This window comes from Streptomyces sp. NPDC020898, from assembly GCF_044333925.1.
Classification (GTDB): Bacteria; Actinomycetota; Actinomycetes; order Streptomycetales; family Streptomycetaceae; genus Streptomyces.
In genome coordinates, this window is sequence record NZ_JBIRRV010000031.1 from 1 (window position 1) to 57,671 (window position 57,671).

The following is a 57,671-nucleotide window of genomic DNA, read 5'->3' on the forward strand; positions in this document are numbered from 1 at the left end:
CCCGTCCGGCGTTTGAGGACAAGGCCCGTTCAGGGCCGTAGCGGGGTCTGGGGCGGCAGCCCCAGGGATGGGACGGGTAGGGGCGGCGGGGGCGAATCCACACCGCCCACACCCCCCACCGCCGAACCCGCGGAGCGCAACGCCTCCACCGCCGCCCGAATCGACGGCCGCCGGTCGGCGTCCGCCCGCCAGACCACGTACACATGCCGCCGCACCCGCTGCCGCAGCGGAACGGTGACGACCCCGGCGGGCACGGGGTGGCGCCCCAACAACGGAGCGATGCACACCCCGAGCCCCGCCGCGACCAGCGCCAACTGCGTGTGCGTCTCCGCCGCACGGTGCCCGATGCAAGGCTCGACGCCCCTGGAACGCAGCGTGAACATCAGCCACTCGTGGCAGAACTCGCCCTCGCCCCAGGTGATCCACTCGTCCTCGGCGAACTCCCCGAGATCCACCTCGCTACGGCCGGCGAGCGGATGACCGACCGGCATCGCCACATCGGCCGGGTCGTCCAGGATCGACGCCTTCACCAGGCCGTCGGGCAACGGCATCGGCTTGTTGTACCAGTCGAGCACGACCGCCAGATCGAGATCCCCGCGCACCACCCCGGCGACCCCGGCCTCCGGTTCCAGCTCGGACGAGCGCAGCCGCAGCCCGGGGTGGTCCGCGCGCAGGGCCGCGAGGGCGGCCGGGAACAGCCCGCGTGCGGCGGTCGGGAAGGCCGACAGCCGCAGCTCGCCCACCACCTGCCCGCGCTGCGCCTCCAGATCGGACTGGGCCAGCTCGACCTGGGACAGGATGCGCGCGGCATGGTCGGCGAGCAGCCGTCCGGCGTCGGTGAGCCGCACGCCCCGCCCGTTCTTGGCGAGGAGCTGCTGCCCCACCTCCCGCTCCAGCTTGGACATCTGCTGCGAGACGGCCGACGTCGTCACATGCAGCCCCTCGGCCGCCCCGCTGACCGAGCCGTGCCGGGCGAGGGCGTCGAGGGTGCGTAGGCGCTCCAGGTTCAACATGTAAGCAATTCTACGAGATGAGCCGAACACATACTCGCTTGTGCTACGAGATCGACTCCGGGATCGTGGCACGCATGAGCCGCCTCACCACCCCGAAGCCCACGACACCGGCAGCGCCCCTGCCTCCGCCCTCGCCCGCGTCGGCCTCGGTCGGCCGCCGTCCCGCTCTCGACTGGCGCGTCCGCTTCGGCGTGCTGTCGCTCATCTGGGGCTTCAGCTTCCTGCTGATCAAGGTCGGTACGCAGGGGTACGCGCCGTTCCAGGTCACCTTCGGCCGGCTGCTGTTCGGTACGGCGGTGCTGGCAACGGCGCTGGCCGTGAAGCGGGAGCGACTGCCGCGCGGGGCGCGCACCTGGGGGCATCTCACGGTGGCCGCGTTCCTGCTGAACGCGCTGCCGTTCTCGCTCTTCGCATACGCGGAGCTGACGATCCCGTCCACCCTCGCCGGCATCTGCAACGCGACCTCACCACTGTGGGGCATGGCCCTGTCCCTGGTCGCGCTCTCGGAGGACCGTCCGACACGGCTGCGGGTGGCCGGTCTCGGCCTGGGCTTCATAGGCGTCCTGACCGTGCTCGGCGCCTGGCAGGGCTTCCACGGCCTGGACGCGACAGGCACGGCGCTCGCCCTCCTGGCCTCGCTCAGTTATCCGATCGGCTGGATCTACGTCCGCCGCACACTCGCGGGTTCGAGCCACTCCCACCTCTCGCTCAGCGGCGCCCAGTTGCTGCTGGCCACACTCCAACTCGCCGTGGTCACCCCGCTGTTCACGGGGATACCCGACGGCCTGCACGTCGGGCCGCTGCTCGCGATCGTCGCCCTCGGCACGCTGGGCACGGGCTTCGCGATGCTCCTCCAGTACGGCCTGGTCGCCGAGACGGGGCCGACGACCGCCCAGATGGTCACGTACTTCATCCCGGTCATCGCCACGGTCGCGGGCGTCACCCTGCTCGGCGAGACCCTGAGCTGGTCGACACCGGTGGGCACGGTGATCGTTCTGGCGGGAGCCGCACTCACCCAGGCCACCCCCGCCCGCCGCACCGGACCTGGGCACCGACCGATTCCCGACCCGTCCCCGGGGAGCCCCTAGGCGTAGGTCCGCGCCGACTCCGACCCCACCGCGGAGGTGATCGCGTCCGCCAGCGGACCCGTCTCCTCCTGCGTCAGCGTCGCGATCGTCACCCGGATACCAGGCGGGGCGTTCATCCGGAAGCGGGCGCCGGGGGCGACGGCCCAGCCGGCGTGGAGCAGCCGGGCGACCGCGCCGGTCTCGTCCGGGACGGGGATCCACACGTTCAGTCCGCTGCGCCCGTGGGCCTCGACCCCGCGCTCCGCGAGCGCGTCGATCAACGCGTCCCGGCGCCGCCCGTACGCCGAGGCCACCGCGCGCGTGTCCACGGCCTCGTCGGTCCACAGCCGTACGACAGCCCGTTGCAGCAGTCGGCTGACCCAGCCCGACCCGAGCCGCTGCCGCCCCCTGATCCGGTCGACGGTGGCGGCGTCGCCGGTGAGGACGGCGAGCCGCAGATCGGGGCCGTAGGCCTTGGCGACCGAGCGGACGAACGCCCAGTGCCGGGTGACCCCGGCCAGCGGACGGAGGGGCTGGTCGACGATCCGGTAGCCGTGGTCGTCCTCGATGAGCAGGGTCTCCGGGTACTCCCGGAGCACGGAACGCAGGGCACGCGCGCGCGTGGCGCTCACCACGGCACCGGTCGGGTTCTGCGCCCGGTCCGTGACGATCAGCGCCCGCGCCCCGGCCGCCAGCGCCTGCCGCACGTCCTCGACGGCCGGCCCCTGATCGTCGACGCCCACGGGGACCATCCGCAGCCCGAGCGCCGGTACGAGGTCCAGCAGGCCGCCCCAACCGGGGTCCTCGACGGCGACGGCGTCACCGGGCTTGAGGTGTACGGCCAGGAGTCGCTCGACACTGTCCAGCGCACCGGCGGTGACGACAACGGGCCCGTCCGGCACACCGTCGGCGTCGAGATCCGCCCGGGCGATCCGGGCCAGCTCCGGCTCGACGGTGGCGTCTCCATAGAGCACCGGGGCCCGGTCACTCTGTTCGCCGGCCGCCGTGAACGCCGCCGCCAGCGACGGCAGCAGCGCCGGATCGGGGTTGCCGTTCGCCACGTCCCGCACACCGGACGGCACCACCACGCGGATGTACTCGCGTCCGGTGGTGGCCGGCTTGGCGCGCACCCGGCTGCCGCGCCGCCCATGGGTCTCGATGACCCCGCGCTCACGCAGCGTGCGGTAGGCGGCGGCGACGGTATTGGGATTCACCCCGAGCCGCTCCGCCAACTCCCGCATGGGCGGCAGCAGTTGACCGGGTTCCAGCTCCCCGGCACCCACCGCGCGTTCGACGCTCGCGGAAATCTCTGCTGCGCCCCGGCCTCTGATCGGATATTCTCCTAGCACAACACCAATTATGCACTAGTGCAATATAGACCGCAAGGAGACCGCGATGCCGGGGACCACGCAGCAAGCCACACAGGAAGCCGAGCGGCAGGAAACCCGGCAGGCGCCCCCGCAACCCGCCGACGCCTACCCGCCGACCGACCGCACGGTCCCCACCCGCTCCGCGAACCGGGCCTCGTACGACAAGGAGTCGGTGCACGCGATCCTCGACGAGGGGTATGTGTGCCACCTCGGCTTCGTCCGGGACGGTGCACCCGTCGTCCTGCCGACGCTCTACGGGCGGGTCGGCGAGCGTCTCTACGTACACGGCTCGACAGGGTCGCGCCCGTTGCGGATGACGGGCCAGGCCGACCCGGGTCTCCCGGTCTGTCTGACGGTCACGCACGTGGACGCGCTGATCCTGGCCCGGTCCGCCTTCCACCACTCGATGAACTACCGCTCGGTGGTCGTCCACGGCATCGCCCATCAGGTGACGGACCCGGACGAGAAGCGACTGGCCCTCGACGCCCTGGTCGACCATGTCGTGGCGGGCCGCACGGCCGACTCACGCCCCGCCAACACCAAGGAACTCGCCGCCACCGCCGTGATCCGTATCGACCTCGCCGAGGTGTCCGCGAAGGTGCGCACGGGCGGGGTGAACGATGAGCCCGAGGATCTCGCGCTCCCCCACTGGGCCGGCGTGGTCCCTCTGCGCAAGGGCTACGAAACCCCGCTCGCCGACGCCGAGTTGGCGCCCGGCACCCAGCTCCCCGACTACCTCAGGGCCCTCTGATCCCGATGCTGATCCATCCCTGGGACGCGTCGCGCGACGACGCGGAGTGGCAACAGTGGCTGTCCGTCCACGACTTCGGGCAGCTAGCCGTGAACGGCCTGCCGGGCGAGGCGCCGTACGTCCAGCCCGTGCACTTCGCCTATGACGCCGGGCGCGCCGAGGCGGTCACCCATCTGGCCCGCCCGAATCCGGTCTGGCCCGCGCTGGAGACGAACCCGGTCGTCCTGCTCAGCGTGGTCGACGACTACGCGTTCATCCCCGGACCGTGGCAGGCCGCCTTGGACACCCCGCCCGAACACGGCGTACCGACGAGCGTCTACGCGGCCGTCCAACTCCGCTGCACCGCCCACGTCGTGGACGACCCGGCGGAGAAGGCCGACCTGCTCAACCGCCAACTGGGCCATTTCCAGCCGGAGGGCGGCTCCGCGCGAGTGGCGGCGGGCGAGGCACCGTACGGGCGGATGCTCTCCGGCATCCGTGGCATCAGGCTCGAAGTGACGGACGTACGGGCGAAGTTCAAGTACGCCGAGAAGAGGCCGGCGGAGGTCCAGGACCGTATCGCGGCCGGACTGGCGGAGCGGGGCGGGCCACGGGACGCGGGGGCCCTGGCCGTTCAGCGGCACAGGCGGGGGTTGTAGCGGGAGAGGGTGAGGCGGGCGACACCAGGTCCCGGACGCCGCCCGGTCCGGTCAGGTCGGCCGGATACCGGGTGCCGCGGCGGTGTCCAGGCGCAGCACCCGGGCGAGCGTTTCGCGCATCTGGGCGGACGGATTGCGGTCGTCGGCGCTGATCGGGCAGCTCGGGATGTGGGTGTCCCTGTCGCCCCCAGGAACAGCGGGGTACGGCCACCCACGTACGGATCGCGGCAGAGCCGGCCCGGACGGCGACAACAACGACGCAGCGGTACGCGACGAAAGGCATCACCATGGCCGACACCGTTTCCGGCGGGCCATGCAGCTGGCGGGACCCAGTGTGTTCGGGCAACCCAAGGACCGCGACGAGGCGGTGGCTGTGCTGCGCGAGGCCGTCGACCGGGGGATCACCCACATCGACACCAGCGACTTCTACGGGCCGGCGGTCGTCAACGAACTCATCAGGGAAGCCCTGTCCCCCTACCCCGCCGGTCTCCGTATCGTCACCAAGGTGGGCGCCCGCCGGGGCGCCGACGGCAGCTGGCTGCCCGCACCGGACTCCGAGAGCCTCATCGCCGCCGACCTGGCGCTGCCGGCGGACGCGACCACGGAACTCGACACGGTCGGCCACTCGACGGACCCCGGACAGGACAACTGAGGCTCAGCCGAACACCTCTCCGGGCTCCGCCCTCCGCTCCGCGCCCCCGTCCGCGCCGGCGCCCCGCGCCTCCGCCACCGCGAGCCCCGCCACCGCGCCCAGCATCAGCAGGGTGCCCCCGACGGTCGCCGCGGTCAGCCGCTCGCCGAGCAGCGTGACGGCGAGGACCGCCGCGCTCACCGGTTCCAGGAGCATGATCACGGAAACGGTCGTCGAGCGGACGACGGCCGCCCCGGCGAAGTACAGCCCGTACGCGAGGGCGGTCGGCACGGCGGCGACGTACACCAGGAGGCCGCCGAGCCGCAGCCTGTCGCCGGCCCCGGTGTGCGGCAGGAGCCCCTCGGCCAGCCCGAACGGCAGCAGGCACAGCGAGGTGACGCCGAAGGCCCGGACGGACGTACCGAACGCGTCCGTTCCTCCGTCCCGCCCCCACCACCGGGTGAGGAGGGTCAGTACGGCATACCCGGCGGCTGACAGGACGGCCCAGGCGACACCCGCCGGCCGCACCACGGCGTCGCCACTGCCCAGCACCAGCACCGCGAGCCCGGCCAGTGCCCCGCCGACGGCGACGGTCCCGCCCGTCCCCAGCCGCTCGCCCATGGTCAGCCGGGCACCCAGCGCGATGAGGACGGGCCCGGCGCCCAGCGTGACGACGGTGGCGACCGCGAGGCCGGTGGCCTGGACGGACGCGAAGTACGCGGTCTGGAACACGGCGAGCGAGAGTCCGGTGACACCGGCGCGCAGGGCCCTGCGACGCCACGGCTCGGGCCTGACGGCCGTACGGCGGCGCAGTGACCGGGCGAGGAACAGCAGGACGAATCCGCCCGCGCAGCGCCAGAAGGAGAGGGCGACGGGGCCCATGTCGCTCACCCGGTAGACGAGGGAAGCGGCAGCACCCGCGGTGCCCCAGGCGGCACCGGCGACGGTCAGGAAGAGCAGGCCTCGCCCGATGGGCAGGCCGGAGACAGCATGGGGCACGTTCGACACGAGAGTCTCTCCGCAGACGCGCGGAGACCGGCCGAAAGGGCGGCGACCGCGCGGAAGGTGACGAAAGGACCCGGCCCCTCAGGGCTTCACGGGGTCCTCGGACTCGTCTGCGGGCAGCACGGTTCCGCCCGGCGGCGATACGCCGGACACGGTTCCGGAAGAGCCCGCCTCAGGCGGCCGGAGGCGGAAGGACGAGTGCGTGCGCGTACATGATCGCGACCCTAGGCGACGGTACGGCGGGCCGCCAACTCCTTTTCCGATCCCTGGGCGACCGGCTCCGCGGACCCCTTGGCGGGCGCCGACGACTGCGCGATGAACGCGCCCACGAGAACCACCGCGCCTCCCGCTATCTGCGGCGCCGACAGATGCTCGCCCAGCAGCACCCAGGCCAGCGCGGTCGCGATGACCGCCTCAAGACAGGCCACGACTCCGGCGACCTGCGGTGAGAGCCGACGTATGGCGAGCACGCCCGTGCCGTAGGCGAGGACCGTGGCGACGAGCACGATCCAGCCCAGCAGCAGCCCGGCCGCGACGGGTGTGCCGTCCATGTCCGCGGTGCCCGCGAGCACGGACCAGTCCATGCCCCACGGACGTGCCACGACGGTCAGCACAAGGGTGCCGACCAGGAGGCCGTACGCGATGACGCCGAGCGGGTCCGGCGCCTCGTCGCCCGCGTCGCTGCCCTGGTCGGACAGTACGAAGTAGCCGACCTGGCAGCAGGCGGCGCCGAGCGCGAGCAGCAGCCCCACCGCGTCGAAGCCCATCCCCGACCACACCTCGACGACACAGGCGAGCCCGCCGACCGCGAGGACGACACCGAGCGCGGCGGCACGGGTCACGGGCCGCCGTTGCACGAACCGCACCCAGCCGAGCACGAGCGCGGGTGCGAGGTACTCGACGAGCAGCGCGACCCCGACGGGGATACGGGAGATGGCGGCGAAGTAGCAGGCCTGGACACCGGCCACGGCGAACAGCCCGAACCCGGCGAGCAGCGCGGGCCGCCGGCGCACCAGCGCACGGTGTCGCACGGCCAGGGGCAGCATCACCAGAGCCGCGCCCGCCACCCGCAGCCACACCACGTGGAGCGGATCGAGGCCCGCCTCGATCAACGGTTTGGCCGCGACGCCGGATCCCCCGAAGGCGACCGCCGACAACAACGCGAGCCCCAACCCGACGCCCTTGCCCCGGCCGGCCTCACCACTCCCTGACGTACGCACCTGGCACATGATGACAGGCGACGACATGACCGTCATCCCCGATGACTCCTGTCTCACCGACTGGACGAGGCCCCCCGCCGGTCGGAGTCTCAGTCGCCGCCCTCGACACCCCGGGCGAATTCCTCGTACGCCTCGTACTCCTCGTACTCCGCCCAGCCCGCCTCCACCTGCTCGACGTGCGCGATCCGCGCAAGCAGCTCCCCCGCGTCGACCCCGCCCCGCCGGAGCACCTCGACCGCCCGGGACTGCGGGTCCACGACGATCGCCGCGAGGAGATCGACTCCCCGCGCCAGTGCGTCACCGCGCCGCCCGGCACGCTCGCACGCCTCCTCCAGCGCGCCCGCCGCGATCGGCGACCAGCCCGCCGTACCCGCCGCCCCCGGCAGCACGGGCAGGGCCCCGGAGTCCTCGACGGAGCTCTGCCAGCGCAGCCCGTAGCCGATGCTGCGCTGCACGAGATAGCCGAGGAGCCGTGCGACCTGGGCTCCACCGCCCTCGAACACCGCGGACACCGCGGGGTCGGACTCCAGGAGCGTGTGCAGCAGATGGGCCGTGTCGATCTGCCGGTCCCCGTCCCGCAGCGCCCGCCTGCGCGCACCGGCGACCACCGCTGCCAGCTCTGCGGTGAGCCTGGCATCGTTGTCCACTCGGTTCGCACCGTGCTCAGTGGTCGACTGACGGGGAATACGGGGTTGCACACCCCTACCTCATCAGTCCCGGCGGACCCGGTCATCCTCGCGACGCATCATTTCCGCCTCCCACAGAAGGTGGGCATCGAGGGCGGAATCTCCTCCTTGCGGATGACATCACGCCTCTTTGCCACGAAGTCGGCGCAAGGGGCGCGCAATCACCTGCCCCGCGCCCCGAACGCAACCACGGCTCCCCCGAGTTCGTCACACACCAACATGGAGAGCAGGTGCTGGCTGGTGGCACTGCCGGCGACGGACGGCCGACAGTACGTGTACCGGGTGTACGCCCCGGAGGACGCACTGCTCGCCGACCTGTTCTGGGAGGCGTGGCACTGCCACGAAGAGGGCCCCTTCCCGCGTGCGCGGGACCAGTTCGACGCGGCGGTGATACGGCAGGTCGGCTGAGGTCGGCCGCCCGGCGAGAGAATCTGACGATCCGTCAGTATTGAATGTTCCAGGCCTTACGGCTACGTTCCGCGACACCGCAGCCCGAGACACAGAGGTGGTCGCATGGCCGAAATAAGCGCGGAGGCACGCATCCAGGCACCGCCGGAGAAGATCTGGGCGCAGTTGACGGACTGGTCGGCGTACGGAGCGTGGAACGCGACCCACACGAGTTTCCCGAAGGGCGGCCCCTCCGTACTGGAGATCGGCGGCACCTTCGAGGAGCACATGAAGCTGATGGGCTTCCCGGCCGAGGTCGACTGGACCATCGAGGAGCTGGAGCCCGCCCGCACGCTGGCCATCCGGGGCAAGGGTCCGATGGCCGTGACCGTCGCCACGCGCTACACCCTCACGCCCGACGGTGACGCCACGACGGTCCGCATCGACGGCGAGTTCACCGGCGCGGCCGTCTCCCTGATGGCCGGCAAGCTGAAGGACTCGGGAACGGCCGCCTTCAACGAGTCCCTGCGCAAGCTGGCCGGCCTGGTGAACTGAGCCCGGCGCGGACACCGTACGACAGCACAAAGGCGCCCCGCGGACCACTTCCGCGGGGCGCCCGTGCGCACTGGGGACACGTCTTCGAGGACGGCCCATCAGTCCTCGTCGGCGAGGATCAGATACAGCTTCTTGCGCGCTTCGTTGATCACCGTGAGCGCCTTCTCGCGCTGCTCCTTGCTGCCGGTCTTCCAGACCTGGCCGAAGGCCTCCATCAGACCGAAGCCGGCCTGGCGGATGTCGTTCAGCGCCTCCCAGTCGACGCCGCGACCGGCCTCTTCCCAGGGTGCGTCGGGACCTTCTTCGGCCGCCGTACGACCGGCCTCGGTGAGCGCGAACAGCTTCTTGCCGCCCTCACTCTCATTGACGATCAGGCCCTCGTCCTCCAGCAGCTGAAGGGTGGGGTAGACCGAGCCGGGGCTGGGCTTCCATGCCCCGCCGCTGCGCTCGGCGATCTCCTGGATCATCTCGTAACCGTGCATGGGCCGGTCCTTCAGCAGGGCCAGGATCGACGCGCGTACATCACCGCGCCGAGCCCTGCCCCGGGGTCCGCCCCGGCCGCCGCGCCCGCCCCAGGGACCCGGACCGAAGTCGGGACCACCGTGACCGCCGCGCCCGCCGAAACCGGGCCCGAAGGGACCGAAGGCGGCTCGCCGCCCCTCGAAGCCGCCGCGCCCGTGGGCGCCGGGGCCGCCATGACCGTGTGCGTGTCCGGGACCGAAGCCCGGACCGAATTCCTCTCCATGGGAACGCATCGCAACCACTCCATTCGTTGTCTTGTCGTTGATCTGTCGCGATGCGTCAACGATATATCGGAATAGCTCGCCCGACAAGCCCGAGATAAGTGACCCAGGTCACACAAGAAACGATGCCGTTTCGATAGCGAGCGGAGCTACGCTGATGAAAATCGAAGTGAACGAAACCGTTTCGTACAAGGAGAGTGCCCTTCATGGCCTCCGTGCTCGTCGTACACAGTCAGTCCCTGCAGCGTCTCGGCCTGCGCATGCTCCTGGCCGCCGAGCCCGACCTGACCGTCGTCGGCGAGGCGACCACCGGCGTCGAGGCGGTGCGCATGAGTGCCGCGCTCGGACCGGACGTCGTTCTGATGGACAGCCAGGTGGTCGATTTGGACGGTGTCGACCACATCCGCCGCATCACCCGACCGCCCACCCTCCTCCCGGTCGCCGGGCCCGCAAGATCCGGCGGACACGCACCCCGCGTGCTCGTCCTGACCCCCACCAGCCACGAGGTGTACGCCTACGCGGCCCTGCGCGCGGGAGCCGGCGGGTTCCTTCCCCAGGACGCCACCCCCGCCGAGCTGGCCGCGGCCGTCCGCATCGTGGCCGCCGGCGACGCGGTCACCACCCCGAGCCTCACCCGCGCCCTCATCGACACCGTCCGCCACCAGCGCACCGCCGGTTCACTGGAACGGGAGACCGGGCTCGACACGCTCACCAGGCGGGAACGCGACGTCCTCACCGGCGTCGCCGCCGGCTGGTCCAACACCGAGATCGCCACGCGTCTGTCCATCGCGCCGACCACGGTCAAATCCCATGTCAGCCACATCCTCGCCAAGATCGGCGCCCGCGCCCGCGTGCAGGCGGTGGTCTTCGCGTACGAGTCCGGTCTGGTGAGGCCGGCAGCAGCCTGACGCCGCCAATCAGGTCCAGCACCCTCGAATTGGCCTTGGCCCGCGACCCCACCGCGCCTCTAGCGTCGTCCTCATGCGCATTCGAATCGTCGACGCCTTCGCCGACCGCCCCTTCACCGGCAACCCGGCCGGCGTCCTGCTCCTCGACACCTTCCCGGACGACACCCGGCTCCAGCGGATCGCCCTGGAGGTCAACCACGCCGAAACGGCGTTCGCCCACCGTCTTCCCGAGGGCGGCGAGGCCGACTGGGCGCTGCGCTGGTTCACTCCGGCCGCCGAGGTCGCGATGTGCGGCCACGCCACCCTCGCCACGGCCCACGTCCTGCGCACCACGGGCGCCCACACGGGCCCCGACCCCGTACGGTTCGCCACCCGCAGCGGCGTCCTCCTCGCTTCGCCCGGCGAGGACGGCTCGATCACCCTCGACTTCCCGACCGCCCCGCTCACCCGCGTCGAGCCGCCCGCCGGGGTCGCCGAGGCCCTGGGCGCCGAACCGCTCACGTGCTTCGACACCGGCCCGAACATGGGCGACCTGCTGATCGAGGTCGCCGATGAGAAGACAGTCCTGGGTCTCGCCCCTGACCTCAAGTCCCTCGCCACCCACTCGGAACGCGGCATCATCGCCACCGCGCGCGCCGACGACCCCGCCGAGGGCTACGACTTCGTCTCGCGCTGTTTCTTCCCACGGATCGGCGTCGACGAGGACCCGGTCACCGGCAGCGCCCACACGGCCCTCGCCCCCTACTGGTCCGAGCGCCTCGGCCGTCCCGGCCTCACCGGCCTCCAGGCCTCGGCCCGCACCGGCCTGGTCCGCACCGAACTCCGCGGCGACCGCACCCTGCTGACCGGCCGGGCGATCACCACCATCGACGGCGAGCTACTCGTCTGAGGCATACAGAAGGGGCGTACGACACCCTCGTACGCCCCTGACACTCACGTGCCGGACCCTCACGCGGTGGGCAGCCAGCCCACCTTCCCCGCCAGCAGCCCGTACCCCACGAACGCCCCGATGTCGAGCAGTGAATGCGCGACCACCAGGGGACCGACCCGCCCCCACCTCCGGTACAGGTACACGAACACCACCCCCATCACCATGTTGCCGATGAACCCGCCGATGCCCTGATACAGGTGGTACGACCCGCGCAGCACCGAACTGGCCACCAGCGCCGTCCCCGGGGTCCACCCCAGCTGCTTCAGCCTGCGCAGCAGATACGCGACGACGATCACTTCCTCCAGTACGGCGTTCTGCACCGCCGAGAGGATCAGCACCGGGTACTTCCACCACACGTCGGGCAGTGCCTCCGGCACCACCGTGAGGTTGAAACCGAAGCCACGGGCCGCCAGGTAGAAGGCGATTCCGCTGCTGCCGATCACCGCCGCGATCGCGGCCCCACGCCCGAGGTCGGGCCAGGGACGGGTGCGGTCGAAGCCCAGTGTCCGCAGCCCCTCCTTCTCCCGCAGCAGGAAGTGCGCGACCAGCGCGACCGGTACCAGCGCCGTGGTGATGCCGAAGAGCTGCCAGGCGAGATCCAGCCATGGACGTCCCGGCGCGGCCGAGGCGTTGAGGGTGGCCGCCTGATCCTTGAGACCGCCCGGCTTCGTGACCGATCCGACAAAGCTGATCAGCGCGGAGACACCGCTCGCACCGAGCGAGAGCCCCAGCACCAACAGCGTCTCGTCCCGGAGAATCCGTCGCGACGGCCGCTCCTCAGGAAAGGAATCATCCCCCGCGCCCGTCTCCACCTGCACTCCTGCCTCCAGTTGCGTGATCCCGCAGCGTCCCCGCCGGGGGACGGCCGCCGTTCGGGCGGGCCTCCCCCGCTTCCCTGCCATACGAATCACGCGGCCGATTCAGCTCATACGGCTCTTTCGGCGCCGCGCGTTCCATCGACATGGGACGTCACAGCTTGCCCGATCCACCTGAGGCGGGCGCGACCGGCCCCGTCCACGCACCATCGACGAGGGAGGGTCTCACCCCAGCGGAACCGGCTCCGGCAGCCCCACCGGCCAGGTGTGCACGGGCTCCCCGAGGTGCATCAGCTCGCCGTACCGCCGCGTGGTCGCGGCCAGCGCGGCATCCCGGGACAGCCCCTTCTCCAGCGCCCGGTGGAAGGTGGCCGCCTGCCAGGAGGCCCCGTTGGCCCGCCGCCGGCACCGTTCCTCGATCACCCCGAGGTACAGATCCCGGTCGGCGGGTTCGACCCCCCACGCGTCGAGGCCCGCCTCGGCGAGCGGCAGCAGTTCGTCCCGTACGAGATGCACCGCGTCGACCTCCGCCGTGCCGCCGAACCGGCCGCCCCGGGGCCACTGGAGCCGCGCGTCGATGCCGTACCGGCAGGCGGTGTCGAAGTTGGCGGCGGCGGCCTCGAAGGGCAGCCGGGTCCACACCGGCCGCGACTCCTCGGCGAGCGCCCGGACGACCCCGTAGTAGAAGGCCGCGTTGGCGATGACGTCCGTGACGGTGGGCCCGGCGGGCAGTACCCGGTTCTCGACCCGCAGATGCGGAACCCCGTCCGCGATGCCGTAGACCGGGCGGTTCCAGCGGTACACGGTGCCGTTGTGCAGCACGAGCTCACCGAGCTTCGGCACGCCCCCGTCGTCGAGGACACGCAGCGGGTCCTCCTCGTCGCAGATCGGCAGCAGCGCCGGGTAGTAGCGCAGGTTCTCCTCGAAGAGGTCGTACGCCGACGAGATCCACCGCTCGCCGAACCAGGTACGCGGCCGGACACCCTGCGCCTGGAGCTCCGGCGGACGGGTGTCCGTGGACTGCGTGAACAGCGGGGGCCGCGACTCGCGCCACAGCTCACGGCCGAACAGGAAGGGCGAGTTGGCGCCGATCGCGACCTGTACGGCGGCGATCGCCTGCGCCGCGTTCCACACGTCGGCGAACCGGGCCGGCGTCACCTGGAGATGCAGTTGTACGGAGGTGCAGGCGGCCTCCGGAGCGATGGACTTCGACGTGCACGTCAGGCGCTCCACCCCGTCGATGTCGAGCGTGAAGTCCTCGCCCCGGGCGGCCACGATCTGCTCGTTGAGCAGGGCGTAGCGGTCGACGTCGGACAGGTTGGAGGAGACCAGGTCGTCACGGTCGAGCGTCGGCAGAATACCGATCATCATGATCCCCGCGTCGACCTCGTTCGCTTTCCGGTGAGCATATGCCAGTGACGTACGGAGTTCTTCGGCGAGCCGGTCGAATACCCGGCCGGCGAGGCGATGGGGGGCGATGTTGACTTCCAGATTGAACATGGCGAGTTCTGTTTGGAAATCTCGGCTCGCGATCCTTTCGAGTACTTGCGCATTCATCATTTTCGGCATGCCGTCGGGCCCGACGAGATTCAGCTCGATCTCCAGGCCCAGGAGATTCTTCGGGCGGTCGAACCGCTTCTCGGCCAGCAGTCGCTCCAGCCCCGTCAGACACTGCCGGAGCTTGGTGCGGTAGCGCTGGCGATCGGACAGTTCGAACGGCCCCGCCACGACCTTCTCCCCCATCGAAGGGTCCCTCCTCGAATGGGCGGGCCGAAGATCCGGCCGCTGATGTCCCGGGTCACGTGGGATGATGCCCACCCGACGCGATCGATAACGTCCCGGACGAACCCGTCGCCCGCTACGCTGGTCGAACGTGACCGGCGGCACATTCATCCGGCATGGCACGGCGGATGGTTCGGGCGCTTGGCCAACTCGTGAAAAACGCCGACGACAATTGGCCTACCGCTTCCGGCGCGTATACCGAGGTCATCACTGTACGACCGTCCGGGAATCGGTATAAACACCACGCAACGCCGACCGAATGACCTCTTGCTCTTCACGCGGAAAACAGCTAGACGAAACATAGCCAGAACACGTGTCGTATAAACTCCGCGAACAAGGCAGAGAGTCGGCGCCCAGGCCCTGGGTCCTGCCGTCCAGGTGACGTGCGGCAGGCCGTATCCCGCAGGCGCACCCGGCCCCGCCTCTTTGACCCCCAGAGACTTCGAGAGCAGACAGCGCCGTCCGCCCCCGCCCTCGCGCCACCGTGCCTGTCGAATGAGAGGCGTCCCACCATGCCGCTGCATGTCCCCCCGGCTCCCGCGCCCGCACTGCGCACCGTCCTCACGGCACTCGGTTCCCCCACCGCCGTCCGCGAGGCGCGCACCCCGGCCCTGCGCACCGCACAGGGTCCGGCCACCCCCGAACTCCCGCTGCCCGTGCACGTCCTGGACCGGATCACCCCCGGAGGCACGGCCACCACCCGACTGACCGGATGGCGCTTCCTGATCCGCTGCGGCGACCGTGCGGTGGCCGCGGCCGAGACCATGCTGACCGCCGACGGCTGGGCCTTCTCGCACTTCTTCGAAGGGCCCTACATCGCCTCCACCGAGCGCGCCCTGCGCCAGGCCGAGACGATGAAGCAGACCTACCAGGCGCGCCTGCTGTCCGTGCCGGAGCTGTACATGCTCACGCTCTGGCTGCACGGCGACATCACCGCCGACGGAACCGAGGGCCACCCCGCCGCGACCGATCTGCTCGTCCCGCTGGCGCCTGCCCCGCCCGGCATCGCCGCCCACCGTCCGCACCGGGTCGCCGAACTGCTCCCGGTCCTGACCCATCGGGTGACTCCGGCACCCCTGCTGAGCTCCCCCGCCTGACCGCGCACGGCTCGACACTCTCCGTACACCGACGCACCCCGCCACCGAATTCACCGGTGACGGGGTGTGTCGCTCTTTCGCGCGCTATTACGCTCGTACGAGCCATTAAGGGTGCGCGCCCGTCCGGACTAGCCCCATCCGGCCACCAGGAACCACCCAAAGGGACAGTCCAGTTGGGATGAACCGTCCGCCCGGGTGATGCGTCCTCAACCTGTGAGAAGCGGTGCAGCTAAATCCCTGCGGATTGACGCCCATGGGGCAACACTGGGTTCGAACCGACTTATCACAACGGGGGGCGGCCATGAACAGTACTTCGAGCCGCACGACAGACACGACATCCATCGCACACTCCACGACAGAGCGAAAGATCCCATCAATGTGCCAGCACCAGCCACCGTGCCCGACAGCTCACTCCACCGACCGGGAATCCGCCCGCCTCATGGCGCACCACCCGGAGCAGGGATGGAGTCTGCTGTGCAACGGCGTCCTCCTTTTCGAGGACACCGGTGAGCTCCTGCCGGACGGCCAGATCATCGCCCCGCACCGCCCGATGGGCGCCGGCCCCGTGATGACGGCCGCCTGACGGCCGGCAAGGGCAGCTCCGGACGTCAGGAGCGACCGCCCGAACAGGTGGAACAGATGAACAGGGGCCGGCCCGCAGACGACCACTGCGAACCGGCCCCGACGCATGTCCGCGGGTGACTGCTCCTCGTAGGAGGGGAGGATCGAATCGAGCCCCGCCGGGTGACGCCGTAGATCGATCAGCGGTCAGTACGCCTTCGTCACCGACGACGCACGGCCCGCCGGTGCGTCGATGAGTCGGTGCCGGGCTGTCAGGCCAGGCCCTGGCCCTTGCCCGCCAGGATCTCGGGGCGTAGCAGTTCCGCGAGTCGTTGGGCGGGCAACAGGCCTTTTTCCAGGACGAGTTCGGCGACGCCGCGGCCGGTGGCGAGGGCTTCCTTGGCGATGTCGGTGGCGGCCGTGTAGCCGATGTGCGGGTTGAGGGCGGTGACCAGGCCGATGGAGTTCTCCACGCTCGCGCGCAGTGCCTCGGTGTTGGCGGTGATGCCGTCGACGCAGCGTTCGGCGAGGGTCAGGCAGGCGGCGCGCAGGTGGGTGATGGACTCCGAGAGGGAGTGCAGGATGACCGGCTCGAAGGCGTTGAGCTGGAGCTGTCCCGCTTCGGCGGCCATGGTGATGGTGACGTCGTTGCCGATCACCTCGAAGGCCACCTGGTTGACGACCTCGGGGATCACCGGGTTCACCTTGCCCGGCATGATGGACGAACCCGCCTGCACCGGCGGCAGGTTGATCTCACCGAACCCGGCACGCGGCCCGGACGACAGCAGCCGCAGGTCGTTGCAGCTCTTGGAGAGCTTGACCGCGACCCGCTTGAGGACGCCGGACATCTGCACGAACGCCCCGCAGTCCTGGGTCGCTTCGACCAGGTTGGCGGCCGTGACCAGCGGCAGCCCGGTGATCTCGGAGAGGTGGCTGCGGGCCGACTCGGCGTATCCGGCGGGAGCGTTGAGCCCGGTGCCGATCGCCGTGGCACCGAGGTTGATCTCATGGATCAGCTCGACCGCCTCCGCGAGACGGCTGCGATCCTCCTCGATCATCACCGCGTACGCCGAGAACTCCTGCCCCAGCGTCATCGGCACCGCGTCCTGCAACTGCGTACGCCCCATCTTCAGCACCTCGCGGAACTCGACCGCCTTGCGGGCGAAGGAATCCTGCAGCACCGCCATCGCCTTCAGCAGCTCACGCACCGCAAAAACCGTCGCCACCTTCACGGCCGTCGGGTAGACATCGTTGGTGGACTGGCCCAGATTCACGTCCTCGTTGGGGTGCAGATACTGGTACTGGCCCTTCTCGAACCCCAGCAGCTCCAACGCCCGGTTGGCGACCACCTCGTTGGCGTTCATGTTCGTCGAGGTACCGGCACCGCCCTGGATGACATCCACCACGAACTGGTCGTGCAGACCGCCGTTTCGGATCTCCCGGCACGCCTCGACGATCGCGGCGGCCTTCTTCGGCTCAAGGAGGCCCAGTTCCTCGTTGGCGAGAGCAGCCGCCTCCTTGACGGCCGCGAGGGCGTCGATGAGGTGTGGGTAGGCGGAGATTGTCATGCCCGTGATGGGGAAGTTCTCCGTGGCACGCAGGGTGTGCACACCCCAGTACGCCTCAACGGGAACATCACGATCGCCGAGCAGGTCGTGTTCGCTGCGAGTGACTGCGCCGGTCATGGTTGTGCGGTCTTCTCTCGGATGGTCGCGGAGGAGTTTCTGCATGAGGTCGGGCAAGGCGTCGGCAGGCAGGTCTTGTCCCGGACGGCGGGGGCCTCCCGCGACCACTTCGTGGGAAGCCCCCCGCTGTACCACCGCGTCCTCGCCTCAGAGCAGGCGGTCCTTCGCCTTGTAGTAGGCGCCGCCGAACGGCAGGAACCAGGGCGTGCCGTTGTAGAAGGGGACGGGCACCTTCGGGAAGCCGAAGCCGCGCAGAGGGTTGGCCTCCGGCTTGCCGTCCATCATCTCGGCCACGGCTCGGCCCATGTAGGTGGCCATCTGGACGCCGTGGCCGCAGTAACCCATGGAGTAGTACAGGCCGTTGACGTCGCCCGCGTGCGGGATGCGGTCCCAGGAGAAGCCGACCATGCCGCCCCAGACGTAGTCGATCCGCGTCCCGGCCAACTGCGGGAAGATCTCCGTCATCTCCCGCTTGAGGATGTCGCCGCTCTTGACGTCGGAGGCCGGGTTGGAGGGGGCGAAGCGGGCCCGGCCGCCGAAGGCGAGGCGGTTGTCCGGAGTGAGGCGGACGTAGTGGCCGACGTTCTTGTGGGCGACCAGCAGGCGGCCGTTCGGGATGAGCTCCTTGGCGCGTGCCTCCCCCAGCGGCTCGGTGACGATGATGAAGCTGCCGACGTTGATCAGCCGCTTGCGGAACCACGGCATCGACTTGTCGGTGTAGGCGTCCGTCGCCGCCATGACCTGCTTGGCACGGATGGTGCCGTTCATGGTCTCCACCAGGAAGCCGCCGCCGGACAGGCGGGTGAGGCCGGTGGCGGCGTTGCGCTCGTGGATCTCGGCGCCGGCGCGCTCGGCGGCGTCTGCCAGGCCGCCGACGAACTTGCCCACGTGCAGGCCCGCGCTGAGCGGGTCGAGCAGGGCACCGTGGTAGTAGTCCGTGCCGACCTCGGCCCGCAGTTCGCTCTTGCTCAGGACGATCGTCTCGTGGCCGAAGTTGTCGGCCAGGTCGCGCTGCTTGGCCCGCAGGCCCTCGAAGTGCCCGGGCTTGCAGACTGCGCCGAGGCGCCCGGAGCGGTGGAAGTCGCAGTCGATGTTCTCGGTGCGGGTGAGCTCCTCGACGACGTCGACCGCCTCGCGGAAGGCGTCGTACAGCTCACGGGCCCGCTCCTGTCCGAAGCGCTTGCGCGCCTCGGCGGGGCTGATGGTGATGCCCTGGGTACACATGCTGCCGTTGCGCCCGGAGGCGCCCGAGCCCACCTTGTCCTTCTCGACCAGGACGACCCGGGCGCCCTTACGGGCGGCGTGGTAGGCGGTGGACAGGCCGGTGAGACCGCCGCCGATCACCACCACGTCCGCCTCGTCGGGCAGGCCCTTTCCGGAACGGTCGGGGAAGGCGGGGGCTGTGTCCAGCCAGTAGGGGATCTGCTTCATGGCGTGCGTCCTCTGTGTTCTCGGTCTGTTTCCGTTGCGCCGTCGGTCAGCAGCCGAGCAGCTTCGGCAGGCCCGACAGGTCGGGCAGCATGTCGTACGGCTGGTAGTCGGCGCTGCCGGGACGGCCGTAGCGGTTGATCCACACCCGGCGCTTCAGGCCGAGGTCGCGGGTCGGGATGTGGTCGTACTCCCAGCCCTGGGCAGTGTGGATGACCTGGGACGGCTCGACGCCCATGGCCTTGAAGGCGTGCTCGAAGGTCTGACGGTCCGGCTTGTAGGCGCCGGCCTGCTGGGCGGTGATGACGTGGTCGAACTCGACGCCGATGTTCTCCACGTTCCGCGCGATCAGGTTGTCGTCGGTGTTGGAGATGATGGCGATCTCGTACTTGGTCTTCAGGGCGCGCAGCGCGTCCGGGACCTCCGGGAAGGGACCGAAGGTGGGGACGGCCTCGACGAGGGCGTCGCCGTCGGACTCGCGGTACTCCAGACCGTGCAGGCGCATGGCGTTGCGCAGGCTGGAGTGCAGGATCTCGTGGTACGGGCGGTAGGCCTCCAGGACTGCCTGGAAGCGCATGACGCGGAAGTCGTCGAGGAACTCGTCGACGTCCAGGTTGTCCAGGTTGAGCCGGCCGGAGTCGGCAAGGATCTTCAGGGTGGTGGGGCCGAGCTGGAAGTCGACCAGGGTGCCGTAGGCGTCGAAGGTGACGATCTGTCGCATGGTGTTCAGCCTCGATCTCGCGGGTTTCCAGGATTCCAGGGGGGGTGTGGGGCTTCAGACGACGCGTTCGCCGGGGGTGACGATCGCGTCGAGTGCGGCCAGGTCGGCCGTGTCGGGGATCCAGTCGGCCGCCGCCGCGTTGGCGGTGACCTGTCCGGGGGTCATCGCGCCGCAGATGACGGAGCCGACGGCGGGTAGCGCGGCCAGTGCGCCCACGGCGACCTGGAGGAGGGTGAGTCCTCGTTCGGCGCCGTACGCGGAGAGCGCCTCGACCTTGTCGAGGGCCGCGTCGGTGAGCCAGCCCTGCCGCCAGGACAGGCGGCTGCCGGCCGGGGGCTGCTCGCCGCGCCGGTACTTTCCGCTGAGCAGACCGTTGGCCAGCGGGTAGTACGGCAGCAGGCCGACGCCGTTGTGCAGACAGGCCGGGATCAGGTCCTGCTCCACACCGCGGTCGAGCAGGTGGTAGCGGGCCTGGGTCGACACGAAGGCGCCGGTGAGCTGTTCGGGCGGGAGGTTGGAGCAGCCGATGTGACCGATCTTGCCCTCGTCGACCAGTTCGCGGAGCGCGGCGACGGTCTCCTCCAGCGGGGTGACGCCGTCCGGCTCGTGGTACTGGTACAGGTCGATCCGGTCGGTGCCGAGCCGGCGCAGCGACGCCTCGACGGCATACCGGATGTAGGAGCGGGCACCACGTCGGCCGTAGAGGTCCGCGTCCGGCCCCATCTCCATACCGAACTTGGTCGCCAGGACGACCTCGTCCCGGCGTCCCTTGAGGGCAGCGCCGAGAAGGCGTTCGCCGTCGCCCCGCGAGCCGCCCTGTTCGCCGAAGCCGCCATACATGTCGGCCGTGTCGAACAGCGTGATCCCGGCGTCGAGGGCCGCGTGGACAACGGCCGTCGTGCCCTCCTCGTCCAGACGGGCGCCGAAGTTGTTGCCGCCGACGCCGACCACCGAGACGGCCGGCCCGCGCTCGCCGAGCGTGCGGTATCTCATGACCGGCTCCCGAACCCGATGCAGACGTTCTTGGTCTGCGTGTAGCTGTCGAGAGCCGCCAGGCCCTTCTCCCGCCCCCAGCCGCTGTGCTTGTAGCCGCCGAACGGGAGCTCGACACCGGTGCCGATGCCGGTGGCGTTGATGTAGACCTGGCCGGCCCGGATGCCCTCGGCGAGGCGCATCGCCTTGTCGATGTCGCGCGTCCAGACGTAGGACGCAAGGCCGTACGGGCTGTCGTTGGCGATGTCCAGGGCCTCGTCGGCGTCGTCGAACTCGATGACGGTGACGACGGGGCCGAAGATCTCCTCGCGGGCGCAACGGGCGTCGTTGGTCAGGCCGGTGAGGACGGTCGGCTCGACGTAGTAGCCGTCGGCCAGGGCCGGGTCGGACGGCGCTCGGCCGCCGGCCCGTGCCACGGCGCCCTCCTCGCGGGCCAGGTCCAGGTAGCCCAGGACCCGGTCGCGCTGCCGGGCGGCGACCAGCGGGCCGACGTCCGGGTCGGTGAGACCCGGGCCGACGCTCAGTGCGGCGGCGTGGGCGACGAGCTTGTCGAGGAACTCCTCGGCGCCGCGCTGGAGCAGCAGCCGGGTGCCGGCCGAGCAGGTCTGGCCGGCGTTGCCGAAGGCCGAGGCGGCGACGGCCGTCAGCGCCAGGTCGAAGTCGGCGTCGGCGAAGACGACGACCGGGGACTTGCCGCCCAGCTCGGTGACGGAGGGCACCACGTTGGCTGCGGCGGCCTGGGCGACCTTGATGCCGGTCGGCACCGAGCCGGTGAAGGTGACCTGGTCGATGTCCGGGTGGCCGGCGAGGGCCGCACCGGTCTCGCCGTCGCCGGGGACGACGTTCAGGACGCCCGGCGGAAGGCCGCACTCCAGCGCGATCCGGGCGATCTCCAGCGGGGTGAGGGGCGCCTCCGGGGAGGGCTTGAGCACCACCGTGCAGCCTGCCGCCAGCGCGGGGGCGGAGCCCCTCGCGGTGTTCTGCAGGGGGTAGTTGAAGGGGATGATCTGGCCGGAGACACCGATCGGCTCGCGCACGGTGTAGTCGATCAGGCCGGGGCCGAGGGGGATCGTCGTGCCGCCGAGCTTGTCGGCGACGCCCGCGTAGAACTCGAAGTAGCGGGCGGCGGCCTCGACATCGGCCTTGGCCTGGCGGAGCGGCTTGCCGACGTCCTGGCTCTCCAGGCGGGCCAGCCGTTCGCCCTGGTAGCGGATGGCCTCCGCGATCCGGTAGAGGATGCGGCCCCGGTCGGCGGCGCGCATCCCGGCCCATTCGGGAGAGGTGAACGCCGCGCGGGCGGCGGCCACCGCCTGGTTCACGTCCGCCTCGCCGGCCAGCGCCACCTGGGCGATGGCCGTCCCGTCGGAGGGGTCGAGGACCGTGAAGGAGCGGCCGTCGGCGGCGGGGACCTGCTTGCCGTCGATGAGCAGCTCGCTCAGCTGCAGTTCGCCGGTCATGGCCGGATCTCCCCCTGCACCTCGCCGAAGATGACGACCTCGTCGCCGGGGCGGACGGTACGGATCCGGCGGACCCAGAGCACGATGCCGTCCTGCGGGGCGCGGACCTCCTCCAGCGTGTTGCCGTAGTGGTCGACGATGTGGGCGATCAGGTCGCCTTCCTTGCAGGTGTCCCCCGGCTCGGCGTGGCCGACGAAGAAGCCGCCGGCGTCGGAACGGGCGAAAGTGCCGGAGACCGTGGTGTAGGTGTCCCGTATCTCCGCCGCACCGTCGATCATGCCGAGTTGCCGGAGGATGTTGCGGATGGAGTGCATGTGCAGGGCGACGTTCTCCTCGCGGTAGGTGCCGCCACCGACCTCGATGGTGATGGCGGGCTTGCCCGCCGCGAGGGTGGGATGGCGCACCGTGCCGCCCCACTTGCCGCCCTTCCAGACCAGCTCGTGGCCAGCCGCGAGGGCCATGTCCGTCGCCAGTTCCTCGTAGCCGCCCTGAAGGATGACCAGCGGGGCGATCTCACCGAACGTGCCGCCGGTGTGCAGGTCCACCAGGGCGTCGATGGCCGGGACGACCTGCTCGACGAAGGTGGCGGCCAGGCGCAGTGAGTACGAGCCGTCCGCGTCACCGGGGAAGATGCGGTTGAGGTTGAGGTGGTCCAGGCCGCTGGTGCGGGCCGCCGCCTCGAAGGCCGGGGTGTTCATGCAGGGGATGGCGACGAGCGTGCCGCGCAGGGTGGCCGGGTCGATCTCGGCGACCACGCGGCGGACGGCTTCCTGGCCGTCGTACTCGTCGCCGTGCACGCCGGCGTCCACACACAGGACCGGGCCGTCCTGGGCGCCGTTGAGGACGATCAGTGGGATGCCGAGTTCCACACCGTAGCTGCTGGTGCCGACCGGGATGAGGCCCTGGGCGCGCTCGCCGGGGGCGACGGTCAGTGGACCGATGGAGTACATGTCGTTCCTTTCCGAAACATGGATCAGATGCGGGCGGACGCCTCGGTGAGGGTCTCCGCGAGGATGTCGGCGATACGGTCGAGAAGGGCCCGGTCGCTGATCAGCGGGGGCGCGATCTGGACCAGTGGCGCGGACCGGTTGTAGACGCGGGCGAGGAGGCCTGCCTCACGCAGTCGGCGCGGGATCAGGTCGACGATCAGGTCGGCGCGGGCGGTGTCGCCGAAGCCGCCGTCCTCGTGGTCGCCGACGAGTTCGCAGGCGTAGAAGAACCCGTCGCCCCGGACGTCGCCGACGATCGCCAGGTCCGCGAGGGATGCCATCCGGCCCGCCAGGTGGTCCTGGAGGTCACGGACATTCTCCAGGATCCGGTCCCGCTCCATGATCTCCAGGTTGCGCAGCGCGATGGCCGCGCTCAGCGGGTGTCCGCCGAAGGTGTAGCCGTGGTTGAAGACCACTCCGGGCTGGTTGATGACCTCGACGACGCCATTGCTGACCAGGGTCGCCCCCATGGGGGCGTAACCGGCGGTGATGCCCTTGGCGACGGTGACCATGTCCGGGCGGGCGCCGTAGCGGTCCCCGCCGAACCACTCCCCGACCCGGCCGAAGGCCGTGATCACCTCGTCGGCGACGAGCAGGAGGCCGTACCGGTCGGTCAGCGCCCGCAGACCCTGCCAGTAGCCCTGGGGCGGGGTGATGCAGCCGCCCCGGTTCTGCACCGGCTCGGCGATGAGCATGGCGACGGTCTCCGGGCCCTCGGCCAGGATCGCGTCCTCCAGCTCGGCGAGCAGCCGGGCCGTGTACAGGTCGTCGTCCGCGTATTCCGGTGCGAGGCCGAAGCGGTTGGTGTTGGCCACGAACCGGGTGTCGATCGCCGGCGGGCCGTACGGCTCCGTCAGGGCGGGGTCGTCGGTGAGGGACAGGGTGCCGATGGTCAGCCCGTGGTAGGCGCCGCGCCGAGCGATGGCCTTGGTGCGGCCCGGCTCGCCGCGCAGCGCGTGGTAGCGGCGGGCGATCTTCCAGGCGGTCTCGACGGCTTCGGCGCCGCCGCTGGAGAAGAAGGTGTGCTCGATGTCCACGGGGGCGATCCGGGACAGCCGCTCGGCGAGTTCGATCGCCGTGGGGTGCGCGGAGGAGGTCCACAGCGGGCTGTAGCACAGCTCGCGCAGTTGCTTCTCCGCCGCCTCGGCGAACTCGGGGCCGTAGGAGTAGCCGAGCTGGCAGCAGTACAGCCCCGACAGGCCGTCGATGTAGCGCCTGCCGTCGGCGTCGTCGACGTACGGGCCCTCCCCCCGCCGGATGACGAGGAGGTTCTCGCCTTCCGGGCCGAGCGAGCCGTTGGGGGTCATGTTGAGCAGCAGGTGTCTGGCCGCGGTGGCGGACAGTGCACCGGCCGGGGTGCGGGTGCTTGTGCTGGTGGTCATGAGGTTTCACTCCCGGTGGACAGGCCCACCGCGGGCTCCGTCGGCAGCAGACCGTCCTGCTTTCCGCCACCGCCGAGCCGGCGCACGGCGGCGACCAGGACGAGGGCCAGGACGGCGATCGCGATGAGCACCGCGCTGATGGCCGTCACGGACGGGTCGACATCGAACTGGAGGACGTTGAACACCTGGACGGGCAGGGTCGTGGTGTCCACCGAGGACAGGAACTGCGAGATGAAGAACTCGTCGAAGCTGGTGATGAAGGAGAAGACCGCGGCGGCGATCATGCCGGGCATCGCCAGGGGGAGGGTGATGCGCCGGGCGACGGTGAGCCGGTTCGCGCCCATGCTGGCCGCCGCGTCCTCCAGCCGTTCGTCGATGCCCTTCAGTGTGGCCATGAGGATCATCACGGCGATCGGTGAGGCGAGCACGGTGTGGCCGAGGGCGATGGCGATCGGGCTGCCGAGCATGGCGGCCGGCTCGAAGAGCAGGAACAGCCCGAGGGCGATGACCACTTGGGGGATCACCAGCGGGGCGAGGACCAGTCCGTACACCGCCGAGCGCAGCGGCAGGTTGCTGCGGACCAGTGCCGTGGCCGCCGTGATGCCCAGGAGGAGTGAGAACACGGTGGTCAGCGAGGCGATCAGGGCGCTCAGCGAGAGCGCGGCCGGCCACTTGCTGCCGTCGGCGAACAGCACCTTGTACCAGCCCAGCGTCCAGGAGTCCGGCGGGAAGGCGCCGAAGGCGTCCTTGCCGAAGGAGGTGACGACGATGAGGACGATGGGCAGGGCGAGGAACAGCAGGATCACCGTGGAGGCGACGGTCAGGAAGATCCGCCCGGCCAGTGTCGAGCGCAGCGCGATCATGAGATACCTCGATTCTTCGCGGCCTCGCTCGCGGCCTTGATCAGCCGCAGCAGGAGCAGGCCTCCGAAGGTGAGGAGGAGCAGGATGATGCCGAGCGCGGCAGCGCCGTTCCACTGGTTCTGCTTCATCACCTGCTCACTGATGAGCGAGGCGACCATGGTCTGCTTCGGACCACCCATGAGGGCGGGGGTCAGGTAGTAGCCGAGGCAGAGGATGAAGCACAGGATGCCCGCGTTGATCAGGCCGGGAGCGACCATCGGCAGGTAGACCCGGCGGAAGATCGTCAGCCGTCCCGCGCCCATGCTGGCCGCGGCGGCCGGCAGCCTGCGGTCGATGCCGCGCATCACCGCGTACAGCAGCAGCACGGTGTACGGCAGCATCACGGAGGTGGTGCCGATGACCACGCCTATCTCGTTGTAGAGCATCTGGAAGGGAGCGCCGGGGACCTTCAGGTCCGTCAGGGCGTTGTTCACCACGCCGTGTTCACCGAGCAGGATGATCCAGCCGTAGGTGCGCACCAGCGCGCTGATGAAGTGCGGCACGACGACGATGATCATCACCAGGCCGGCCCACAGCGGCTTGAGCCGGGAGACGGCGGCGGCGAGCAGGAACCCGATGACCAGGCTCAGCAGCGAGGTCTCGGCGGAGATCCGCAGGGTGGTGAAGAGGACGTCCAGGTTGGAGCCCTGGAGTGCGTCCGCGTACCAGTGCAGCGTCCATCCCCCCTCCTCCCCTTTGAGGCTGAGGAGCAGGGTGCTGAAGATGGGGTAGACGAACAGCACCAGCAGGTAGATGACGACGGGTGCGGCGTTCAGCAGCCCGAAGCGGGTGCGGCGCTCGGACAGCGCGCGGCGCAGCCGGTGCAGCCGTCCCGTGCGGGCGGCGGTGGTCGCGGGGCCCGGAGCCGGGGGCGCGGGGGCGAGGACGGATCCGGCCATGCTCACCCGCCCCCTTCCACCGCGAAGACGCTGACGTCGTCGGGGTGGGCCGTCAGGCTGACCTGCTCGCCGACGACCGGGGCCTTGCCGGCCGGGAGTTCCAGCCGTACGAGGCCGGTGTCGGCGTCGCCCGCCGGGCGGACGGTGACACGGACGAGCGTGCCGACGTAGGTGACCGTCTCGACGGTCCCGGTACAGAACCCGTCGCCCGGCGTACACAGCCCGAGCCGGCCGGGCTGAACCGCGGCCCGTACCTGTGCTCCCTCCACTCCCGACTGCGGGCGGGCCTTGAGCAGCCCTCCCGTGTCGAGCCGTACGAGGGTCTGCTCGGAGGTCTGCTGCTGGACCGTGCCGGGGAGGAAGTTGGCCGCCCCGAGAAAGTCGGCGACGAACGGGGTGCGCGGGCGCTCGAAGAGCTCACGAGGGGTGTCGAACTGGTCGATCCGCCCATCGCGCATCACCGCGATCCGGTCGGACAGGACCAGTGCCTCCTCCTGATCATGCGTCACGTAGATGACGGTGAGGTCGAGTTCCTGCTGGATGCGCTTGATCTCGGTCTGCAGCTGGTCGCGCAGCTTCTTGTCGAGAGCGCCGAGGGGCTCGTCCATGAGGATCACCGGCGGCCGGTAGACCAGCGCCCGGCACAGCGCGACGCGCTGCTGCTGGCCGCCGGACAGCTCGCGCGGCCGGCGGCGGGCCAAGGCGGAGAGTCCAGCGATCTCCAGGGTCTCGCCGACCCGGCGGCGCAGCTCCGCCTTGGGCACGCCCCGCAGCTGGAGCGGGAAGGCGACGTTCTCCCACACCGTCATGTGCGGGAAGAGCAGGTACTGCTGGAAGACGAAGCCGAGGCCGCGTTTCTGCGGGGCGAGGCGGGTCACGTCACGGCCGCCGACGACGATGCTGCCTGAGTCGGGCTCGCAGAACCCGGCGATCATCATCAGGGTGGTGGTCTTGCCGGAGCCGGAGGACCCCAGGAAGGTGACGAACTCGCCGCCCGCGATCTCCATGGAGACCGTGTCGACAGCGGTCACGCCGCTGTACGTCTTGCGCAGTCCCGTGACAGAGAGGGGTTTTCCGGTGCCGGTCCCCGGCGACGGAGAGACCGAAGGGGACGCCGGAGACTGGGACTTCAGGTTCAGCTCAGGCATTGACCCACTCCTGCCAGCGCTTGGACACGGCGGCCTCGTTCTTGATCCACCACTCGACGTCGAGGTCGAAGCCGGACTTCAGGTGATCGGGCGAGCTGGCCAGGTTGTCGGCGGCGGCCGGGGAGAGCTCCTTGTAGGCGGCGGGCACCACCGGGGCCATCGGGTAGACCTCGGCGTACGCGGCCTGGATGTCGGGACGCAGCGCGAAGTCGACGAGCTGGTAGGCGGCGTCGGGGTTCGCCGCGCCCTTGGGGATGCAGAAGCCGTTGCTCTGCCGGCGGGCGCCGTTCCACTGGTACGCCATCGGTGAGCCGCCCTTGATCAGGGCGTCGAGGCGGCCGTGCCAGACGCTGGTGGCGACGACTTCCTCGCGGCCGAGCAGCAGGCCGGGGAGGGCACCGGTGTCCCAGTACTTGCGGACGGACCCCTTGATGTTGTCGAGGGACTTGAAGGCTCGCTCCACGTCGAGGGGGTACAGCTTGTCCAGGGGCACGCCGTCGGCGAGGAGGGCGAACTCCAGCTCGGGCAGGTCGGCGTCCCGGGCCTGGAGAGCGCGGCTGCCGGGGAACGCCTTGGTGTCCCAGAAGTCCGCCCAGCTCTCGGGCTTCCTGCCGTCGAAGGCGTCGGTGCGGTAGGCCATGACGCTGGCCCAGTAGTTCTTGCCGACGCCGTGGGTCATCATCAGGGAGTCGGCGATGCCCGTGTTCTTGGTGTTCTTCAGGCGGTCGTAGTCGAGTTCCTCGGTGGCGTCCTCGTCCTTGAAGCGCACCACGTCGGCCATGGAGGTGTCGATCAGGTCGAACTGCGGGCGGCCCTGCTTGATCTGGGCGAGCAGCTGGGCGTACGCGATGTTCACCACCTTGATCTGGATGCCGGTCTCCTTGGTGAACGCGTCGTAGACCGCCTCCTGGTTGGCGTCACCGTAGGTGCCACCGCTGTTGCGGACGACGAGCGTCTTGGAGCTCTTGCCACCGCCGCCGGCGACGGACCGGCTGGTGCCGGTGCCGCAGGCACTGAGGGCAGACGCGGCGGCGAGGCCCGCCGTGACTCCGCCGACTCCGCGCAGGAAGAGCCGGCGGTCTATCCGGGCGCCACGCGGCAGAGCCGCATATCGATTCGTCATCGTGTGCCTCCTGGGTGGTGCTGGACGTGGGAAGGGGGGCGGCTGGGGTGGTGTTCTACGGGCGGGGATCCGCCTCGTCGGGTGCGACGCCGACGCCGGGGGTCCGGAGGGTTTCAGGTCGCGTGGCCTGGTCGGGGTCCCAGGGGACGGCTATGGCGGCGAGTTCATCGCCGTGGGCGACGGTGAGGCCGTGCATGCCGTAGAAGATCCGCCCGCCGGCGGGGGCGTGGACGGTCTGCTCCCGGCCGTCGGCCGGGTCGACGATGCGGCCGAGGACATCGCCTTCTGCCACTTCGCCGATGACGTCGCCGTCGAAGGAGAACTCCGGGTACCACAGTCCGGTGGCCTCGGCGGTGACGCCGGCGGACCAGACCCATTCACGGATCGGGGCCGGGGCAGAGCCGTACTGGTCGAGGACGCCCAGGTGGCGCAGTGCCGTGAGGAGGCCGTCGACGCGACGGAGGGCCGTGGGCTCGTCCCGCTGCCCGAGTTCGCCCACCTCGACGAGTACCGCCGAGATGCCCCGGCGGGCGGCGGCCGCGTGGCTGTTGCCGCCGTCGGCCTTCAGTCCGAGGATGACGTCCTCGATGCCGAAGGAGCCCGCCAGTTCGGCCGTGGCCTTGTCGAGGTCCGGGTCACCGGTGAGGCGGTAGCCGACGAAGTCCCGCAGGACCTGGTCGATGCCGCCGCAGTGCAGGTCGATGTAGACGTCGGCGCCGTCGACGAGGTGGGCGAAGAGCCAGGCGGCCAGCCGCTCGGTGGGGCCGCCGGCCGGGTCGCCGGGGAAGACGCGGTTGATGTTCACGCCGTCGACCGGGGAGACGTTGAGCCGGCCCTCGTACACGGCGTTGGGGTTGGCGACGGGGCAGATGATGACCTGCCCGTGCACCTCGCGGGGGTCCAGCGTGTCAGCCAGTCGTACGGCGGCGTCGATGGGCGTGAACTCGCCGCCGTGCACGCCTGCGGTGATGACGACCCGGGGGCCGGGGCGGGAGCCGTTGACCAGGGTCAGCGGGATGTCCGTGGTGAGGGTGCCGAGTTCGGCCTGGAGAGTGCCGCGGGCCTTGGTGCCGGGCTCGGCGTGCAGGGCGCCGACGGTGAGGGTGGCGTCGTTCATGGTCATGCCTCCGTACGGCCGACGGTGGAGAGGAAGTCGATGGGCTGGGGCGAGGTGCCGTCCAGCGCCAGGTCGGCGGCGATGTCGCCGAAGGCGGGCGAGAGCTTGAAGCCGTGGCCGGAGAAACCGGCGAGCAGGATCACGTTCTCGGCGCCGGGCAGAGGGCCGACCAGGGGGCGGCTGCTCTCGGTGTAGCCCTCCATGTAGACGGAGAGCCGGGTGGGGTCCGGGTGCAGGTCCGGCATGTGACGCCCGATCAGCTCGGAGAAGATCTCCAGCTCTTCCGGCTGCACCGTCCTGTCCAGCTGGTTCGGGTCGCCCGCGGGCCGGTGCAGGGCGCGGGAGAGGCCGAGCTTGACGGAGATGCCGTCCGGGGAGGGCAGGCCGTAGCAGTGGGTGGGTGCCGTACGGATGAACGCCGGGCGCTCCTCGCCGAACCAGGCCTCGGGGGCGGTGGGCACGTACCAGGCGCTGACGAGGCGTCGGACGTCCACCTCCCACGGCAGGTCGGGCAGCAGGTCGTTGACCCAGGGGCCGGGGGTGACGACGGCGGTGTCGAAGCGCTCGCTGCCGGCGTCGGTGCGGATCTCGACGCCGCCCGCGACGGGGACGATCTCGCGGACCGTGCTGTAGCGGTGGATCACCGCGCCCAGCTGCTCGGCGCGGCGGGCGGCGCTCTGGATGGTCAGCTCCGGGCGGATGAACCCGGCGCGGCGGTCGAGTACGGCCGCGTCGCCGTCCTCGATGCGGTACTGGGGGAAACGTTTCGCCAGAAGCTCGGCATCCAGCACCTCGTGATCGAGACCGTGCTCCGCGATGGACTGCAGGACGGTGGCCATCTGCTGGTGATCGGTCGGCCCCATCAGCAGACACCCGGTCAGCCGACGCAGCTCACGGCCGGTCTCCTGCTGAAGCCCCTCCCACAGGGCGTCGGCGTGCTGGAGCAGCGGAACGTAGCGGGAGTCCTCGAAGTGCGCGCTGCGGAAGATCCGGGTCTCACCGCCGGCGGCACCGCGGTCGTGGCCGGGGGCGAACCGGTCGTAGCCGACGACCTCGGCGCCGCGGGCCGCCAGCCGCCAGGCGGCCTGGCTGCCCATCGTTCCGACGCCGACGACGGCGACGCGCTTCCTGGCAGCTGACACAGGGCTTTCCTTTCGTATCGCCGAAGCGCATGCTGAGCGCCCGACGTGAGGCTGGTTGATTCAAGGTGGTTTGGGCGGGGGCCAGGCCCTTTCCTCGGGTCCTCGGCTCACAGCCGCCGCGTCTCGCGGCGCCGGCCCATTTCTTCGGAATCTCCTCCGTCGAGCCGTGCCACATTGTGGAACGCCGTGCTAGAATCTGGCACGAGAATGACAGCGGCTCGGAGGGGAGTCAAGAGGTGTCCAGCAGAAATTTCACGGATTAACGGGGGGAAACCGGATGGAAATGAAGAGCGTCACCAGATCGCTGCGGGTCCTGGAAGCGGTCGCCCAGCATCAGCCGGTCACCGTCGGGGAGTTGACGAAGCTCTTCGGCCTGCCGAAATCGACCGTGCAGCGCACCCTGGTCACCCTGGCCGAGGCGGGCTGGCTGCGCGCGAACCGCAAGGACACGACACGCTGGGAGATCGGCGCCCGGGTACTGGCCGTACGACCCGCCGCCCTGCAGGGCTCCAGCCTGTTCGCCGCCGCCCGCGAACCCATGATCCGCCTCCGCGACACGGTCAACGAGACCATCCACCTGTCGGTACCCGACGCACTGCAGTGCGTCGTCGTCGTCGACCGCGTCGACTGCGACCACCCCGTACGGACCTTCCACACCATCGGCGACACCTCACCACTGCACGCCACCGCCGCAGGGCGGGCGATCCTCGCCCAGCTTCCGAAGCAGGACGTCGAGGAACTCATCGCCCAGGGCCTGGAGCGCTTCAGCGACACGACCCCCGCCGACCCCGACGAACTGCGCGCCGAACTGGACCGGATCCGCACCGGCGGCTACGCGGTCAACCGGAACCAGTACCGGCCGGACGTCTGCGCCCTCGCCGCACCCGTGCTCGACGAGAACGGGACACCGCTGGCCGCCGTGGCCATCTCGATGCCCGACTCCCGGTACGACGTGAAACGGGAGTCCGAGTGGGGTGGCCTCGTGGCCGGCGCGGCAGAGGAGATCAGTGGACGCCTACTGGGCGGCTGACGGAAGGTGGTGACCCAAGAAGGCCCCGACCGGAGAGGGCCGGCTTGCACGCGTCGATGCATGCAAGTCGGCCCTCTCCGCATGTCAGGGCAGCCGTCGCACTGGGCCCGACGGGGGGTGTCGGGCCCAGTGCGGCCGCCGCGCGGCGCGACGGGGGCAGAGGCGCTCGCGCCGCTCATCGCCGGGAAGGCCATGGGCCCCACATCCCCTTCATGCCGCATTGTGGAACGTCATGCTAGAATGCGGCATGAATCATGCCTGCGGCTCCGGGGAGGGAGTCAAAGGTGAGCGACGAAGCCACGCGACTGATGGGGGTCCCGGATGGAAATGAAGAGCGTCATCAGGTCACTGCGCATCCTGGAGGCGGTCGCCCGGCATCAGCCGGTCACCGTGGGCGAGTTGACGAAGCTCTTCGGCCTGCCGAAGTCGACCGTGCAGCGCACCCTGGTCACCCTCAACGAGGCGGGCTGGCTCCGGGCCAACCGCAGGGACACCACGCGCTGGGAGATCGGCGCCCGAGTACTGGCCGTACGACCCGCCGCACTCCAGGGCTCCAGCCTGTTCGCCGCCGCCCGCGAACCCATGATCCGCCTCCGCGACACGGTCAACGAGACCATCCACCTGTCAGTGCCCGACGCACTGCACAGCATGGTCGTCGTCGACCGCGTCGACTGCGACCACCCCGTACGGACCTTCCACACCATCGGCGACACCTCACCACTGCACGCCACCGCCACCGGGCACGCGATCCTCGCCCATCTCCCGCGTCCCGAGGTCGACGAGTTCGCGACGGGCACGTTCGAGGGGTACGGCGAGGAGACCATCACCGACCCCGAGGAGCTGCGCACGGAGCTCCGGCGGGTCAGAGAGCGTGGCTACGCCGTCAACCACAACCAGTACCTCCAGGGAATCTGCGCCATCGCCGCCCCCGTCCTGGACGGTGACGGCGTCCCGCTGGCCGCGGTCGCCGTCTCCCTGCCGGATTCCCGCTTCGAGCCGGGACGGCTCGCCGAGCTGGGGCGGCTCGTGACCGAGACGGCGGCGGAGATCACCGCCCGCCACCTGCGCTGAGTACGCCGGGCCCGTCCGTAGCCCGGCCGGCGGTTCGCCGGCCGGCTCGGGCAACTGCCGCAGAACGCCCAGCTCCAGCTCGACCAGGCTGAAGACACGTCGACAGCCCGCTGCGAGGAGAAGCGCCGTCGTGTCCTGCTCGGAGGCCATGGCGTTCACGCCGATCACTGCCGTCCGCACCGTTCCCTACGGCTTCGGGCCGGCCCGCGGCGCGACCGACCTGACCCCGTGCCCGGCCACAGGTCTCGGCGGCCGAGCACGGGGGTGGCCCGCGGTGCGCGATGCGGCGTAGGTCAGGGCAGGACCGCCGTCATCGCACAGGCACCGCGAGGTACTGGTACTCCAGGAACTCGTCGAGACCGACCCGGCCGCCCTCGCGGCCCAGCCCGGACTGCTTGACGCCCCCGAAGGGGGCGGCCGGGTTGGAGACGAGGCCGGTGTTGACACCGACCATGCCGACCTCCAGACGCTCGCTGACCCGCAGGGCGCGGTCCAGTCCCTCGGTGAAGACGTAGCCGACGAGGCCCCAGGGGGTGTCGTTGGCCCGGCGGATCACCTCGTCCTCGTCGTCGAAGGTGAGGATCGCCGCGACCGGGCCGAAGATCTCCGTGTCCATCAGACGGCTGCCGGGGGCGACGTCCGCGAGCACGGTCGGCGGGTAGAAGCAGCCCGGCCCCTCGGGCGTACGGCCGCCGACGAGCACCCGGGCGCCGCGCTCCACGGCGTCGGCCACCAGTTCCTCGACCTTGGCCCGTCCGACCCTGTCGATCAGCGGGCCGACGTCGACGCCGTCCCGGGTGCCGGGGCCCACGACCAGCGCACCCATACGCTCGGCCAGGCGCCGCCCGAACTCCTCCACCACGGTGGTGTGGACGAAGAATCGGTTGGCGGCGGTGCAGGCCTCGCCCATGTTGCGCATCTTGGCGACCATCGCGCCGTCGACCGCCTTGTCCAGGTCGGCGTCCTCGAACACGATGAACGGCGCGTTCCCGCCCAGCTCCATCGACGTCCGTACGACCGCGTCCGCGCTCTGGGCGAGGAGCAGGCGTCCGACGTCGGTGGAGCCGGTGAAGGAGAGCTTGCGAATCCGCCCGCCGCGCAGGAGCGGTTCGCACACCTCCCCCGCACGGGAGGTGGTGACGACGTTGAGTACGCCGTCCGGCAGCCCGGCCTCCTTGAGGATCGCGGCGAGAGCCAGGCTGGACAGAGGGGTCTGCGGGGCCGGCTTGAGGATCATCGTGCAGCCGGCGGCGATCGCCGGGCCGATCTTGCGGGTGCCCATGGCGAGAGGGAAGTTCCACGGAGTGATCAGCAGACAGGGGCCGACCGGACGGCGCGAGAGCAGCATGCGGTTGCGGCCGTCGGGCAGGACGCCGTTGCCGCCCTCGATACGCACGGCCTCCTCGGAGAACCAGCGGAAGAACTCGGCCGCGTACGCCACCTCTCCCCTGGCCTCTGCCAGGGGCTTGCCCATCTCGGCCGTCATCAGGTGGGCCAGCTCGTCGGTGCGCTCGACGATGATCTCGTACGCCCGGCGCAGGATCTCGCTGCGGACCCGGGGCGCCGTACGGGCCCACTCCTCCTGCGCCCGGACGGCCGCCTCCTCGGCGCGCTGGGCGTCCTTGGCGCCGGCGTCGGCGACGTGGGCGATGATCTCACCGGTCGCGGGGTCGTCCACAGGCATGGTGGCGCCGTCCGCGGCGTCCGCCCAGGTCCCGCCGATGAACAACTGCATGGGTGTGTCGGTCATGACGTCTCTCCTGGTTGAACGGCTTGATCGGCGGCAGGGTCGAGGAGTTCCGCGAGGTGCAGGGCGCGGATGCCCCGGTCACCGGCGAGGTGGTCGATCTGGGTGGCGCAGCTGAAGCCGTCCGCGACGACGACGGTCGGCGTGTCCTGGTCGATGCCGTCGAGGCGTGGCTTCAGAGCCAGGTCGGCGACGGCCATCGAGGTGTCGTAGTGCTGCGCCTCGAAGCCGAAGTTCCCGGCGAGTCCACAGCAGCCCTCGGCCTCGTCGACCTTGCCCACACCCAATTGGCGCAGCAGGTCGGTGGGGCGGCTGCCCTTGAAGGTGGCGTACTCGTGGCAGTGGGTCTGCAGGACGACGTCGGCCGGCAGCTCGGGGGGTGTCCAGTCGGGGGCGGCCAGATCGGTCAGGGCGCCGGTGAAGGTGTGGACTCGCTCCGCGACCCGACGGGCGGCGTCCGTGCCGAGGAGCTCGGGCACGTCGCGTTTGAGGGCGGCGGCGCAGCTGGGTTCGGCCACGATGATGGGCCGCTCGTCACCGTTGTCGAGGTGGGCGACCGTACGGGCCATGATGCGGCGGGCGACGGACAGCTGGCCGGTACTGACCCAGGTCAGACCGCAGCACAGACCGTCCTCCGCCGTGCAGGGGATTCCCGCGTCGGCGAGCACGCGGCTCGCGGCGCCCGCCACCTCCGGACGAAACGCACGCGTGAAGCTGTCGATGAAGAGCACAGCCCTCGCTGATTCGCCGGTCTTCGCACCGCGCAGGACCCCGCGCAGTGCGCGCCGGGAGGCGAAGGCCGGGATCCGGCGCTTCGTGGTCACCCCTCCCAGCCGGGCGAGCAGCTTGCCGACCGGTCCGCGCAGCAGCGCGTTGAGGGGGCGGGCGGCGAATCCGGCCAGGGCCGAGGTCAGCGGCAGCCAGCCCAGCGAGTAGTGGGAGCGGGGCCGGATCCTGCCCTTGTAGTGCTCGTGCAGGAACTCCGCCTTGTACGTGGCCATGTCGACGCCGACCGGGCAGTCACTGGAGCACGCCTTGCAGGACAGACACAGATCGAGGGCGTCCCGTACCTCCGTCGAGCGCCAGCCGTCCTGGACGAGGTCGCCCCGCACCATCTCCTGGAGCAGCCGGGCCCGGCCCCGGGTGGAGTCGGTCTCCTCCCCGGTGGCCCGGTAGCTCGGGCACATCACACCGCCTGCGTCGCTGCGGCAGCGGCCCACGCCGACGCAGCGGCGTACCGCGCCCGCGAAGCCGTCCTCGTCATGCGGGAAGGAGAACTCCGTCGCCAGGGGCTGGATCTGGTGCAGCGCGAGATCGGCGTCGAGCGGGGCCGGGGCCACGATCACGCCCGGGTTGAGCAGCCCCTCGGGGTCGAATACATCCTTGAAGGCGGTGAAGGCCCGGATCATGCGGTGGCTGTACATGACCTCCAGCAGCTCACCGCGCGCCCGCCCGTCGCCGTGCTCGCCGGACAGGGTCCCGCCGTGCGCGACGACCAGGGCGGCCGCCTCGTGCAGGAAGCGGCGGGCGGCAGTGCGGCCCACGTCCGTCGCGAGGTCGAAGTCGATGCGCACATGGACGCACCCCGCGCCGAAGTGCCCGTACATCACGCCGGTGAGTACATGGGAAGCAAGCAGCTTGCGGAAGTCCCGCAAATAGCCGGCGAGGTTCTCGGGCGCGACCGCCGAGTCCTCCCAGCCGGGCCAGGACTCCCCGCCGTCGACGAGGCGGGCGGCCAGGCCTGCCCCGTCTTCGCGGACTCGCCACAAGGAGCGCCGTTCGGCCGCGCTCTCCACGACCCGCCCGCCGGTCATCCGGCCCTGTGCCTTGAGCACGTCGAGGAGCTGGGCCGCGCGGGTGTTGACCGTGGCCTCGTCATCGCCGTCGAGTTCGACATACAGCCAGGCCCGCCCTTCGGGCAGTCCGGTCACGGAGTCCGGGCCGCGGCGGGCGCGCATGGTGGCGACGATCGCCTCGTCCATGCCCTCCACGGCGGTGGGGTTCCAGCGCAGGATCTCCGCCACGTCCTCGGCCGCGTCGACGACATCGTCGTAGCCGAGAGTGAGAAGCGTGGAAGCCTGTGCGGTCGCCACCAGGCGGACCGTCGCGGCGGTGACGACCGCACAGGAGCCCTCGGTGCCGACCAGGGCGCGGGCCATGTCGAAGCCGTGCTCGGGCAGCAGGTGGTGCAGCTGATAGCCGGAGACCTGACGGGGAATGCGGCCCAGCTCGGTACGGATCGGCGCCAGGTTGTCCGCGATCAGACGGCGTACGTCCGCCTCGAGACGGTCGACGGGTCCGGCGTCCTGCGGGTCCACCGCGTGCAGTCCGGTGCGGTCGACGACGGCGCGCACGCCGTCGGCCGTCACGATCTCCAGCGCCTCGATGTGCGAGCTGGTACGCCCGTGCCGCACGGACCGGTTGCCGCACGCGTCGTTGCCGATCATGCCGCCGAGCGTGCAGCGGCTGTGCGAGGACGGGTCGGGGCCGAAGGAGAGCCCGTGCAGGGCGGTCGCGCTCTGCAGCGTGTCGAGGACGACTCCGGCCTCGACACGCGCGGTCCCGCCGGCCGGGTCGATGTCCAGGATCCGGTTCATGTACCGGGAGAAGTCCAGGACAACGCCCGGTCCGACCGCGTTGCCCGCCATGCTGGTCCCGCCGCCGCGCGCGGTGACGGGGACGCCCGTCTCCTTACAGGCCCGCAGCACCGCGACCACGTCGTCGGCGCTGCGGGGGAAGGCCACAGCCTGCGGGGGGACACGGTAGTTGGAGGCGTCGTAGGCGTACGGGCCGAGGGCGCCCGGGCCGGATTCCACCCGCAGACCGGGAGCCGTCTCGGTGAGGCGGGCGGTCAGCCGCGCCACGCTGTCGCTCATCGCGGCGATGCTCCTGAGGTACCGGCTTCCACCGCGGTCGCCCACGCCTGGAGGCCCTCGTCCACCGCGGTCTCGTCGATGACGAGCGCCGGGATCATGCGTACGACCTGGTTCCACGCGCCGCACTGCAGCAGGAGCAGGCCCTCGTCGATCGCGGCGCGCTGCACGCGGGCGGCGGTCTCGGGGTCGGGGCTGCCGTCCTCGGTGACGAACTCGGTGGCCAGCATCAGACCCAGGCCGCGTACGTCGCCGATGCCCGGCGTGCGGTCGGCCACCGCCTCCAGGCCGTGCCGCAGCCGCTTGCCCATCGCGTCGGCGTTCTCGACGAGCTTCTCGTCGCGTACGACGTCGAGGGTGGCGACGGCCGCCGCGCAGGCCACGGCGTTGGCGCCGTACGTGCCGCCCTGCGATCCCGGCCACGCCTTGGCCATCAGCTCCTCGGAGGCGGCGATGCCGGACAGCGGGAAGCCGCTGGCCAGGCCCTTGGCGGTGACGAGGATGTCCGGGGTGACGCCGAAGTGGTCGTGGCCCCAGAAGCGGCCGGTGCGGCCGACGCCGGTCTGCACCTCGTCGAGGATGAGGAGGAAGCCGTGGCGGTCCGCACGCTCCCGCAGACCTTCCATGAACGCGCGGGTGGCGGGCACGTAGCCGCCCTCACCGAGCACCGGCTCGACGATGATCGCGGCCGTGTCTGCGGGCGAGGAGATCGTCTGGAGGGTGTAGTCCAGCTCCCGCAGGGCGAAGCGGGTCGCGGTCTCCTCGTCCCAGCCGTAGCGATAGGCAGTCGGGAACGGGGTGACGACCACACCGCTCATCAGCGGGGAGAAGCCGGACCGGAAGCGGGTACCGGAGGTGGTCATCGAGGCGGCGGCCACCGTACGGCCGTGGAAGCCGCCGTGGCAGACGACGACGTTGGGGCGGCCGGTGGCCTGGCGGGCCAGGCGCAGCGCGGACTCGACGGCCTCACTGCCGGAGTTGGTGAAGAACAGGCTGTCCAGCCCGGCCGGCAGCACCTCGCCCAGCTTCTCGACGAGGCGCCGCAGCGGCTGGTGCATGACGGTCGTGTACTGGCCGTGCACCAGCGTGCCCACCTGCTCCTGCGCCGCCGCCACGACCCTCGGGTGGCAGTGCCCGGTGCTGGTGACGCCGATGCCGGCGGTGAAGTCGAGGTAGCGGCGGCCGTCCTCGCCGTAGAGGTGGACGCCTTCGCCCCGGACCGCCACGACGGGCGTGGCCTGGCGAAGGTGCGGCGACAGTGCGGTCATGTTCGTCTCCCGGCCGTGTGTGGTGGTCTGCCTGTCTGTTCCGGCATCCCGAGCATCCCGGCCGTCCGGGAGCGCGACAACGCGTGATGTGTCCAGCCCGGAGGCGGTGTTCGGACGTTGTGTCAACCGCGAAAACGAAGAAGCACCGGATGTCAGGCGCCGAACGGCACTTGCGCAGGTCAGCGCCGCTTGTCACAGTGACCGGGCAACTCCCCCGGCTCCGGGCTTCGCGCCGGCCGGGGCACCAGGGAGGCACCGTGACCGAGAACCACCCCACGGCCCGGCCGCCGGAGACCGAGGGCGAGAGACCAGGCGGCCAGGACGGCACCGCGCCCGGCCGCCCCCTCACCGTCGCCGACGTCCTGGCCGTGCCCGTCCTGGCCGCCGGACAGCCCCAGGTCGTCACCGGGGTCACCCATCTCGACCGCCCGGTCCGCTGGGTCCACATCACCGAGCTGACGGACCCCGCCTCCTTCCTGAAGGGCGGCGAACTGGTACTGACCACGGGCATGCCCCTGCCCGACGACGCGGCGGGCGTGCGCCGGTACGTCGACGAACTCGCCGGCATCGGAGCGGCGGCCCTGGTCATCGAACTCGTACGCCGCTACCACCGCCCTCCCGACGCCCTCGTCCACGCCTGCCGGGTCCGTGGCCTCCCGCTGATCACCCTCGCCAAGGACGTCAACTTCCTGGAGGTCACCCAGGTCGTCCACGCCCTGATCCTCGGCAACCAGGCCGAGGCGATGCGCCGTACCCAACGGATCCACGAGGCGTTCACCGCCCTGACGCTGCGCGGTGCCGGGCCGCAGGACGTGGTGCGCGCGGCGGCCGAGATGAGCGGTCGTACGGTCGTTCTGGAGAACCTGGTTCACCAGGCACTGATCTGTGAGCCCTCCGGCACCACACTGGAGGAGGCGCTCACCGACTGGGAGCAGCGTTCTCGGGCAACCCCGCCCGGTGACCTCACGGACCCGCGCGGCCCGGAGGGTTGGCTCGCCTCGCCCGTCGAATACCAGGGCGAGCGCTGGGGTCGCGTGGCCATGCTGCCCGCCCCGGGCGCCGGGCCGGCGTTCGGCCCGGAGCACCTCACCGTCCTGGAGAGAACGGCGATGGCCCTGACCGTCGCCCGCCTCATCCACACCACCTCGTGGGAGCGCACCGCACACCGTGACGCCCTGCGCGACCTCGTCGAGCAGCGTCACCGATCCCCCCAGGACGCCCTCGCCCGGCTGGCCGCACTGGGCCTGCCCACCGAGAACAGTCGCTTCCTCGCGGTCGTGGTGGACCTCCCGGCGGAAGCAATCTCGGCGCAGCCGGAAACCCGACTGGCCCAGGAACTGCAGACGACAGGAATGCCGGCACTCGTCGGCGAACTGGCCCCCGGCCGTGTGGGAGCACTGCTTGCCCTGGGCCCCTCCCAGCCCTGGCGCCCCGAGGTCGAACGGCTCAGCCGGACCGCACTGGGCCTCGCCCCGCAGACCACCGTCAGCGTCGGCACCGAAGTGGACGACCTCGCCGACGCCCCTCGTTCGTTCCACGAGGCGACCCGCGTCGCCGAGGCCACCCCGCCCGGCCAGCCCCTTCCCCCTGGCCGCTCGTACCACGAACTGTCCGACGTCGACCTGCGCCGCCTGCTGTACGCACTGCGCGAGGACACCCGGGTCCAGGAGTATGCCGAACGCCGACTCGGCCGCCTCCTCGATCACGACAGCCGGCACGGCACCGATCTGCTGCCGGCTCTCCGTCTCTACCTGGACGCCGCCGGCAACAAGACCGGCGCGGCACGCCGCGGTGGCCTGTCTCGTGAGACCTTCTACCAACGCCTGCGCACCATCGAACGCCTGCTCGATTGCGACCTCGAAGACGGCGAGCAGCGCACCGCCCTGCATGTCGCCCTGACAGCCCTGGACGTCCTGCGCGCCCACTGATGATCACCGCCGACGGTCGAAGTGATCCACCGTCAGCCCTGACAGCGGGATGCGAGCACGGCGCCGGCCGCTGCACCGAGGCGGCTGCCTTGATATGAACCGGTCCCTGGCTCGATCCCCGTCCGGTTGGTGCCGTCGTCATCACGGAGGGTCGGCGCCGGGCAGGGCGAAGTGCGCTTCGGCCTGCCCGGAGTCATTGCCGGTCGGGGGCGTCCTGCGCGTCTCAGACGACCATCCACTGCTGGTTCGTGCCGGTGTTGCAGGTCGACTGGTTCAGGGCGGCTCCGTTGGCGGTCGACCCTCCGGCGACCTGGAGGCACTTGCCGCTGTTGACGTTGGTGAAGGTGACATAGCCTCCGATCACCGACGTCCTGCGCCAGAGCTGATGCGTGCCGCCGTCGCAGGTCCACTGATCGGCCGTCGCACCCTCGGCAGTGGAGCCACCGGGGATTTCGAGGCACTTGCCGCTGTTGACGTTGACCAGCCTGTAGTCGGAGCCGACGGCGGTGGGCACCCACTGCTGGTTGGACCCGGAGTTGCAGTTCCCGGAGTTCACCGATGCCCCGTCAGCCGTACTCGCGGACCAGACGTCGGCGCATTTGTCGGTGTTCCGGTTCAGCAGGTGGTTGTTCGCGGTGCCCAGCGGAGCCGCGAGGACGGGCCAGCCGTTCGCGAAGGTGACCCTGCGGACGTCGAGCGTCTCCCGCCCGGCGTTGTCGGCGTCGTAGTAGTGGTAGGCGAGGTAGGAGGAGGTGCCGTCGTCGTAGGCGTCGGCACCGCCGGCGGCGATCCTGGGGCGGGCGCCGGTGAGGACGGTGGTGCCGCCGTTCGAGAGCATGTCGGTGCCGCTCTGGTCGAGGTAGGGGCCGGTGATGCTGGTGGACCGCCCCACCACCGTGTAGTAGTTGCTGTCGGTTCCGCTGCAGCACAGGCCCTTCGAGCCGAACAGGTAGTAGTAGCCGCCGTTGAGGATGATCGTGGGGTTCTCGATGCCGACGGCGATGTGCCAGAGGTTGTTGTCGGTGGTGGACAGCTTGCCGGTGGACTCGTCCAGGACGTGCAGGTAGGTTCCGGATCCGGTCCAGGAGCCCCAGGAGACGTACAGCCGGCCGTCGGGTCCCCAGTCGACGTTGGGGTCGATGGGGTAGTTGACGTCCGTGACCAGGCCCTGGTCGGTCCAGGGGCCCTCGATGTTCGTGGCGGTGGCGAGGCCCATCACCGCGTACGCGGTGCCCCAGCGCGAACCGGCGTAGTACAGGTGGTACTTGCCGTTGAAGTACTTGATGTCGGGGGCCCAGATGTTCGGCGGGGTCGCACCGAGCTTGGCGGTGATCCAGGACGGCGTCGAGCTCCAGACGTTGCCCACCTTGGCCCAGCCTGATGCCGCGGTACTGGCGCAGGTCTTGCGGATCGTGATGGATCCGCTGGGGTTGAGCGAGTCGTTCTCGAACCCGGTGGAGAAGCCGTAATAGCAGCTGCCGACCTTGATGAGGGACGGGTCGTGCATACGGGTGTCGCCGCTGAGCGCCTGTGCCGGGCCGCTCGCGACCAGGCCGAGAACGGCCAGGGTGGCGGCCAGCAGAGCGGCGAGGACGCGGCGGTGCCGTCGCCGTCCGGATATCCGGAGAAAGATGCCTTCGGCACGGGGGTCGGCAGGGTGGCCGGCATGCGGGCTGGTCACACGAAACTCCTTTGTATCGGTGAGGTCCTGGTGCGAGGTACGGGAGGTACGGGACTCTCAGCCCTTGACCGCCCCCGCGGTCATGCCCGCCACGATCTGCCGGTTGAAGAACAGGAACATGATCAGCGGCGGCACGGTGATCAGCAGGATGTCCATGAAGAGCAGGTTGTAGCTGGTGCTGTACTGGCTCTGGAAGTTGAACAGCGTCAGCTGGACGGTGGCGTTCTGCTCGCCCGGCAGGAAGTACAGCGGGTTGGTGAAGTCGTTGAACACGGCCACCGACTGCACGACGATCACCGTCACGACGACCGAGCGGAGCATCGGGAGGATGACCCGGAAGAACAGCCGCAGCGGGGAGGCGCCGTCGATGATCGCGGCCTCGTCGAGTTCGCGCGGGATGGTGGCGATGAACGCGCGGAACAGCAGGATGGAGAAGGACAGTCCGAAGGCGATCTCCACGAGGATCAGTCCGGGGAGCGTGCCGAACAACCCCGCCTTCTGCAGGACCCAGATCGTCGGCACGACCGCCGGAGGGATGATCAGCCCGGACAGGACCAGGAAGTTGATCAGGCCCGTCCACCGGGTGACCCTGCGCTGCAGCACGAAGGCGACCATCGCGCCGAGGACGACCATCGCCGTCACACTGGCGACGGTCAGGATCATGCTGTTGACGAACGCGATGACGAGAATGTAGTCCCGCGCCTCCAGCACCTGCACGAAGTTGTCGACCAACTGGAAGTTGCGTGGCCAGGAGAAGTCCAACTGGGAGGCCTGCTGCGGGTCCTTGACCGCCGTCAGCACGATGAACGCGAACGGGACGACGAAGACGACGATGCTGACGGCGACCGACAGGGCGCCCAGCCAGGTACGGGTGGACTTCCTCATCGCTGGACCTCCTTGCGGGCCAGGAAGCGGGACAGCGGGACGATGATCGCCGTCACGACCAGGAAGAGGATGACGTTCCCGGCGGTCGACAGGCCGTAGAAGCCCGCCTGGTACTGCTTGTAGATGACGGAGGCGACCACGTCGGAGCTGAAGCCCGGTCCGCCGCGCGTCATCGCCCAGATGAGGTCGAAGGAGCGCAGGCCGCCGATGAGCGACAGAAGGACGACCGTCGACGTGGCCGGCCAGCTCAGCGGCAGGACGACGTTGCGCAGCAGCTGCCACGCGCCCGCGCCGTCCAGCTTCGCCGCCTCGTGGTACTCGTCCGGGATGGACACGATGCCGGCGATGTAGATGACGGTCGCCAGGCCGACGCCCTTCCACACGTCGACGAGTGCCACGGAGAACAGTGCGAGCGAGGGATCCGTCAGCCAGCCGGGGCCGTCGATGCCGATCGCGGAGAGGGCCCTGTTGATCGCGCCGGTGGAGGGGTCCATGAAGGCGGTGAAGGTGATGCCGACGCCCACGGTGCTGACCAGCACGGGGAAGAACACCACCGAGCGCAGATAGCCCCGGGCGCGGATCTGGCTGGTCAGCAGGATGCCGAGGAAGAGGCCGATGACGACCTTGAGTCCCGAGGTGACGACCGCGTAGAGGAAGGTGTTGGCGAAGCCCTTGACGAGGGCCGGTTCCTGGAAGAACGCGGTGTAGTTGTCCAGGCCGATGAAGGTCGACTTGAAGATCGTCCACCTGGTCAGACTGAAGTAGAACGACGCGAGGGTGGGGACCAGGAACAACGCCCCGTAGACGGCTGCCGCCGGCAGATAGAACCAGGTGGGATAGGAACTGCGCGTTCCCGGGGACCGGCGCGCCCTGCTGGCCGCTTCCGGCTGCTCGGCCGCCGGTGGCCCGGTGGGTCCAACTGTGGTCATCGTTCGACCTCTCTCGGGCGCCTCCCCGCCCCTGTGAAGAAGGCGGCGGGGAAGCACTGACGTGCGTTCCTACCAGCCCGGCAGACCGAGCTGCTGGGCCTGCTTCTTCGTGTCGTTGTCGTACTGGGTCGCGCCCGTCTTCGCGTCGGTGATGCCGGATCCGACCTGGACGCTGATCTGGTCGAGGCTCGGCCCCTTCACCGGGGACAGGAACTCCAGCGCGGGGCTCTGGGCACCGGCCGCGAAGTAGGCGGCGATGTCCTTGGTGATGGTCGGCACGTCCGTCGGCAGGGTGCAGCCCTTGACCAGGTACGGCCCGGTCGGCGTCGACGCCTTGGCCTGGGCCGTGCAGCCGGCCGGGCTCGCGGCGAACGCGAGGAGCTTCTTCACCGCGGCGAGCTTGTCTCCCGTGGTCGTCCTCGGGACGTAGAGGGCGTTCGGGAACCACGCCGTCATGCCGTTGGTGGAGGCGTCGTCACCCGGCAGTGCGAAGAAGCCGATGTCGTTGAGCTGGTCCGGGTTGCTCGTCCTGATCCCGCTGATGACGGTGGAGAGCATCGGGTACTGGGCGCCCTTGCCGGTGGCCAGCATCTGCAGGCCCTTGACGAGGGTGGCCGACGCGTAGTCGGAGTTCTGCAGCTTCAGGTCGTGGATCTCCTGGAGGTGCTGGAAGCCCTTGACCGCGTTCGGATCGGTGGCGAACTTCGCCTTGTTGGCGGTGTAGTCCTTGACGAAGTCCGGCTGGGCCGCCGCCACGTTGTGGAAGTCGCCCAGGACCAGCAGCTGGGAGGTCCAGGTGTCCTGGTAGGTCTGGATGACCGGGGCGATGCCGGCAGCCTTGATCTTCTTGCTGTTGGCGATGAAGTCCGCCCACGTCTTCGGCACCGTCAGGCCGAGCTGGTCGTAGACCTTCTTGTTGTAGAGGACGCCGCCGCCGAGAGCCGAGCCCAACGGGACGCCGTAGGTCTGGCCGCCGACCGTGACCTGCGGGAGGAAGGACTCGTCGAGATTTTTGACGTACGGGTCCTGGGTGATCGGCGTGAGCGTCTTCGTCGGGTCGATCTGCTGGAACAGGGACCCCACGTTGTAGACGAAGAGGTCGTCCATGCTGTCCGTCTGCAGCCGCGTCTTGATGAGGTTGTCACCCTCCGTCCCGCCGGGACGGGTCTCCACGCTCACCTTGATCTTCGGGTTCTTCGCCTCGAAGGCCTTGGCCAGCTCCTGGGCGGACTGGAGGTTGTCGGGCGCGTTGTCGACGAGCAGCTTGATCGACGTCGCGCCCCCGTCCTCACTGGCCGAGCCGAGAGAACCGGCGCTGCAGGCGCTGAGCACGAGCGGCAGCACGGCGGCCGCGGCCACCACGGCCCTTCTCTTGGCGAGAGTGCTTGACCTCATGGTTGTTCCTTCGTTCGAGCGACGACGATCGACGGTGAATCGTTTCAGTCCGGATGGGATGCGGCGGGAGAGGCGCGACCTGGGGTCTGTTCGTCTTCCGTTGCGGCCGCTTACAGAGTCCCGGGTGGCTCGCAGCGATGCGGTTGTCGGCCCGGCAAGCTGCGCAGGGCCTTTCGTGTAACGTGCCACAAACGGAATGCCCAAAGATTGAGGCGAACCACCCGGAGTCGTCAAGTCATCCGCGAGTAACGTTCCGGAAACGCCACATGGTGCAGAGCGAGCGGTGCATGACAACAAAGATGGGGCCCCAGTGCAACCAGCAGGCGGTTCGAAGCGGGTCACGATCACCGATGTCGCGCGCAGCGCGGGTGTGTCCACCTCCGCGGTGTCGAAGGTGCTGCGCAACGCCTACGGCGTGAGCCCCTCGATGCGCGAGCGGGTGCAGACGGCCATGACCGAGCTGGGCTACCGCCCGCACGCCGCCGCCCGCGGCATGCGGGGCCGCACCTACACGATCGGCGTTCTTCTCGCGAGCATCCGCAACGCCTTCTACGCCGACCTCCTGGACGGCGTGAACGCGGCCCTGCGGGACACCGAGTACGCGCTGTTCCTCGGTTCCAGCCAATTCTCCGAGATGGAGGACCAGACCAAGCTGATCCACGCCATGGTGGACCGGCAGATGGACGGCCTGATCCTGATCGCCCCCGCCGTCGCGCGCGGGGAGGTCGTGCGCATCGCGGCCGACGTGCCGACCGTCGTCATCGGCCACCACGACCCCTCCCCGGCGTACGACTGCGTCGTCAATCAGGACAGCGCCGGCGTCGACCTGGTCATCGACCACCTGGTCGGCCTCGGGCACCGGGACATCGCCCACATCTCGCATCCGACGGTGCGGGGCAGCCAGTGGGAGCAGCGCCCCGAGCACCACGTCAGGGCCGCCTACCGAGCGGCGATGGCCCGGCACGACCTGGCGGACCTGGCCCGAGTGGTGCACTCCGGGTACTCGGACGAGGGCGGCTACCGCGGCGCCATGGAACTGCTCACTTCGGCACGCCCGCCGACCGCGATCTTCGCCGGCGCGGACGTCGCCGCGACCGGCGTCTTCCGGGCGGCCGCCGAACTCGGCCTGCGCATCCCCGGCGACCTCTCGCTCGCCGGATACAACAACACCTCCGTCGCCGCCCTCGCGCCGGTGAGCCTGACCAGCGTCGACCAGGCGGGCCCCATGATGGGCGAGACCGCGGCCCGGCTGCTGCTGGAGCGGATCGAGAAGCGGCGGGACCGCGCTCTCGTCATGGCCTCGACACCGCATCTGGTGACGCGCGGCAGCACCGCACGGCCCGGCGCCTGATCAGCGGCTCCCACCCTCACCGTCGGTCGGGCGAACGCCCGCCCGCTGGAAATTTCCTGCCCTTCCCCTTGACGCCCTGGACATCGTCACCACAGGGTTGAGTCGTTTCAAACGTAGAACGTTGCACACGACAGAGGGAATGAGGGGCGGACATGAGCCTTGAGCGTCCGGAACCCGGCACCACGGTGGTCTCCGTCCGGTTCGAGCACCGCGAGGACGCACTCGGCGTCGGCACGCCCGAACCCCGCCTGTCGTGGCAGGTCCGCACCGACGATCCCGCCTGGCGTCAGACGGCGTACGAGGTCCGGCTGGACTCCGGCACCACGGCACATGTCGATTCTGCCGAGCAGATCCTGGTCCCGTGGCCCTTCACGCCCCTGGCCTCGCGAGGCGGGGCGAACGTCCGGATCCGAGTCGCCTCCGGAACGCGCTGGAGCGACTGGAGCGCCCCGGCCACCGTGGAGACGGGACTGCTGCGCCCCGACGACTGGACCGCCCGCTTCATCACCCCTCGCCACCACGGCGCCCTGGACGCGCCCGCCCCGGAGCTCGTCCGGACGGTGGTCCTGCGCCCCGGCGTCGTGAGCGCACGTCTGTACGCCACCGCCCATGGCGTCTACACCGCCTCCCTCAACGGCGCCCGCGTCGGCGACGAGGTACTCGCCCCCGGCTGGACCAGCTACCGTCACCGGCTGCGGTACCAGGCCCACGACGTCACTGCGCTGTTGGCAGAGGGCGAGAACACCCTCTCGGTCGTACTCGGCAACGGCTGGTACCGGGGCCATCTCGGCTGGTGGGGTGCCCGCGCCCGGTACGGCGACCGGCTGGCCCTGCTCGCGCAACTAGAAGTCCGCTATGCCGACGGGTCGGTGGAGGTGTTCGGTACCGACGAGGAGTGGCGGGCCCGGGACACCGGCATCGTCACGGACGACCTCTACAAAGGCCAGCGCACCGACCTGCGGTTCACGCCGGGCGAGGCCGACGGCCCGGTGGACGTGCTGCCTGACGAGGAAGCGGGCCTGTCCCGGCTCGTGGCCCCGGAAGGCCCGCCGGTACGCGCCACCGAGGTGCTGCCGGCCCTGAAGGTCTGGCAGTCGCCGTCCGGCCGTACCCTCGTCGACTTCGGGCAGAACGTCGTCGGCTGGGTCCGGCTGCGCCTGCGCGGGACCACGGCCGGCACGGAGGTCGTCGTCCGGCACGCGGAGGTCCTGGAGAACGAGGAGCTGTGCACCCGGCCCCTGCGCGCGGCCGACGCCACCGACACCTACCTCCTGGCCGACGCCGAGGAGTCGGTCCTCGAACCCTCTCTCACCTTCCACGGTTTCCGGTATGCGGAGGTCTCCGGGATACCGAACCTGGAACTGGAAGCGGAGGACCTGCAGGCCGTGGTGGTGACGAGCGACCTGCGCCGTACGGGCTGGTTCTCCTGCTCGGACCCGGACCTGGAGCAGTTCCACGAGAACGTCGTCCGGGGCACACGCGGCAACTTCCTGGACGTACCGACGGACTGCCCCCAGCGCGACGAGCGGCTCGGCTGGACCGGCGACATCCAGGTCTTCTCCCCCACCGCCTCCTTCCTCTTCGACGCGGCGGGCTTCCTGTCCTCATGGCTCGCCGACCTCGCTGCTGACCAGCACTCCGACGGCGCGGTGCCCTGGGTGGTCCCCGACATCCTGGACGACGCGGCCCCGACCGCGGCGGCCTGGGGCGACGCGGCTCCCGTCGTGCCCTGGGTGCTGTACGAGCGCTACGCCGACCGCGGCATCCTGCGGCGCCAGTTCACCAGCGCCCGCGCCTGGGTCGACAAGGCCGCCTCTCTCACCACCGACGGCGTGTGGGCGGGCGGCTTCCAGTTCGGCGACTGGCTCGACCCGACCGCCCCGCCCAGCGACCCGTTCGCCGCCCGTACGCCGCCGGATGTCGTCGCCACCGCCTGCCTGGCCCGGTGCGCCGGTGTCGTGGCCCGCACCGCGGAGGTACTGGGCCGTTCCGACGAGGCGGCACGGTACTCCGCGCTCGCCGCCCGGACCCGGGAGGCGTTCACCCGCGCGTTCGTCACCCCGGCGGGCCGGATCCTGGGCGACTCGCCGACCGCGTACGCCATGGCCCTGGAATGGGACCTGCTGGCCTCCCCGCACCATCGGGCGGCAGCCGGAGACAGGCTCGCCGACCTCGTCCGCACCAACGGCTTCCGCATCGCCACCGGATTCGTCGGCACCCCGCTGATGACCGACGCCCTCACCACCTCCGGCCACCCGGACCTCGCCCACCGACTGCTGCTGGAGAAGGGCTGCCCCTCCTGGCTCTATCCCGTGACGATGGGCGCCACCACCGTCTGGGAACGCTGGGACAGCATGCTGCCCGACGGCTCGGTCAACCCCGGCCAGATGACCTCCTTCAACCACTACGCGCTCGGAGCCGTCGCCGACTGGATGCACCGCACGGTCGCGGGACTGGCCCCGGCCGCACCCGGCTACCGCGAGATCCGCGTACGCCCCCTGCCGGACGGGTCGCTGACCCACGCCACCGCCGTGCACCTCACCCCGTACGGCGAGGCGTCGGTGCGCTGGCGACGCGAGGACGGCCTCTTTCACCTCGAGGTCGTCGTGCCCGCGGGAGCACGTGCCACTGTCCACCTGCCCGGTTCCGCGCAGCCCCCGGTGACCGTGGCCCACGGCACGCACACCTGGACCACCGACGATGCCTGCCTCGCCCCGACACCGTCCGAGGTGGTCACTGTCCGGGACCTGATGGACGACCCCCAGCTCTGGGGGCGCACGGCCGGCGTACTGATCCGGCACGGCCTCGGCGGCGACTCGGCGCAGGTGGCACGGCGACTCGCGCCGTTCCTGGACCTGCCTGCCGGCCGGCTGCCCGGGCTGCTGAACAGGGTCCTCTTCGAAGACGGCGGCGCCGACGCGGCCGCCGCTCTGGAGACCCTGCTGAACCGCACGGCCGACTGACCTCCACAACGAACGACCATCGTGCTTCGCGGTGCCACCGGCCGCGCACGCATCCACGCAGCAGGGCCCGAACCCATTCGAAGAGGAATGCCATGCCCCATAGACGCTCGCTTCTGTTCGTACTCCTCAGAAGCTTTCTCGTGTTCGCCGTGGTCGGAGGCACAGCGGTCGTGCCTGCGACCGCTTCCCCCGCAGCGCCTGCGGCGTCGGCCTCGGACGCGCCGTTCTCCGTAAGGACTCCGACCACCAACGGCCGGGTGAACCCGCTGGGCATCGGTGGTGAGGACCCGGTCTTCGGCTGGGCGTTGGCGTCGAACCGCCGGACGACTTCGCAGAAGGCCTACGAGATCCAGGTCGGACGCACGCCAAGGTCTGCTGACGTGTGGGCTTCCGGGAAGGTGAAGTCCGACCGCCAGGTGGGTGTCAAGTACGGCGGCCCTGCCCTGGAGTCGGCCACGCGTTACTCCTGGCGTGTGCGGGCCTGGGACGACAAGGGAACCGTCAGTCCGTGGAGCGCGTCCGCGTACTTCGAGACAGGCCTGCTGGCTCCCGGCAACTGGGAGGGTGCTCAGTGGATCACTCGTCCTGAGGCTCCGAGTGAGCTGGACAAGTGGACCGACTACACCGCCACGGTCGAGTTCAAACTCGACAGCGCCGCCTTCGGCATGTTCCTGCGTGCCTCCGACGCGAGCAACGGCTACATGTGGCAGTTCAACGTCACGGGCCCGACCCCGATGCTGAGACTGCACAAGCAGGTCAAGGGCAACTACAGCGTGTTGCAGGAGGTGGATCTCGCGCCCTACGGCTTCACCAACGCGAGTCTCCTCGCCGGCCGGCACACCGTCCGCTACGACGTGGCGGGCACCACCATCAGGACGACCCTCGACGGCAAGCTGGTCAACACCTCCACGGACACCACGTTCAGCAAGGGCTACCTCGGCTTCCGCACCCACGGATGCTGCGGCGAACGGGGAACCGTCTACGACGCCGTCGTGACCGACGCCGACGGCGGCGCGCTGCTCGACACAGACTTCGCTTCCGGACGGAACCCGTTCACCGGCGGTGAGATCGCCGACTCCGCCCTTGTGGTGTCCGGCACCACGGACGCCCTCTACGGACCCGCAGCCCGGCCGCTGCCGCTACTGCGCAAGGGCTTCGCGACCGAGGCGGGCAAGAAGGTCGCCTCCGCGCGCGTCTACGCGTCGGCGCTCGGCGTCTACGCGTTGGAGATCAACGGCGAGCCGGTCGGCGACCAGGTGCTCGCCCCGGGCTGGACGAACTACCACCAGCGCATCCAGTCCCAGACCTACGACGTGACGAAGCTGCTCACCCGCGGCGACAACGCGATCGGCGCCTCGCTGGCGAACGGCTGGTGGGCCGGAAAGGTCGGACTCGGCTGGAGCCGCCAGTACGGGGACTCCCCCGCCCTCGTGGCGAAGCTGCGCATCACCTACACCGACGGCTCCATCCAGTGGATCGCCACGGACGGCTCGTGGAAGACGGCGGACGGCCCCTACGTCAAGGCCGACCTGCAGGACGGCGAGACCTATGACGCCCGCCTGAAGCCTTCGGGCTGGAGCCGCCCCGGATTCGACGACGCGACGTGGAAGCCCGCCGCGAGCCTGGAGTCCCGGACCGCCCTCCTGGTCCCGCAGAGCGACGAGCCGGTACGCCGGACCCAGGTGCTCCAGGCCCGGGCGATGACCGAACCCACCCCCGGCGCCTACGTCTACGACCTCGGTCAGAACATGGTCGGCGTGTCACGGCTGGCCCTCACCGGCTCCGCCGGCCAGACGGTCAGGATCCGCTACGCGGAGGTGCTCAACAAGAACGGCACCCTCTACACCGACAACTTCCGCAGTGCCAAGGTCACCGACCGCTACACCTTCGCCGCCACCGGAACGACGACCTACGAGCCCACCTTCACCCAACACGGGTTCCGCTACATCGAGATCACCGGAGTGAACGCGCCTCCCGCACTCTCCGACATCAAGGGCGTCGTGTGGGGATCCGACCTCCCGTCCACCGGCACGCTGAACACCTCGGACAGCATGCTGAACCAGCTGGTGAGCAACATCTCCTGGAGCCAGCGGGGCAACTTCCTCTCCATCCCCACCGACACCCCCGCCCGCGACGAGCGCCTGGGCTGGACGGGCGACATCAGCTTGTTCGCGCCGACGGCCAACTACCTCGTCGACACCCGCGCGTTCCTCTCCCACTGGATGGCGGACGTCCGCAACTCCCAGTACGCCAACGGCGACCTGCCCGCGGTCGTACCCACCCCCCAGGGCCAGTTCGGCGACAGCGGCGTCGGCTGGTCCGACGTGATGATCACCGTGCCGTACTCCGTGTGGCGCTCGTACGACGACACCCGCATCCTGCGCGAGAACTACCCCGCCATGCGGAAGTTCTTCCAGTTCGTGCGCGACAGCGCCGGACCGGACCTTCTCGAACCCGGCCGCACCACGTTCTTCACCAACGACTGGCTGCATCTGGACGACCCGACCGAGCAGGGCATCCTGGGCACGGCCTACTACGCCGAGAACGCCCGCATGATGGCGGAGACGGCCAAGGCCCTCGACGACGACACGGCGGCCTCCGACTACAGCAAGCTCTCCGCCGACATCCGGACCGCCTTCACCAAGGCGTACGTCGCAGCCGACGGCACCGTCAAGGGCAACTCGCAGACCGGGTACGCGATGGCCCTCGGCATGAACCTCATCGCGGACCCGGCACTGGTGGAGAAGGCCGGCGCGAAGTTCGTGGCCAAACTGGCGCTCACGGACCACCACCTTCGAACCGGCTTCATCGGAACACCACTGCTGCTGCCCGCGCTGAGCAAGATCGGCCGGGACGACCTGGCCTACAAGATGCTGCTGCACAAGGACTACCCGTCCTGGGGCTACGAGGTCGCCAACGGCGCCACCACCATGTGGGAGCGCTGGAACTCGATCATGCCCAACGGCGACTTCGGCCCGGTCGACATGAACTCCTTCAACCACTACGCCTACGGCGCCGTGGGCGACTGGATGTTCCAGAACATCGGCGGCCTCTCCACGATCGACCCCGGCTACAAGCGCTCCCGGATCGCTCCGGTGCCCGGCGGAAACCTGACGGAGGGCTCAGGAAGCCTCAAGACCGTCTACGGCCTTCTCTCCTCGAAGTGGAGCACCCGGGACGGAGCCCTCGACCTGAAGGTGACCGTGCCGGTCAACACCGTCGCGGAGGTTCACGTGCCGTCGACGACCCGCTGGGCGGTCACCGAGGGCGGCCGGCCTGCGGATACCGCCAAGGGAGTCCGGTTCCTCCGGATGGAGAACGGGGCCGCCGTGTTCGAGGTCGGGTCGGGCGCCTACCGCTTCGGCGTCGACACCGTCCTCGGCGGCCTCGGTGAGGCCAAGGAGGCCGCCGGAGAACTGCGGGATCTGGTAGCGGGCCTGGACGCTCCGGACGCATCGACGGCCGTTCGGTGGGCCCGGCAGGTCCAGACCTCGGTCGGATCCGCGTGGACCACCTACGTGGCGGACGGCACGCACGGCACCGATGAACACGTGGACCGGGCCTTGGCCCGGCTGGGTGACATCGGAGACTGGACCGCTCACCAGGTCGACAAGGGAACGCTGACAGCTTCCCAGGGAGAGGCGGTGCGAGCGCTCATCGACCGGGTCGAAAAGGGACTGTGAGTCTGCCCGTCTCGCAAGAGAACACCGAACCACGATGGCCGCCCGCCGTAGCCATGTGGTTGCCCGGCTCCACGTGACATCGCTCTCCTGCCTGCCTTGTTCAGGCCGGCAGGAGAGCGTGTCCTTTTCAGGGGGCCTGGCAGCGGCAGCTGTACCGGCGAAGCCAGTCGGAAAACGCTGCCCGCCGGTCACGTACTGCTCTGACCGCGTCGAGCCATGAACCACCATTGCTCGACGAGACGCACCCGCCCGTTTCGAGCATCCGCACCCCGCCGGGGCACGGTCGCCCCCGCCACCGTGCCCCACACCGGCCCCCGACCACGGAAGGCGGACGGGCCGGCACCTCGACCCGTCAAACCTCCCTACTCGTCGTAGGCATCCAGCGGCGGGCAGGAGCAGACCAGGTTCCGGTCACCGAAGGCCTGGTCGATCCGGCGCACCGGCGGCCAGTACTTGTCGGCGGCGGAGACACCGGCCGGGAACACGGCTTCCTCCCGCGTGTAGGCGTGCGTCCACTCCCCGCCGAGTGCGGCGGCGGTGTGCGGCGCGTTCCGCAGCGGGTTGTCGTCGGCCGGCCACTCGCCCGTGCCGACCTTCTCGATCTCGCCGCGAATGGCGATCATCGCCTCGCAGAACCGGTCCAGCTCGCCCAGGTCCTCGGACTCGGTCGGCTCGATCATCAGCGTCCCGGCCACCGGGAACGACATCGTCGGCGCGTGGAAGCCGTAGTCGATCAGCCGCTTGGCGATGTCGTCGACACTCACACCCGTCGCCTTGCTGATCGGCCGCAGATCGATGATGCACTCGTGCGCGACGAGCCCGGCGGGGCCGGTGTACAGCACCGGGAAGTGCGGCTCCAGCCGCTTGGCGATGTAGTTGGCGCTCAGCACGGCCACCTGCGTGGCCCGCTTGAGCCCCTCGCCACCCATCAGCCGGACGTACGCCCACGAGATGGGCAGGATGCCCGCCGAACCCCAGGGCGCCGCCGAGATCGGCCCCACACCCGTCTCGGGCCCGGCCGCGGGCTGCAACGGGTGGTTCGGCAGGTACGGCGCGAGATGCGCCCGCACCCCCACGGGGCCCACGCCCGGACCGCCACCGCCGTGCGGAATGCAGAACGTCTTGTGCAGATTCAGATGCGAGACGTCCCCGCCGAAGTGCCCCGGCTTGGCGAGCCCCACCAGCGCGTTGAGGTTGGCCCCGTCGACATACACCTGCCCGCCGGCCTCGTGCACCTGGGCACAGATGTCGGCGACATGCTCCTCGAACACACCGTGCGTGGACGGGTACGTGATCATCAGCACCGACAGCTCGTCGCGGTACTGCTCGATCTTCGCCCGCAGATCCTCGACGTCGATCTCCCCGTCCTCGGCGGTCTTCACGACGACGACCTTCATCCCGGCCATGACGGCACTGGCCGCGTTGGTCCCGTGCGCGGACGACGGAATCAGACAGACCGTCCGCTGCACGTCACCGTTGGCGCGGTGGTACCCCCGTACGGCCAGCAGCCCGGCCAGTTCCCCCTGCGAACCGGCGTTCGGCTGGAGCGACACCTTGTCGTACCCGGTGACCTCGGCGAGCCGCTCCTCCAGCTCACGGATGAGCGTCAGATAGCCCTGCGCCTGCTCGGCGGGCGCGAAGGGGTGCAGCTGGCCGAACTCGGGCCAGGTGACCGGCTCCATCTCGACGGTCGCGTTGAGCTTCATGGTGCAGGAGCCCAGCGGGATCATGCCCCGGTCGAGCGCGTAGTCACGGTCGGCGAGCCGGCGCAGGTAACGCAGCATCGCGGTCTCCGAGCGGTGCTGCTGGAAAACGGGGTGCGTGAGGATCTCGTCGGTGCGCAGCAGCGCCCCCGGCAGCGTGTCCTCGGCACCGGCGTCGAGCGCTTCGATGTCACCGTCGACCCCGAACGCCGTCCATACGGCGCTCAGTTGGGCACGTGTGGTGGTCTCGTCGCAGGAGATCGACACCCGGTCGGCGTCGACGAGGTGCACATTGACCCCGTGCGCGCGCGCCGTAGCGGCGACCTCGCCGGCCTTCCCGGGCACCCGCGCTGTGAGCGTGTCGAAGTAGGCCCCGTGGACCACCTCGACACCGCCGGCCGTCAGCCCGGCGGCGAGGATCGTGGCGTACCGGTGGGTGCGCCGGGCAATGGTCCGCAGCCCCTGGGGCCCGTGGTACACGGCGTACATGCCGGCCATCACGGCCAGCAGCACCTGAGCCGTACAGATGTTGCTGGTCGCCTTCTCACGGCGGATGTGCTGCTCCCGCGTCTGGAGGGCGAGCCGGTACGCCTTGTGCCCGTCCGCGTCGACGGAGACACCGACAAGCCGCCCGGGCAGGCTGCGCGCGAACTGCTCGCGCACGGCCATGTATCCGGCGTGCGGCCCGCCGAAGCCCATCGGCACCCCGAACCGCTGGGTCGTCCCGACCGCGATGTCGGCGCCGAGCTCACCGGGCGAGGTGAGCAGCGTCAGGGCCAGCAGATCGGCGGCGACAGTGACCACGGCACCGAGCCCGTGCGCCTGCTCGACGACGGGCTTCAGGTCCCGTACGGCACCGGAGGCGCCCGGGTACTGAAGAAGCACGCCGTTGATCTCGCGCCCCGCGATGTCGTCCGGGATGCCCGCGCTCAGGTCGGCGACGACGACCTCGACACCGGTCGGCTCGGCCCGCGTCCGAATCACGGCGACGGTCTGCGGCAACGCATCCGCGTCGACCAGGAAGAGCCCCTTCTTGTTCTTGCCCATACGCCGGGACAGCGCCATCGCCTCGGCGGCCGCCGTGCCCTCGTCGAGCAGCGAGGCGCCGGAGGTGGGCAGCCCGGTGAGGTCGGCGACCATGGTCTGGAAGTTGAGCAGCGCTTCGAGGCGCCCCTGCGAGATCTCCGGCTGGTACGGCGTGTACGCGGTGTACCAGGCGGGGCTCTCCATCACGTTCCGCAGGATGACGGGCGGGGTGAACGTCCCGTAGTACCCGAGCCCGATCATGGACCCCAGCACCTGGTTCCGGTCGGCCAGCGACCGCAGTTCGGCCAGTACCTCGGACTCGGTGCGCGCGCCCGGCAGATCGAGGGCATCGGCGTTCTTGATCACATCCGGGACCGCGGCGGCCGTCAACTCGTCGAGCGAGCCATATCCGACCTGCGCGAGCATCTTGGCCCGGTCCTCGTGGTCGGGCCCGATGTGGCGCCGCTCGAAGGGAGTTCCCTGTTCGAGTGCGGCGAGCGGAATGCGATGGGCGGTCATTACGGAGGCCTCCTGGTCGTCGCGACCTTCGAGGGGCACCACGGCACGGGTGCCCGAACGGCCTCCCCCTCTGTCATCTCGACCTGAGAGCTTCACCGGGCCGCCAAGACGCTGACGTACCGGTTTTCACCGTCGGTGAGAGCGGAAACCGTCGACACCCGCTCTGCTTTCCAGAGTGACCTCGTCCGTGCGGTACAGGGGCCTGAGAGATTCCGGGGAGGAGTTGCTCCTTCGGCGCCTCCGAGGTTCCGGAGGACTCTCCCGCACAGGGTCAGCAGCCGTTGGCCAGCCTATCAGCGGGCTCCACGCACAGACCTTCGAGTGGCCACCATCACCAATGTGCTCTTTTGTAGTGCTTACGGATGAGTTGCGACCATACGGGAGGGCCCGTGCAGACCGACATCGATCCGCGCCACCTGATCGGCCGCAAGGCCTTCGACCGCAACGGCACCAAGATCGGCACGATCGACGAG

45 protein-coding genes, 2 pseudogenes and 1 riboswitch (1 of these 48 running past the window's edge) are annotated in these 57,671 nt (G+C 70.2%); of the genes and pseudogenes, 17 read left to right on the forward strand and 30 right to left on the reverse strand.

Annotated elements, in window-relative coordinates; genetic code table 11:
• Nucleotides 1-29: 29 nt before the first annotated feature.
• Nucleotides 30-1,013, reverse strand: a complete 984-nt coding sequence (locus ACH4TV_RS45830; RefSeq protein WP_398407409.1) for a LysR family transcriptional regulator — start codon at nt 1,011-1,013, stop codon at nt 30-32.
• 74 nt (nt 1,014-1,087) lie between these two features.
• Here ACH4TV_RS45830 and ACH4TV_RS45835 point away from each other — a divergent pair, with 74 nt between their 5' ends.
• The gene (locus ACH4TV_RS45835; RefSeq protein WP_398407410.1) at nt 1,088-2,101 is read left to right on the forward strand and encodes a DMT family transporter; all 1,014 of its coding nucleotides are present in this window, start codon (nt 1,088-1,090) and stop codon (nt 2,099-2,101) included.
• Here ACH4TV_RS45835 and ACH4TV_RS45840 read toward each other — a convergent pair.
• Entirely contained in the window at nt 2,098-3,429 is a 1,332-nt protein-coding gene (locus tag ACH4TV_RS45840; RefSeq protein ID WP_398407411.1) for an aminotransferase class I/II-fold pyridoxal phosphate-dependent enzyme, read from the reverse strand. The two genes, ACH4TV_RS45835 and ACH4TV_RS45840, sit on opposite strands and share 4 nt — an antisense overlap.
• A 46-nt stretch (nt 3,430-3,475) precedes the next feature.
• Here ACH4TV_RS45840 and ACH4TV_RS45845 point away from each other — a divergent pair, with 46 nt between their 5' ends.
• From ACH4TV_RS45845 to ACH4TV_RS45855, 3 genes and pseudogenes are all read left to right on the forward strand, one after another.
• Complete coding sequence (locus tag ACH4TV_RS45845; RefSeq protein WP_398407412.1) at nt 3,476-4,201, forward strand: pyridoxamine 5'-phosphate oxidase family protein; 726 nt, start codon at nt 3,476-3,478, stop codon at nt 4,199-4,201.
• A gap of 5 nt (nt 4,202-4,206) precedes the next feature.
• Nucleotides 4,207-4,839, forward strand: a complete 633-nt coding sequence (locus ACH4TV_RS45850; RefSeq protein ID WP_398407413.1) for an FMN-binding negative transcriptional regulator — start codon at nt 4,207-4,209, stop codon at nt 4,837-4,839.
• Between the two features lie 313 nt (nt 4,840-5,152).
• Nucleotides 5,153-5,410 (forward strand): annotated as a pseudogene (locus ACH4TV_RS45855) (aldo/keto reductase); the annotation flags it as partial.
• An 84-nt stretch (nt 5,411-5,494) separates the two neighbouring features.
• Here the strand turns inward: ACH4TV_RS45855 and ACH4TV_RS45860 are convergent.
• The 3 genes from ACH4TV_RS45860 to ACH4TV_RS45870 all read right to left on the reverse strand — a co-directional run bounded on the left by ACH4TV_RS45860 (nt 5,495) and on the right by ACH4TV_RS45870 (nt 8,393).
• Nucleotides 5,495-6,469, reverse strand: a complete 975-nt coding sequence (locus ACH4TV_RS45860; protein WP_398407459.1) for a DMT family transporter — start codon at nt 6,467-6,469, stop codon at nt 5,495-5,497.
• A 230-nt stretch (nt 6,470-6,699) separates the two neighbouring features.
• Nucleotides 6,700-7,722: an EamA family transporter gene (locus ACH4TV_RS45865; RefSeq protein ID WP_398407414.1), complete on the reverse strand. Its 1,023-nt coding sequence runs from the start codon at nt 7,720-7,722 to the stop codon at nt 6,700-6,702.
• A gap of 62 nt (nt 7,723-7,784) precedes the next feature.
• Nucleotides 7,785-8,393, reverse strand: a complete 609-nt coding sequence (locus tag ACH4TV_RS45870; RefSeq protein ID WP_398407415.1) for a Clp protease N-terminal domain-containing protein — start codon at nt 8,391-8,393, stop codon at nt 7,785-7,787.
• 228 nt (nt 8,394-8,621) lie between these two features.
• Here ACH4TV_RS45870 and ACH4TV_RS45875 point away from each other — a divergent pair, with 228 nt between their 5' ends.
• Complete coding sequence (locus tag ACH4TV_RS45875; protein ID WP_398407416.1) at nt 8,622-8,789, forward strand: hypothetical protein; 168 nt, start codon at nt 8,622-8,624, stop codon at nt 8,787-8,789.
• Between the two features lie 105 nt (nt 8,790-8,894).
• Complete coding sequence (locus ACH4TV_RS45880; RefSeq protein ID WP_398407417.1) at nt 8,895-9,323, forward strand: SRPBCC family protein; 429 nt, start codon at nt 8,895-8,897, stop codon at nt 9,321-9,323.
• Between the two features lie 98 nt (nt 9,324-9,421).
• Here the strand turns inward: ACH4TV_RS45880 and ACH4TV_RS45885 are convergent, their stop codons facing one another.
• Nucleotides 9,422-10,078: a PadR family transcriptional regulator gene (locus ACH4TV_RS45885; RefSeq protein WP_398407418.1), complete on the reverse strand. Its 657-nt coding sequence runs from the start codon at nt 10,076-10,078 to the stop codon at nt 9,422-9,424.
• A 194-nt stretch (nt 10,079-10,272) separates the two neighbouring features.
• Here ACH4TV_RS45885 and ACH4TV_RS45890 point away from each other — a divergent pair, with 194 nt between their 5' ends.
• Both ACH4TV_RS45890 and ACH4TV_RS45895 read left to right on the forward strand, forming a co-directional pair.
• Entirely contained in the window at nt 10,273-10,974 is a 702-nt protein-coding gene (locus tag ACH4TV_RS45890; protein ID WP_398407419.1) for a LuxR C-terminal-related transcriptional regulator, read from the forward strand.
• A 73-nt stretch (nt 10,975-11,047) separates the two neighbouring features.
• Entirely contained in the window at nt 11,048-11,863 is an 816-nt protein-coding gene (locus ACH4TV_RS45895; RefSeq protein ID WP_398407420.1) for a PhzF family phenazine biosynthesis protein, read from the forward strand.
• 59 nt (nt 11,864-11,922) lie between these two features.
• Here the strand turns inward: ACH4TV_RS45895 and ACH4TV_RS45900 are convergent, their stop codons facing one another.
• Nucleotides 11,923-12,723 (reverse strand): CPBP family intramembrane glutamic endopeptidase, encoded by an 801-nt coding sequence (locus tag ACH4TV_RS45900; RefSeq protein ID WP_398407421.1) that lies wholly within the window; start codon nt 12,721-12,723, stop codon nt 11,923-11,925.
• A gap of 222 nt (nt 12,724-12,945) precedes the next feature.
• Nucleotides 12,946-14,463: a glutamate-cysteine ligase family protein gene (locus ACH4TV_RS45905; protein WP_398407422.1), complete on the reverse strand. Its 1,518-nt coding sequence runs from the start codon at nt 14,461-14,463 to the stop codon at nt 12,946-12,948.
• Between the two features lie 551 nt (nt 14,464-15,014).
• Here ACH4TV_RS45905 and ACH4TV_RS45910 point away from each other — a divergent pair.
• Together ACH4TV_RS45910 and ACH4TV_RS45915 are read left to right on the forward strand one after the other, a co-directional pair.
• Nucleotides 15,015-15,599, forward strand: coding sequence for a hypothetical protein (locus tag ACH4TV_RS45910; protein WP_398407423.1), 585 nt, complete (start codon nt 15,015-15,017; stop codon nt 15,597-15,599).
• 376 nt (nt 15,600-15,975) lie between these two features.
• A complete protein-coding gene (locus tag ACH4TV_RS45915) occupies nt 15,976-16,182 on the forward strand; it encodes a DUF5999 family protein (protein ID WP_398407424.1) in 207 nt (68 codons plus the stop codon).
• A 250-nt stretch (nt 16,183-16,432) separates the two neighbouring features.
• Here ACH4TV_RS45915 and aspA read toward each other — a convergent pair whose 3' ends face one another.
• The 13 genes from aspA to solA all read right to left on the reverse strand — a co-directional run bounded on the left by aspA (nt 16,433) and on the right by solA (nt 31,146).
• Nucleotides 16,433-17,845 carry an aspartate ammonia-lyase gene (gene aspA / locus ACH4TV_RS45920; RefSeq protein WP_398407425.1) on the reverse strand — a complete coding sequence of 471 codons (1,413 nt, stop codon included), beginning with the start codon at nt 17,843-17,845 and terminating at the stop codon, nt 16,433-16,435.
• A gap of 147 nt (nt 17,846-17,992) precedes the next feature.
• On the reverse strand, nt 17,993-19,276 hold the full coding sequence (locus ACH4TV_RS45925) for an NAD(P)/FAD-dependent oxidoreductase (RefSeq protein WP_398407426.1): 1,284 nt from the start codon (nt 19,274-19,276) through the stop codon (nt 17,993-17,995).
• A 46-nt stretch (nt 19,277-19,322) separates the two neighbouring features.
• Entirely contained in the window at nt 19,323-19,994 is a 672-nt protein-coding gene (locus ACH4TV_RS45930; RefSeq protein ID WP_398407427.1) for a haloacid dehalogenase type II, read from the reverse strand.
• A 54-nt stretch (nt 19,995-20,048) separates the two neighbouring features.
• A complete protein-coding gene (locus ACH4TV_RS45935) occupies nt 20,049-20,987 on the reverse strand; it encodes an aldo/keto reductase (RefSeq protein ID WP_398407428.1) in 939 nt (312 codons plus the stop codon).
• On the reverse strand, nt 20,984-22,444 hold the full coding sequence (locus ACH4TV_RS45940) for an aldehyde dehydrogenase family protein (protein WP_398407429.1): 1,461 nt from the start codon (nt 22,442-22,444) through the stop codon (nt 20,984-20,986). Before ACH4TV_RS45940 ends, ACH4TV_RS45935 begins: the two co-directional genes overlap by 4 nt.
• Complete coding sequence (locus ACH4TV_RS45945) at nt 22,441-23,394, reverse strand: succinylglutamate desuccinylase/aspartoacylase family protein (RefSeq protein WP_398407430.1); 954 nt, start codon at nt 23,392-23,394, stop codon at nt 22,441-22,443. The genes ACH4TV_RS45940 and ACH4TV_RS45945 overlap by 4 nt, the downstream gene beginning before the upstream one ends.
• Before the next feature lie 23 nt (nt 23,395-23,417).
• Nucleotides 23,418-24,815: an aminotransferase class III-fold pyridoxal phosphate-dependent enzyme gene (locus ACH4TV_RS45950; protein WP_398407431.1), complete on the reverse strand. Its 1,398-nt coding sequence runs from the start codon at nt 24,813-24,815 to the stop codon at nt 23,418-23,420.
• Nucleotides 24,812-25,678, reverse strand: a complete 867-nt coding sequence (locus ACH4TV_RS45955; protein ID WP_398407432.1) for an ABC transporter permease — start codon at nt 25,676-25,678, stop codon at nt 24,812-24,814. Before ACH4TV_RS45955 ends, ACH4TV_RS45950 begins: the two co-directional genes overlap by 4 nt.
• Nucleotides 25,675-26,616, reverse strand: coding sequence for an ABC transporter permease (locus tag ACH4TV_RS45960; protein ID WP_398407433.1), 942 nt, complete (start codon nt 26,614-26,616; stop codon nt 25,675-25,677). Before ACH4TV_RS45960 ends, ACH4TV_RS45955 begins: the two co-directional genes overlap by 4 nt.
• A gap of 2 nt (nt 26,617-26,618) precedes the next feature.
• Nucleotides 26,619-27,764, reverse strand: a complete 1,146-nt coding sequence (locus ACH4TV_RS45965; protein ID WP_398407434.1) for an ABC transporter ATP-binding protein — start codon at nt 27,762-27,764, stop codon at nt 26,619-26,621.
• On the reverse strand, nt 27,757-28,887 hold the full coding sequence (locus tag ACH4TV_RS45970) for an ABC transporter substrate-binding protein (RefSeq protein WP_398407435.1): 1,131 nt from the start codon (nt 28,885-28,887) through the stop codon (nt 27,757-27,759). Before ACH4TV_RS45970 ends, ACH4TV_RS45965 begins: the two co-directional genes overlap by 8 nt.
• A 55-nt stretch (nt 28,888-28,942) precedes the next feature.
• Complete coding sequence (locus tag ACH4TV_RS45975; protein WP_398407436.1) at nt 28,943-30,004, reverse strand: succinylglutamate desuccinylase/aspartoacylase family protein; 1,062 nt, start codon at nt 30,002-30,004, stop codon at nt 28,943-28,945.
• A 2-nt stretch (nt 30,005-30,006) separates the two neighbouring features.
• Nucleotides 30,007-31,146: an N-methyl-L-tryptophan oxidase gene (solA, locus tag ACH4TV_RS45980; protein ID WP_398407437.1), complete on the reverse strand. Its 1,140-nt coding sequence runs from the start codon at nt 31,144-31,146 to the stop codon at nt 30,007-30,009.
• A 283-nt stretch (nt 31,147-31,429) separates the two neighbouring features.
• Here solA and ACH4TV_RS45985 point away from each other — a divergent pair, with 283 nt between their 5' ends.
• Both ACH4TV_RS45985 and ACH4TV_RS45990 read left to right on the forward strand, forming a co-directional pair.
• Nucleotides 31,430-32,176 (forward strand): IclR family transcriptional regulator, encoded by a 747-nt coding sequence (locus tag ACH4TV_RS45985; RefSeq protein WP_398407460.1) that lies wholly within the window; start codon nt 31,430-31,432, stop codon nt 32,174-32,176.
• 327 nt (nt 32,177-32,503) lie between these two features.
• Complete coding sequence (locus ACH4TV_RS45990; RefSeq protein ID WP_398407461.1) at nt 32,504-33,247, forward strand: IclR family transcriptional regulator; 744 nt, start codon at nt 32,504-32,506, stop codon at nt 33,245-33,247.
• A gap of 9 nt (nt 33,248-33,256) precedes the next feature.
• Here the strand turns inward: ACH4TV_RS45990 and ACH4TV_RS45995 are convergent.
• The 4 genes and pseudogenes from ACH4TV_RS45995 to ACH4TV_RS46010 form a co-directional block, all read right to left on the reverse strand.
• A pseudogene (locus ACH4TV_RS45995) lies at nt 33,257-33,433 on the reverse strand (GNAT family N-acetyltransferase); the annotation flags it as partial.
• Between the two features lie 124 nt (nt 33,434-33,557).
• Entirely contained in the window at nt 33,558-34,997 is a 1,440-nt protein-coding gene (locus ACH4TV_RS46000; protein WP_398407438.1) for an NAD-dependent succinate-semialdehyde dehydrogenase, read from the reverse strand.
• A complete protein-coding gene (locus ACH4TV_RS46005; protein ID WP_398407439.1) occupies nt 34,994-37,870 on the reverse strand; it encodes an FAD-binding and (Fe-S)-binding domain-containing protein in 2,877 nt (958 codons plus the stop codon). The genes ACH4TV_RS46000 and ACH4TV_RS46005 overlap by 4 nt, the downstream gene beginning before the upstream one ends.
• Nucleotides 37,867-39,135 carry an aspartate aminotransferase family protein gene (locus tag ACH4TV_RS46010; protein ID WP_398407440.1) on the reverse strand — a complete coding sequence of 423 codons (1,269 nt, stop codon included), beginning with the start codon at nt 39,133-39,135 and terminating at the stop codon, nt 37,867-37,869. Before ACH4TV_RS46010 ends, ACH4TV_RS46005 begins: the two co-directional genes overlap by 4 nt.
• 257 nt (nt 39,136-39,392) lie before the next feature.
• On the opposite strand from ACH4TV_RS46010, the gene ACH4TV_RS46015 reads away from it, so the two are divergent.
• Nucleotides 39,393-41,063, forward strand: a complete 1,671-nt coding sequence (locus ACH4TV_RS46015) for a PucR family transcriptional regulator (RefSeq protein ID WP_398407441.1) — start codon at nt 39,393-39,395, stop codon at nt 41,061-41,063.
• 223 nt (nt 41,064-41,286) lie between these two features.
• Here the strand turns inward: ACH4TV_RS46015 and ACH4TV_RS46020 are convergent, their stop codons facing one another.
• The 4 genes from ACH4TV_RS46020 to ACH4TV_RS46035 form a co-directional block, all read right to left on the reverse strand.
• Nucleotides 41,287-42,744, reverse strand: coding sequence for a family 43 glycosylhydrolase (locus ACH4TV_RS46020; RefSeq protein ID WP_398407442.1), 1,458 nt, complete (start codon nt 42,742-42,744; stop codon nt 41,287-41,289).
• A 57-nt stretch (nt 42,745-42,801) separates the two neighbouring features.
• Complete coding sequence (locus tag ACH4TV_RS46025) at nt 42,802-43,629, reverse strand: carbohydrate ABC transporter permease (protein ID WP_398407443.1); 828 nt, start codon at nt 43,627-43,629, stop codon at nt 42,802-42,804.
• Nucleotides 43,626-44,558: a carbohydrate ABC transporter permease gene (locus tag ACH4TV_RS46030; protein WP_398407444.1), complete on the reverse strand. Its 933-nt coding sequence runs from the start codon at nt 44,556-44,558 to the stop codon at nt 43,626-43,628. Before ACH4TV_RS46030 ends, ACH4TV_RS46025 begins: the two co-directional genes overlap by 4 nt.
• A 69-nt stretch (nt 44,559-44,627) precedes the next feature.
• Entirely contained in the window at nt 44,628-45,953 is a 1,326-nt protein-coding gene (locus tag ACH4TV_RS46035; protein ID WP_398407445.1) for an ABC transporter substrate-binding protein, read from the reverse strand.
• A gap of 310 nt (nt 45,954-46,263) precedes the next feature.
• On the opposite strand from ACH4TV_RS46035, the gene ACH4TV_RS46040 reads away from it, so the two are divergent.
• The 3 genes from ACH4TV_RS46040 to ACH4TV_RS46050 all read left to right on the forward strand — a co-directional run bounded on the left by ACH4TV_RS46040 (nt 46,264) and on the right by ACH4TV_RS46050 (nt 53,950).
• The gene (locus tag ACH4TV_RS46040) at nt 46,264-47,304 is read left to right on the forward strand and encodes a LacI family DNA-binding transcriptional regulator (RefSeq protein ID WP_398407446.1); all 1,041 of its coding nucleotides are present in this window, start codon (nt 46,264-46,266) and stop codon (nt 47,302-47,304) included.
• Nucleotides 47,305-47,456: 152 nt separating this feature from the next.
• Nucleotides 47,457-50,267 carry a family 78 glycoside hydrolase catalytic domain gene (locus tag ACH4TV_RS46045; protein WP_398407447.1) on the forward strand — a complete coding sequence of 937 codons (2,811 nt, stop codon included), beginning with the start codon at nt 47,457-47,459 and terminating at the stop codon, nt 50,265-50,267.
• 170 nt (nt 50,268-50,437) lie between these two features.
• A complete protein-coding gene (locus tag ACH4TV_RS46050) occupies nt 50,438-53,950 on the forward strand; it encodes a family 78 glycoside hydrolase catalytic domain (RefSeq protein ID WP_398407448.1) in 3,513 nt (1,170 codons plus the stop codon).
• A 362-nt stretch (nt 53,951-54,312) separates the two neighbouring features.
• Here ACH4TV_RS46050 and gcvP read toward each other — a convergent pair whose 3' ends face one another.
• Nucleotides 54,313-57,198, reverse strand: coding sequence for an aminomethyl-transferring glycine dehydrogenase (gene gcvP / locus ACH4TV_RS46055; protein ID WP_398407449.1), 2,886 nt, complete (start codon nt 57,196-57,198; stop codon nt 54,313-54,315).
• 180 nt (nt 57,199-57,378) lie between these two features.
• Nucleotides 57,379-57,472: riboswitch (glycine riboswitch) on the reverse strand.
• 115 nt (nt 57,473-57,587) lie between these two features.
• On the opposite strand from gcvP, the gene ACH4TV_RS46060 reads away from it, so the two are divergent.
• Nucleotides 57,588-57,671, forward strand: the 5' portion of a protein-coding gene (locus ACH4TV_RS46060) for a PRC-barrel domain-containing protein (protein WP_398407450.1). The gene runs 288 nt beyond the window's last position; only the first 84 of its 372 coding nucleotides appear in the window; it begins with the start codon at nt 57,588-57,590; its stop codon lies off the right edge, out of view.

Excerpts from the sequence above, each read along its gene's own strand:
- ACH4TV_RS45830 (WP_398407409.1), bottom strand. The coding sequence starts at position 1,013 with ATGTTGAACCTGGAGCGCCTACGCACCCTCGACGCCCTCGCCCGGCAC.
- ACH4TV_RS45835 (WP_398407410.1), top strand. The coding sequence starts at position 1,088 with ATGAGCCGCCTCACCACCCCGAAGCCCACGACACCGGCAGCGCCCCTG.
- ACH4TV_RS45845 (WP_398407412.1), top strand. The coding sequence starts at position 3,476 with ATGCCGGGGACCACGCAGCAAGCCACACAGGAAGCCGAGCGGCAGGAA.
- ACH4TV_RS45850 (WP_398407413.1), top strand. The coding sequence starts at position 4,207 with ATGCTGATCCATCCCTGGGACGCGTCGCGCGACGACGCGGAGTGGCAA.
- ACH4TV_RS45865 (WP_398407414.1), bottom strand. The coding sequence starts at position 7,722 with ATGTCGTCGCCTGTCATCATGTGCCAGGTGCGTACGTCAGGGAGTGGT.
- ACH4TV_RS45880 (WP_398407417.1), top strand. The coding sequence starts at position 8,895 with ATGGCCGAAATAAGCGCGGAGGCACGCATCCAGGCACCGCCGGAGAAG.
- ACH4TV_RS45885 (WP_398407418.1), bottom strand. The coding sequence starts at position 10,078 with ATGCGTTCCCATGGAGAGGAATTCGGTCCGGGCTTCGGTCCCGGACAC.
- ACH4TV_RS45890 (WP_398407419.1), top strand. The coding sequence starts at position 10,273 with ATGGCCTCCGTGCTCGTCGTACACAGTCAGTCCCTGCAGCGTCTCGGC.
- ACH4TV_RS45895 (WP_398407420.1), top strand. The coding sequence starts at position 11,048 with ATGCGCATTCGAATCGTCGACGCCTTCGCCGACCGCCCCTTCACCGGC.
- ACH4TV_RS45905 (WP_398407422.1), bottom strand. The coding sequence starts at position 14,463 with ATGGGGGAGAAGGTCGTGGCGGGGCCGTTCGAACTGTCCGATCGCCAG.
- ACH4TV_RS45910 (WP_398407423.1), top strand. The coding sequence starts at position 15,015 with ATGCCGCTGCATGTCCCCCCGGCTCCCGCGCCCGCACTGCGCACCGTC.
- ACH4TV_RS45915 (WP_398407424.1), top strand. The coding sequence starts at position 15,976 with ATGTGCCAGCACCAGCCACCGTGCCCGACAGCTCACTCCACCGACCGG.
- aspA (WP_398407425.1), bottom strand. The coding sequence starts at position 17,845 with ATGACCGGCGCAGTCACTCGCAGCGAACACGACCTGCTCGGCGATCGT.
- ACH4TV_RS45925 (WP_398407426.1), bottom strand. The coding sequence starts at position 19,276 with ATGAAGCAGATCCCCTACTGGCTGGACACAGCCCCCGCCTTCCCCGAC.
- ACH4TV_RS45930 (WP_398407427.1), bottom strand. The coding sequence starts at position 19,994 with ATGCGACAGATCGTCACCTTCGACGCCTACGGCACCCTGGTCGACTTC.
- ACH4TV_RS45935 (WP_398407428.1), bottom strand. The coding sequence starts at position 20,987 with ATGAGATACCGCACGCTCGGCGAGCGCGGGCCGGCCGTCTCGGTGGTC.
- ACH4TV_RS45940 (WP_398407429.1), bottom strand. The coding sequence starts at position 22,444 with ATGACCGGCGAACTGCAGCTGAGCGAGCTGCTCATCGACGGCAAGCAG.
- ACH4TV_RS45945 (WP_398407430.1), bottom strand. The coding sequence starts at position 23,394 with ATGTACTCCATCGGTCCACTGACCGTCGCCCCCGGCGAGCGCGCCCAG.
- ACH4TV_RS45950 (WP_398407431.1), bottom strand. The coding sequence starts at position 24,815 with ATGACCACCAGCACAAGCACCCGCACCCCGGCCGGTGCACTGTCCGCC.
- ACH4TV_RS45955 (WP_398407432.1), bottom strand. The coding sequence starts at position 25,678 with ATGATCGCGCTGCGCTCGACACTGGCCGGGCGGATCTTCCTGACCGTC.
- ACH4TV_RS45960 (WP_398407433.1), bottom strand. The coding sequence starts at position 26,616 with ATGGCCGGATCCGTCCTCGCCCCCGCGCCCCCGGCTCCGGGCCCCGCG.
- ACH4TV_RS45965 (WP_398407434.1), bottom strand. The coding sequence starts at position 27,764 with ATGCCTGAGCTGAACCTGAAGTCCCAGTCTCCGGCGTCCCCTTCGGTC.
- ACH4TV_RS45970 (WP_398407435.1), bottom strand. The coding sequence starts at position 28,887 with ATGACGAATCGATATGCGGCTCTGCCGCGTGGCGCCCGGATAGACCGC.
- ACH4TV_RS45975 (WP_398407436.1), bottom strand. The coding sequence starts at position 30,004 with ATGAACGACGCCACCCTCACCGTCGGCGCCCTGCACGCCGAGCCCGGC.
- ACH4TV_RS45985 (WP_398407460.1), top strand. The coding sequence starts at position 31,430 with ATGAAGAGCGTCACCAGATCGCTGCGGGTCCTGGAAGCGGTCGCCCAG.
- ACH4TV_RS45990 (WP_398407461.1), top strand. The coding sequence starts at position 32,504 with ATGAAGAGCGTCATCAGGTCACTGCGCATCCTGGAGGCGGTCGCCCGG.
- ACH4TV_RS46000 (WP_398407438.1), bottom strand. The coding sequence starts at position 34,997 with ATGACCGACACACCCATGCAGTTGTTCATCGGCGGGACCTGGGCGGAC.
- ACH4TV_RS46005 (WP_398407439.1), bottom strand. The coding sequence starts at position 37,870 with ATGAGCGACAGCGTGGCGCGGCTGACCGCCCGCCTCACCGAGACGGCT.
- ACH4TV_RS46010 (WP_398407440.1), bottom strand. The coding sequence starts at position 39,135 with ATGACCGCACTGTCGCCGCACCTTCGCCAGGCCACGCCCGTCGTGGCG.
- ACH4TV_RS46025 (WP_398407443.1), bottom strand. The coding sequence starts at position 43,629 with ATGAGGAAGTCCACCCGTACCTGGCTGGGCGCCCTGTCGGTCGCCGTC.
- ACH4TV_RS46030 (WP_398407444.1), bottom strand. The coding sequence starts at position 44,558 with ATGACCACAGTTGGACCCACCGGGCCACCGGCGGCCGAGCAGCCGGAA.
- ACH4TV_RS46035 (WP_398407445.1), bottom strand. The coding sequence starts at position 45,953 with ATGAGGTCAAGCACTCTCGCCAAGAGAAGGGCCGTGGTGGCCGCGGCC.
- ACH4TV_RS46045 (WP_398407447.1), top strand. The coding sequence starts at position 47,457 with ATGAGCCTTGAGCGTCCGGAACCCGGCACCACGGTGGTCTCCGTCCGG.
- gcvP (WP_398407449.1), bottom strand. The coding sequence starts at position 57,198 with ATGACCGCCCATCGCATTCCGCTCGCCGCACTCGAACAGGGAACTCCC.